Below are 57,671 nucleotides of genomic sequence, written 5' to 3' on the forward strand. Positions count from 1 at the left end.
AGGCAAATGAAGGGGCAATTAAATTAGCCAAAAAAGCTACAGGTAAAGATAAAATCATAACTTTTAATAAATCTTTTCACGGTCGAACAATTGCTACGATGGGTGCAACAGGTCAGGATAAAGTAAAACAAGGGTTTGGGAGTATGCTGCCAACATTTTCGTATGCTACTTTTAATGATATCGAGTCGGTGAAATCATTAATAGATAATGAAACAGCGGCCGTGATGGTGGAAGTGGTTCAAGGTGAGGGTGGTATTCATCTTGCAGATTCAGCCTTTTTAGAAGAATTGCAACAATTATGTCATGAATACCAAGCATTGCTAATTATTGATGAAATTCAAACAGGCAATGGTAGAACAGGTAAACCATTTGCCTTTCAACATTATGACCTACAACCAGACATAATTACTTGTGCAAAAGGGCTTGGAAGTGGGCTACCAATCGGTGCTATCATAGGCAAAGAAAATTTAAAGGAATACTTTGGTCCAGGTAGTCATGGTTCCACATTTGGAGGAAATCCATTAAGTATTGCCTCAGCAATCGCTACAATGGAGATAGTCTTCAATGAGGATTTTTTGTCAGAAGTGAATGAAAAAGCAGAATATTTACTTGAACAGTTGAAGAAATCGCTATACAATATAGAAGAGGTAACTGCTATTCGTTCATTAGGATTAATGATTGGTATAGAGATGAATACAAATACGGCATCTTTATTGCAATTCTTAAGAAATGATGGCTTGCTTACGTTATCGGCGGGTGAAAATGTCTTGAGATTATTACCACCGTTAACAGTAACAGTAGAAGAGATCAATCAAGCAGTCGCTATACTAAAAAAGAATATAGTTCCAGTTCAGACAGCCTGAAATATGGCTGCATTTTTAAAACTAAAAATGCATAAAAATTAATTTTGTTTAATGAATATACAGAAGTTCACGAGGTGTTAAAGATGGAAGGGTATCTACATTTAAAAAGCGGTCATTGTTATAAAGGGGAATGGCTAAATACGCCACCACAAAATGAGGTTGCAGGAGAAATTGTTTTCTTTACAGGAATGACTGGTTATCAAGAAGTGCTAACAGATCCATCCTATAAAGATCAGATTATCGTTTTCACTTATCCTTTAATTGGGAATTATGGCGTGAATGAATCAGACTTTGAGAGTAAGAAGCCACATGTAGCTGGAGTGATTGTTTATGAGGGGACTAATGAACCTTCACATTATCAATCTTCCTATACACTGAAGGAGTATTTGCATAAATGGAATATTCCTGTGCTAGGGCATATGGATACAAGGTCAATTGTGAAAAAAATTCGGGCAGTTGGTTCCATGCCAGCAACTATGTCAACTCATTCTGTAAAAGAAACAACATGGAGTAAACAAGAGGATCATAAGGTTGAATTGGTTTCTAATCCTCAGATGCACACATATGGTGAAGGTGATAAACATGTTGTTCTTTATGATTTTGGCTATAAGAAATCAATACTTAATAGCTTATTACAGCAAAATTGTAAAGTGACCACTGTGCCATTTTCTACAACATTCAATGAAGTTGCTAAGTTAAATCCTGATGGTATCCTACTGTCCAATGGTCCTGGAGATCCGAAAACGCTTCAAAATGTCTTACCTGAACTTAAAAAAGTAATTACGAGCTACCCTACTTTAGGGATTTGTTTAGGACATCAGTTAGCAGCACTTGCACTTGGGGGGAACACAACAAAGTTATCTTTTGGACACAGAGGGGCGAATCACCCTATTAGTGATCTGAAAACAGGACGTGTCATGATGTCTTCACAAAACCATAGCTATGTTGTTGATACAGTAAGTTTAGAAACAACTGGGTTTAAAACAAGGTTCATTAATTTGCATGATCAATCTGTTGAGGGTCTTACTCATGAAATTTATCCGATTGAGACGGTACAATTTCACCCTGAAGCTAATCCTGGACCAACAGATACGCATTATTTATTTTTAGAATTTATTCAAACGATTGAAGAGAAGAAAGGGAGCGTTATCGCATATGCCTAAAGACAACAGTATCCAATCTATCCTGGTCATCGGATCGGGACCAATCGTGATTGGGCAAGCAGCAGAATTTGACTACGCAGGCACGCAAGCATGCGCGGCGCTTAAAGAAGAAGGCTATAAGGTAATATTAGTAAATAATAACCCTGCAACAATTATGTCAGATCACGCATTTGCAGATAAGATTTACTTTGAACCATTAACAGTAAATAGTATTGAAAAAATCATTCAAAAAGAAAAACCAGATGGCTTATTAGGAACTTTAGGTGGTCAAACAGGTCTAAATTTAACCTTTCAACTAAGTGAAGCAGGCGTATTAGATAAATATGAGGTGAAACTTTTAGGTAGCAGTATCGAAGCAATAAAAAAAGGTGAAGACCGGGAAGCATTTCGCCAATTAATGAATGACCTAAATGAACCAGTTCCAGAAAGTGAAATCGTTCATCATGTGGAAGAAGCGGTTACGTTTGCTGAAAAGATTGGTTTCCCTATCATTATCCGACCTGCTTATACCCTAGGTGGAACAGGTGGCGGTATTGCAACAGATATGAATGAATTAAAGCATTTCGTTAAGAGTGGCCTAAAAGAAAGTACGATTACGCAAGTGCTAGTAGAGAGAAGTATTGCTGGGTTTAAAGAGGTAGAATATGAAGTGATGCGCGACAGCAACAATACTTGTATCACCATTTGTAATATGGAGAACATTGATCCAGTAGGTGTACATACAGGAGATAGTATTGTTGTTGCCCCGAGTCAGACATTAAGCGATGTAGAGTACCAAATGCTTCGTAGTGCTTCTGTCAAAATTATTTCTGAGTTAGGCATCATTGGTGGATGCAATATTCAATTTGCTCTAGACCCAGAAAGTAAAAATTACTACCTGATTGAGGTGAATCCTCGTGTTAGTCGATCTTCTGCTCTTGCTTCTAAAGCAACTGGATATCCGATTGCAAGAATGGCAGCAAAGTTGGCTGTAGGCTATCATCTTTCTGAAATTATTAACCCAGTTACTGGTGATACTTTTGCTAGTTTTGAACCGGCACTAGACTATTGCATTGTCAAATTTCCAAAATGGGCGTTTGATAAGTTCTCTGATGCTGATCGCAAATTAGGCACGCAAATGAAAGCAACAGGAGAAGTAATGGGGATTGATAGAAACTTGGAGAGAGCGCTGATCAAAGCGGTTCATTCCCTTGAAGGAAAAGGACTTGATCTTCACTATCCTCGGATCAAAAAAGATACAAAAGAGACATTACTGAAGGAGTTAGCTGGCCAAACAGATGAAAGATTCTTCATTATATTAGAGTTAATGAGACGTGGGGTAAGCGCAGAAAAGATAAAAAACATCACTAAAATTGATTATTTTTATCTGTCAGCTTTCCAACGTTTAATCTCATTAGAAAAAGAGATTGCACAAGCTTCACTCGAAAATATTGAGCCAGAAATGATGCAACTGATCAAAGAAAAGGGCTTTGGTGATGCCTACCTTGCTTCAGTGTGGCAGGTCGATGAAAAAGCTGTTCGTCATAAAAGAAAAGAAATGGGGATAATCCCATCTTATAAAATGGTTGATACATGTGCCGCCGAATTCGCTGCGTCTTCCAATTATTTTTACTCTAGCTATTTTGGAGAAAATGAACAAATACCGAGCGATAAAAGAAAAGTTTTAATCATTGGTAGTGGTCCGATACGAATTGGCCAGGGAATTGAATTTGATTATTGTTCTGTACAAAGTGTCTTTGCTTTAAAAGATGAAGGTATTGAAACGATTATGATTAATAATAATCCAGAAACAGTCAGTACAGATTTTACGACAGCAGATCGTCTTTATTTTGAACCATTAATCATTGAAGACGTGATGAATGTAATTGAAGCGGAACAAGTGAATGAAGTCATTGTTCAAGTAGGGGGACAAACAGCGCTTAACTTAGCTAATCAGCTAGAGGATTACGGGGTAAAATTACTCGGTACTGATTCGAAAACTATTGATACCCTTGAAGATAGAGAATTATTTTATCAATTATTAGATGAACTTGAAATCCCACATATTCAAGGATACGTGGCAGAAAATGAAGTTGAACTCGAACAATATGTAAACCAAATCGGCTATCCTGTATTGATTAGACCATCTTATGTAATCGGTGGGATGGGAATGGAAACCATTTATAATGATGAAGCGTTTCAAGTTTATAAAAAGAAGGATATTCCATTTCCTGTACTTGTAGATCAATTTTTACAGGCGAAAGAGGCGGAGCTTGACTTAGCCGCAGACGGAGAGCATGTTCTCATCCCGGCAGTTATGGAGCATATTGAAAGGACCGGGGTTCATTCTGGTGATAGTATGTCAGTCTTACCGCCACAAAGCTTATCGAAAGAAGTACAAAATCTTATGATTAAGTATGGACAATTGATGGTTAAAAAGCTTGGATATAAAGGTTTAATGAACATCCAATATATTATTGATGATAACAAAGTTTACTTACTTGAAGTAAACCCGAGGGCAAGTCGAACGGTGCCAATTGTAAGTAAAGTGACTGCTATTCCATTGGTTCAAGAGGCAACGAAAGTATTATTAGGAAAGCAATTTTTCGAAAAAGACCAACTTCCAGAAGATACGAAGCAAACATTTGTTACTGTCAAATATCCGGTTTTCTCTAACTATGCACTAAAAGGTCTTGATGCTAAAGTAGGACCAGAAATGAAGTCAACTGGGGAAGGAATTGCGTTAGCAGCGACTTTACCACAAGCTTTAAAGAAAGTGTTCCAATTACATGGAGATAAAGAACGGTCCGTTTTGTATAGTGGTGAATTAACAGATGGAATTAGGACATTGGCAAAAGAGTCAAATACCAAATTGTTAGATGCTCAAGGTGCCGAATTAGATGAAACAACTGTTGCACTTTACAATCCGTTCACTGGTGATGAAAACCAACGTATGCGGGAATGGGCGGTTAAAAACAGACTACACACTTTTAGTGAATTAGAGTCGCTTGAGGCCTATTTACTTGCTTTAACAGAAAAGGATTGGCAAGCAGTAGCAATTGAGGATTGGCAAAAAGACAGTGTAAAGGAAGTGACGATATCATGATTACAACATCGACTGTATGTGGTAAAAAGTTAGATATACAAGGACAGGATATGCTAACATTAGCTGATTATTCTTCTGAAGAAATCATTGGTCTTGTCGAAAAGGCATATGAAATGAAGCAAACGGATCATCAAGCCGAAGAGCCATTGAAGGGCAAAATATTGGGAATGATTTTTGAAAAGTCATCTACACGTACAAGGGTTTCCTTTGAAGCGGGTATGTTACAACTTGGCGGTCATGCCCTATATTTAAATAGTAATGATATGCAAATCGGTAGAGGAGAAACGATTGCAGATACAGCAAAAGTTTTATCTAATTATGTTGATGGTATTATGATTCGTACATTTTCTCATGATATTATAGAAGAACTTGCAACACATGCTACTATTCCAGTGATTAATGGGTTAACGGACCAATATCATCCTTGTCAAGCACTAGCAGACTTGTTAACGATTAAAGAAGTAAAAGGACAATTAGCAGGTATCAGTTGTGTTTATGTAGGAGATGGCAATAATGTAGCTCACTCATTAATGATTGCAGCAGCAAAAGTTGGCATGCATATGACGATTGCATGTCCGAAAGGCTACGAACCAGATGAAAAAGTGGTTGCTTTAGCACAAGGATTTGCTGAAGTGACAGGTAGTAAAATTCTCGTCGAAAACGATGTGAAAAAGGCGGTTGATGGCGCTGATGTCATCTATACGGACGTCTGGACGAGTATGGGTCAAGAAGAAGAAAATGAAATGCGTTTACAAGTCTTTCATGATTATCAAGTGAACGAGTCACTAGTAGCCTGTGCAAAAGAAGATTATTTATTCCTTCACTGTTTGCCCGCACACCGTGGGGAAGAAGTCTCGGCGTCTGTTATTGACGGTGATCACTCCGCTGTTTTCCAACAAGCAGGCAATCGCCTTCACGCACAAAAAGCCTTATTAACTGAATTACTATAAGTTTCCTGAAGCATGAATTATTCTGTTCCTAGAATGGTTCGTGCTTTTTATCATTAGAAGAGAATTTAGGCAGTTTGAGGTGAGCAAAAAGGTATAGCTCTTCCATTGAGAGGAAAAATGGGCAAAGATAGCTGCGGAGTAAGAGTGATTTAAAAAGTACACCCAACAATAAAAGCGCCAAAGCCAGGCTTGCAATCTGATTTGAGTAAAACACAATACCTACAATTTCCTTTATGATTCCTCCTTCTCGCGGAAATAATAAAAGTGTAAGTTTGAAGGAGGTGCTCATTTTGGGACAAAATCGACAATTTAGAGCAGGGCAGAAAGCGCCGAATAATGGTAAATATATTGAAATTGGAGAAACTGGCAGTAATGTGAATAACCCACAAGTGGTAAGTCTTCGTGCGGGTGATCGATTTCCTGAAAACTCAAACCATAATCGATTATGGACTTATCAAAGAAAACCATAATAATGAAACCGATCAGATGCCATCCCAAAATGTGGATGGCTTTACATATGGTAGGAAATAATTTTATAATAAAACAAAGGTCAAAAAAGGTCAGGAGTGTGACTTGCGATTGGATATTAATCAAATGACAACCTCTTTGCAAGAAGGTTTAATGACTGCCAAAAGGATGGCGACAAATAAAGGTCACCAAGAGGTGGATACGGTGCACTTATTCCTTTCCTTCTTGCAGGAGGATCATCTTTTTACAAATATTTTAAGACGAAGTGATTTTACAATTGAAAATGTGAAACAATCATTGCAACATTTATTAGAAAGAAAACCCAGGGTTAGTGGAAGTGGTGTGGATTTAAATTCTTTTTATCTTACTAATGATTTAAGAAAAACCTTGTCAAAAGCAGAAGAATTAAGATTGCAATGGCAGGACAATTATATATCCATTGAACATGTTTTATGGGCAGTGATTGTGGCAAAGACGAATGTTACAGACCTCTTTTTAATGAAAAAGGAGGATATCAAACAAGCAATTGAAGAGATCAGGGGGAATCAAAAGGTGACATCACAAAACCCAGAAGGTACTTATGAAGTACTTCATAAATATGGTAGAGATTTAGTGGAAGAAGTGAAAACAGGGAAATTAGATCCTGTCATTGGCAGAGATCAAGAAATACGTAATGTAATTCGCATACTTTCAAGGAAAACGAAAAATAATCCTGTCCTCATCGGGGAGCCAGGTGTTGGTAAAACAGCAATTGTTGAGGGATTAGCACAGAGAATTGTTAGAAAAGATGTACCAGAGGGACTGAAAGATAAGACGATTTTCTCATTAGATATGAGTGCGTTAATTGCTGGTGCTAAATTTAGAGGTGAATTTGAGGAACGCTTAAAAGCAGTGTTAGCAGAGATTAAAAAGAGTGATGGTCGTATTCTTCTGTTTATAGATGAGATACATACAATCGTTGGAGCTGGTAAAACAGAAGGTGCGATGGACGCTGGTAATATGTTGAAGCCGATGCTTGCCCGAGGTGAGCTACATTGTATTGGCGCAACAACATTGGATGAACATAGAAAGTATATTGAAAAAGATCCGGCATTAGAGAGAAGGTTTCAACAAGTATTAGTAAAAGAACCTGATGTAGAAGACTCTATCTCTATTTTAAGAGGTTTAAAAGAGAGATTTGAAATTCATCATGGGGTTAATATTCATGACAGGGCTATTGTTGCAGCAGCTACTTTATCTGATCGTTATATTACAGATCGTTTTTTACCAGATAAAGCGATTGATTTAATTGATGAGGCATGTGCAATGATCCGGACAGAGATTGACTCTATGCCTACGGAGCTTGACGAAGTAACAAGAAAGGTAATGCTGCTTGAAATTGAAGAGGCCGCTCTGCTAAAAGAGTCTGATGAAATCAGTCAAGGTAGGTTAGAGAAACTAAGAGAAGAACTTACTAACTTTAAGGAACAAGCGAAAGAAATGAGAGCGAAATGGTTAACAGAAAAGGCTGCGATACAATCGATACAATCAAAACGAGAGCAGTTAGAAATTTTGAAAAGAGAGCTAGAGGAAGCTGAGAATAAGTATGACCTTAATAAGGCAGCAGAGTTAAGACATGGGAAAATCCCTGCATGTGAAAAAGAGTTACAACAATTAGAAGAAGAGGCGAATAATAAAGAAAATGATAACCGTTTATTACGTGAAGAGGTAACCGAAGAAGAAATTTCTGATATTGTATCGAGATGGACTGGTATACCTGTCTCTAAATTAGTTGAAAGTGAACGGGAGAAGTTATTGCGATTAGAGTCGATTCTACAAAAAAGGGTCATCGGTCAAAATGATGCCGTCACACTTGTCTCAGATGCGGTCTTAAGAGCAAGAGCAGGCATAAAAGACCCGAAACGGCCGATTGGTTCTTTTATTTTCTTAGGTCCTACAGGAGTTGGAAAAACAGAGTTGGCAAAGGCTTTAGCGGAATCTTTATTTGATAGTGAGGAACATATCATTAGAATTGATATGTCAGAGTATATGGAAAAACATGCGGTATCAAGACTAGTTGGTGCACCACCAGGGTATGTTGGGTATGAAGAAGGTGGACAATTAACAGAAGCGGTTCGCAGGAATCCGTATGCCGTCCTATTACTAGACGAAATAGAGAAAGCACATCCTGAAGTGTTCAATATTCTTTTACAAATGTTAGATGACGGAAGGGTTACTGATTCTCAAGGTCGAACAGTTGATTTTAAGAATACCGTCATCATAATGACATCAAATATAGGATCTCATATTTTGCTTGAACGCGATGAAGCGAAAGAGAAGGGTAATATAATAGAAGAAACTCGGAATAAAGTATTAGAAATGTTACGATCGCATTTCCGGCCAGAGTTTTTAAATAGAGTAGATGAGGTTATTTTATTTCATCCTTTAGGTAAAGAAGAGATGAAAGGAATTGTTGAAAAACTAATCCATGAACTACAACAAAGGTTAACTCATCAACAAATTAACTTAACGATAGATGATAAGGCAAAGGCTTTTATTGCAGAAACGGCTTTTGATCCCATATACGGTGCAAGACCATTGAAGCGTTACATGCAAAGAGAAATTGAAACAGTATTAGCAAAAGAAATGATTGCGGGAAATATCCAAGCGAAATCACATGTAGCTATCACTAGTGACAGTACAAAACTCATCATAAAACAATCATGAACCAGTAGAAAATAGCATAAACTGGATATATTAACGAAAGTAAAAAAACAAAAGTCATCCATATTGGATGACTTTTGTTGCCATTCTTAATGTAGTCCTTCCTTCTCTTCTGGTGCTGCAGGAATGACAGCAGCAAGAATGTAAAGAAGAATACTTACTACAACCGAAAGGACGGTTGCTGTTTGTAAATCATAACTTACACCATTCATGTTGCTTACTACATAAGTAACCATATTCATAAGTAAGAATGTCCAAATGAACGTCCAAATGTATTGCATTTTTACTCACCTCATACGTATGTCAGTCTATTTAATAGTATCATACAATGGTTGGATTATAAACGTGATTCACTGATTTTTTTTCATAGGATTATGTCTAAAATGTGAATAACAGTTGGAATCAAGCGTTTGAACTAATTCATTAAAAGCTAGGCAAATATCCTATTCAAATTACCTGTACAATCATACATTAGTATGAACAACAGTAAAGGGGTTAATAAAATGGATAGCCGAAACTTTCAACTGCATACAGAATGGAATATGATTCATTACCCAGAAAAGCCAAGTGGTTTCGGTATTCTTATCATTGGGGATGAACGCCATTTTGTTGATGAGAAACAAAGCTTCTGGACACAAAATGAAGGGAAATCATCTCTCATATCAGCATTAAGAAGAGATGGTTATACTATCTTTTATTCGAATCTATATGGGCGAAATTGGGGAAGTCGTAAAGCCATTGAAATGGCAAAAAGATTGTATGCCCATACGATTAGACATGAAATTATTAATGAAAGAATCCATATTATTGCTGAAGGTATGGGCGCACTTGTCGCTGGTGCATTAATGAATGAAATGAATGAGAATATACGGTCGATTACGTTTATCAATCCCATCTTTTCATTAAAAACACATTTGGAACAAGAAAAAGAACATAAATTTTTCTATAAAAAATTAAAGAAAGAAGTTGAGGCTGCACTTGTGAGTAATATTAAAGAGATAGATGAATCCATCGCAATAAATGAAGAACAATTCCTTCAAGTAGACCTCCCAGTAAAAATCATTCATATCCTCTCAAGTAGTCGTGCATATAAACAATCTCATCATTTAAAAGACTTATCAGTGAAATGGTCAGAAAACAATCAACAAGTCTCAATCAATTATTTATTACCAGAGAAAAGGCATAGTTTAAGCTACCATATTATTCGATTTCTCAACGAAAATGAGACGATATTATAAGTCTGAGGAAAAAATCCCTCAGACAATTTTTTTGTTATGTAAAACTTGCTAGTTTGTTATAAGTCATATTTGAGTGAGAGATTTCGATGATATATAAAGATAATTCCGCATAGTATACAATAAAACAGACGACTGGAGGCTGGGGGTATGAAGCAAGCAGTTGTAATTGATGGTTATAGTTTTGTAGGTTTTGCTACGTGTAAAGGGCTGTTAGAAGAAGGGACAGAGGTTTTACTGCTCAATTCATTGAAGGCAGATGATGCTTTAGAAAAACAATTATCCGTTGGGAGAAATGCGAACTTAACTGAAGTGGATATAGATAGTTTAAACACTTTGCTCGAAGATGAGGCCACTGTTTTTATTGATGGTTACAGTTTATATATTAAAGATATAAATATGGAGAGGTTTTTAGTTCCTATCTTAGATAAAATTTCTTTTGAAAAGCGAAAATGTGTGATTACTTTGCCCATTCAATGGTTGTATACAGGTCATTCAAAAAAATGGGTGCAAAAGACCTTTTCTCATGCTCATATCTATTACTTACCAACAGTATATGGACCGTTTCAACCGGAAGAAATGCTTTTTCAACAAAAGCTAATGCATAATAACCACAATAAAAGTGTCAGTGAAAAGGAATGGCGAGCTGATGCTGTTTATATTGACGAAGCCATCACCTGTTTATTGCATGATTTTTTATCAAACAATAAGAGTGGAGAAAAAATAATTAGCAGTGGAATTGAAAACCATTGGCAGCAATGTGTAGATTATTTACAAATTAATCTTGGAAGTCATACTGTAAAAGAAGATAACAGTTTAAGAGACCAACCTCAAACAATTCATATTAATAACCATCTATCGGTGGAAAAAGCGCTTAGTCAACAGAAAAGACATGTGGATATTCTCCCATAAATATAAAAGTACTTTCATCGGAAAAACCTTTTCAATCACTAGGATAAAAGGTTAGAATGATGTTAGTTGGTCTTTTCGAAAGAAAAAATCAACTAACATAAAGGGGCGAAAGATATAGAAATGAAGAGAGCTTTAATTAAGTGGGGGAGTTTGGTTCTATGCCTTCTTCTATTATCGTCATGTGGACAGGTATTTTCTGGGGGTCAGCTGCAAAAGGCTGGCTTATTAGTGCCGGATACCATTAATGATCAAGTGTGGGGTACGAAAGGGTATAAAGGCCTACTCAAGATACAGTCTACTTATGATATTGATGTGTATTATAAAGAAGGAATGAACTCACAACTCGTTGTCGAAAGAGCGGTAAAGGAATTTTCAAAAAAAGGGGTCAATTTAATTTTTGGACATGGAAATGAATATGCAGAGTACTTTAATCAAATATCAGCACAATATCCAGACATTCAGTTTGTAAGCTTTAACGGGGACGCACAAAATGAAAATACGACAAGTTTAAATTTTGAAGGATATGCAATGGGCTTTTTCGGAGGTATGGTGGCTGGTGAGATGACATCTACTAATATTGTTGGTATTATTGCGGCATTTGAATGGCAGCCAGAAGTAAAAGGTTTTATTGATGGTGTGAACTTTCAAAATGATGAAGCAAATGTTAAAATACATTATGTTGAAAATTGGGATGATGCCCATAAGGCTGCGGGGTTAATGGACAAGTTGGTCATAGAAAAAGCAGATGTCGTTTATCCAGCAGGTGATGGATATAATGTCCCTGTCATTGAAAAAGTAAAAGAGCATGGTTTATATGCCATTGGTTATGTTTCTGACCAATCCCATTTAGGAAAATCAGCAGTATTAACAAGTACAATTCAACATGTTGACCATTTGTATGAAATAGTAGCAGAACAATTTCATAATGGAGAACTGCAGTCTGGGAACCTTTCTTTTGACTTTCAAGATGATGTCATTTCATTAGGTGCGTATAGTCCAGAATTATCTCCAACCTTTATTCAACAATTAAATGCAGCAGTAAAAAAATATAAAGAAACAGGTAATTTACCGAAAGAACCATCATAGGAGGATCACAGAATGTCAAATGATAAAACAATGGAATTTATGCAAATCGCGATGAAATATCTACCTGAAGCAAAAGCGGAACTAGAAAAGTCAGGTGTAAATTTATCAATGGAAATGATTCAACCGTTTATGACGATGTTTACACAAGTGATGAATGAAGCTTATGAATTAGGGAAAGCAGATGCACAAAAAGAGCATGAATAAGAAAAAAGCTAGCGGCGTGGGATCGCCGTTAGCTTTTTTTATTCATAAAGACTTCAACGATTGGAGCAGCATGTTTTAAAAGTGGTTTTAATTCCTCTGCAGAATCCATTAATTGAGACATATTGACCATTAATTCCCCTAAATCTAATTGTTCGATTGTATTCAAAATAGAAGGTGATTTTTCCTCCTCCTGCTGATGTTTTCTTCCGAGAATCCAATCTTCACTTTGACGAGCATCTCTATTACCAAACATAAATTGATTAAAAAACGGTTCTTCACTCATATAAGCAATCCTCCTTTTGATCTTCTATTGTATAGGTTATTCCTTATAATATATGGGTGAATAAAAGAAAAGGTTGGACGAAAATAATAATTATGAAGAAAAATATTGAAACTATACCTGCTTATTTGATAAAATTAGTACCAAGTACTAATAATTGATATTAAATTTTATTTCTCGTAAACAAAAAGGTTGAATTTCTTATAACGACAAAGTGGAAAAGAAAAAGGGAGTGGGAAAGATGAATGCTGGAATTGTTGGCTTAGGTAGATACTTGCCCGAAAAAATAGTAACGAATGCTGATTTAGAAAAAATAATGGATACTTCAGATGAATGGATCCGCACGAGAACAGGTATCGAACAAAGGCGGATTGCCGATGACGATACAGATACTTCTGATATGGCATTCGCTGCTGCAAAAAAAGCATTACAGGATGCAGACTTGTCTCCTGAAGATATCGATTTAATTATTGTCTCAACTGTCACACCAGATCAGCCATTTCCAAGTGTTGCTTGTTTATTGCAGGAAAAGTTAGGGGCAAAGAAAGCAGCAGCTATGGATGTAAGTGCAGCTTGTGCTGGTTTTATGTACGGTGTGATTACAGCGAAACAATTTATTGAAACGAAAACGTATCAGAATGTACTAGTGGTAGGCGTTGAAAAGCTGTCTAAAGTAACCGATTGGTCTGATCGTAATACAGCTGTCCTTTTTGGAGATGGTGCGGGTGCTGCTGTCATTGCCCCTGTATCTGAAGGAAGAGGCATTTTATCATTTGAACTAGGAGCAGATGGGAGTGGAGCGAAGCATCTCTATCAAGATAAGTACATTGTGATGAATGGTAGAGAAGTTTATAAGTTTGCTGTTAGACAAATGGGTGAAAGTTGTATTAATGTATTAGAAAAAGCAGGTTTAACAAAAGAGGATGTAGATTTTCTTATCCCTCATCAAGCAAATATTCGTATCATGGAAGCTTCTAGACAACGTTTAGAGTTACCAATTGAAAAAATGTCAAAAACAATTGATAAATATGGTAATACATCAGCATCTTCTATACCAATTGCTATGATTGAGGAGATAGAAGCTGGGAAAATTAAAGATGATGATATTATCGTAATGGTCGGATTTGGTGGCGGATTAACATGGGGAGCCATCGCTTTAAAATGGGGAAAATAAGTATAAATATAATAGGTTTTATTGATATAAAAGGAGTGACATAATAGTGGAAAAAAAACGTGTCGTTGTAACAGGACTTGGAGCAGTAACACCGGTTGGAAATAATGTAGAACAGTCGTGGAGTAATATTAAAGCTGGAAAATCTGGAGTAGGACCGCTAACAAGATTAAATGCTGATGAATATCCTGCTAAAGTAGCTGCGGAAGTGAAGGATTTTAATATTCATGAGTATTTAGAGAAGAAAGATGCAAGAAAGATGGATCGCTTTACTCATTATGCAGTGGCTTCTTCAATCATGGCAGTGAAAGATGCTAATTTGACGATAAATGATGAAAACGCGCATCGTGTTGGCGTTTGGGTAGGATCAGGAATCGGTGGAATGGAAACATTCGAGAATCAATTTGAAACCTTTTTAAACAGAGGCTACCGCCGAGTGAGTCCATTCTTTGTACCAATGATGATACCGGATATGGCTGCAGGGCAAGTATCAATCACATTAGGTGCAAAGGGAGTGAATTCTTGTACAGTAACCGCTTGTGCAACTGGAACGAATTCAATCGGTGATGCTTTTAAAGTCATTCAGCGTGGTGATGCTGATGTCATGGTAACAGGAGGAGCAGAAGCACCAATTACGAGAATGTCTGTTGCAGGATTCTGTGCTAACACAGCGCTATCTACCAATCCAGATCCAGCTACAGCAAGTCGTCCATTTGATAAAGATAGAGATGGATTTGTTATCGGAGAAGGTGCAGGTATTCTCATTCTTGAAGAATTAGAACATGCACTAGCTCGCGGTGCCAATATTTATGCTGAAATTGTTGGGTATGGTTCTACTGGAGATGCCTATCATATTACCGCACCTGCACCAGAGGGGGAAGGCGGTGCGCGTGCAATGAAAATGGCACTTGACGATGCGGGACTCACTCCTGAACAAATCGATTATATTAATGCTCATGGTACGAGCACAGATTATAACGATAAATATGAAACTGTTGCAGTGAAAAGTGTTTTTGGTGAACATGCTTATCATTTAGCCATTAGTTCAACCAAATCTATGACAGGTCACCTTCTAGGTGCTGCCGGAGGCGTTGAGGCGATTTTCTCTATCTTAGCGTTAAGAGATAGTACGTTGCCACCAACGATTAATTACAATACAAAAGATCCAGATTGTGACTTAGATTATGTACCTAATGTATCAAGAGAAAAAACTATTGGAGCTGTTATGAGTAACTCATTAGGCTTTGGTGGTCATAACGCAACAATCGTCTTCAAAAAATATCAATAATAAAATGAAACACGGATAAGTTCTGCTTTGTTACATGGCGGAATTTGTCCGTGTTTTTTATATTTTTATGGTTTTCTTTTGAACCGATTATTTGTCTCTTCCATAAAATAAACAACAACATTTGATGGGAGAGAAACATATGCCGGTAATTAGAACAGATGAATGGTTAAATCAGCATTTTACTGATCCAGAAAAGTTAATTGAACCATTGTTAGATTCATTCCATGAAAACGAGCCACAAAGGTTATACCAATTCTTATCCTCCTTTGGCATGTATTCACCAAATAGAAGGAATAAAGAACAATTCAAACAGTTAAAAGAAAATAGAACATGGGAAAAGGTTGAATTGTTATTAAATAAGTATAGAAAAAACTGGAAAGGGCCAGATGTCCCAATTTACTTATTTCCAATTGCACAAGGCGGATTATTCTTTAGAACATCTTATGTGAAGTCTGGCTTGTCATTCCCTGACAAGATGTTTTTATTTCTCGCTCCATTAGAAGATGAGAAAGAGTTAGAAGCATTATTTGTTCATGAATACCATCATATCTGCAGAATGAAAAGATTAAAAAAAGAAATGGCTGAGTATACACTATTGGATAGCATAGTATTAGAAGGATTAGCAGAATGGGCAGTGGAGAAGAGTTGTGGAAAATCGTATCGTTCAAAGTGGTGCACAGAACATGATAGAGAAAGAATACGATACTATTGGCATAAATATGTAAAAAACAATATAGACATAAAGAGAGACAATGAATTACATGACCAAATTCTATTCGGTGAGGGGAAATATCCAAAAATGCTTGGCTATTCCATTGGCTATGAAATTGTCTCAATGTATGACAATGAAAAGAAAATCAAGCTTAAAGAAAGCATGGTTATTCCTTCGAAGTTATTTTTGCCTCAGTGGGAAAAAGAATAGAGTAGGTGAGAAAACATGTAAAGGAAATAAGGAAATTGTCAAAGTAAGTAAAATAGTATTTTTTCCTTATATTAACATACAAGTAACAGGATGTAAGAACTATTTCATGACCACTCCATACTATTTATAATATTATCAAAAGATAGATTTTTGAAAAAATTCCTTGTATTCGTAATCTATTTGTAATAATATACAGATAATTAATCCTAGTACTAAATATTTTACAATACTGTAAGATATTACGATTGAGGTGTTGAAATGGTAGGAAAAGAAGATAGTCCTAGCTTGGACACAATTTTACAAGTAAAAGAATTAAAAGCAGGTTTTGATATAGACGGAAAGGTCTATCACGCAGTAGATAATGTATCTTTTGACGTAAAGAAAAAACAAATTCTTGGTGTCGTGGGAGAATCAGGCTGTGGAAAGAGTGTCATGTCTATGTCCATTATGCAGTTATTACCGAAGGAAACAGGAAAAGTCACTGGTGGTGAAATTGTTTTTGAAGGTAAGAATATTGAGAATTACTCCATTAATCAAATGAATACCATCCGAGGTAATGATATCTCAATGATTTTCCAAGAACCAATGACGGCACTTAACCCTGTATTCACAATTGGTTTTCAATTACAGGAGATTCTCTTTAATCATCAGAAGATTTCGAAAAAGGATGCGCGAGAAAAAAGCATCCATCTTTTAAGACAAGTAGGCATATCAAGGCCAGAGAATATCGTTGATGAATATCCCCATCAACTTTCAGGGGGAATGAGGCAACGGGTAATGATTGCTATTGCGATTGCCTGCCAACCAAAGTTACTTATAGCTGATGAGCCAACGACTGCATTAGATGTGACAGTACAAGCCCAAATACTAGATTTATTAAGGGAAATTCAATCAATCAATAATATGGCAATAATTCTCATTACCCATGATCTTGGGGTCGTTGCTGAAATGTGTGACGATGTAATTGTTATGTATGCTGGGAAAATTGTTGAAAGAACAAATGTAGATGCACTTTTTCATAACCCTAAACACCCTTATACACAGTTATTATTACAATCGATCCCTAAATTGGATGAAGAAGAGAAAGAATTAGGGTCGATTGACGGCTTAGTACCATCCCTTAAAGATATGCCAGAAGTTGGTTGTAGATTTGCTGATCGTTGTCCAAAAAGAATGCCTGAATGTACTGAAATCACACCTTTATTAGGTTTTGTTGAAAATGGACATGAGGCTGCTTGTCTTTTATATGAGAACAGCTATCAGACTAATGGGAGGAATACATATGTCAAATAACACAGCTGAGAAGCGAGAAGTGTTATTAGAAGTAGAAGATTTAAAAACATATTTCCCGATTAAAGCAGTTTTTTTTCAAAGAACGGTAGGACATGTCAAAGCTGTAGACGGAGTTAGTTTTCAAATACATAATGGCGAAACATTTGGACTTGTTGGAGAATCGGGTTGCGGCAAATCAACGACAGGTCGAACGCTTTTAAAACTTATGAATCCAACAGATGGAAAAATTATTTTTGATGGACAAGATATTTCAAGTTTGAAAGGAAAAACTTTAAGAGCAATTCGCAAAGATTTTCAAATGGTTTTCCAAGATCCATACGCCTCACTTAATCCAATGCAAATGGTTGGGGACATCGTCTCAGAACCGCTCGTTAATTTTAGAGGGAAATCAGTGAAAGAATTAAAAGAAGAAGTCATGGATCTCCTTAATAAGGTCGGACTTCCGTCAGATGCTTATTATAAATATGCTCATGAATTCTCTGGTGGTCAAAGGCAAAGGATTGGTATTGCGCGAGCATTAGCACTACGTCCAAAGCTAATTATTGCGGATGAACCTGTATCAGCACTTGATGTATCTGTACAGTCCCAAGTATTGAATCTCTTAAAGGAACTGCAAAATGAATTTCAATTAACATTTTTATTTATTGCACATGATTTGAGTGTTGTTAAGCATATGAGTGATCGAATTGCTGTGATGTATTTAGGTGGAATTGTTGAAGTAACTGATAAGAATAGTATTTTTGCAGAACCACTTCACCCATACACACAAGCTTTGATTTCGGCCATACCTGAGCCGGATCCGAGAAAGAAGAAACAGAGAATTATCTTAGAAGGTGATGTACCAAGTCCGGCCAATCCTCCAACGGGTTGCCCGTTTCATCCACGCTGTTCACATGCCATGAAAGAGTGCATGGAAGTGAAACCGACTTTAAAGGAGGTGAAGGCTGGTCATAACGTAGCTTGTCATTTATATAACTAAAAAATCATTTAGGGGGAGAACAATGAAAAAGAAATCTTTTTGGTTAATTTCGTTATTACTCGTATTCTCTATGTTTCTAGCAGCTTGTAATAGCGGGAACGAAACGAGTGGGAATGAAAAAGATGGAGATAAAGAAGAAGCTAACACTGGTGAACCGGTTGAGGGTGGAAATGTGACAGTAGCAGTGACATCTGCTCCAGAGGGTGTATTAGAGCCAGCATATTATGGCAGTGCGATTGATGCCGAAATCTTGAATTTCATGACTGATGGTATTTATTCAGTAAATGACGAATTAGAATATGAACCAGACCTTGCCACTTGGGAAATTAGTGATGATAAGCTCACTTATACGTTCAAATTTAAAGAGGGCGTAAAATGGCATAATGGTGAGGAGCTAACAGCAGAAGACTACCAATTTGCATTGGAAACAATGGCTGATCCTGAATATACTGGCCCACGTTTTAATTATGTAGAAGGTATTAAAGGGGCTAAAGAAAAAAAGGATGGAAAAGCGGAGACAATTGAAGGAATTGAGTTAGTTGACAAATATACGATTGCAATTACATTTGAATCTGTAAAAATCAATAATCTTGAAAATCTTTGGTCTTATCCAATGCCTAAAAAGCATTATGAGGGAGTGGCTATAGCAGAGCTTGGTGAATCAGAACAGGTTAGACAAACACCAGTAGGTCTAGGAGCATTTAAAGTTAAGTCTGTTAAAGCTGGTGAATATGTAGAGTTAGAGAAGTTTGCAGATTACTATAAAGGTGAACCAAAACTTGATGGAGTAGTAGTTAAAGTGATTGATCCGGCAGTAGCAAATGGTGCCCTGCAGAATGGTGAAGTTGACATTATGGGCGTTGCTCCTGCACAAGTAGAAGAACTTGAAACGATGGAACATATCACAGTTGAAGAAACAAATGGTGTAGGGTATTCTTATATCGGTTTAAGGTTTGGTCACCGTGATCAAGAAACACGTACAAATGTTGATGATTTTGACAAATTTAAAAGCAAAGAATTACGCCATGCCTTAATTCATGCTCTTGATCGTCAAGCGATGATTGATGCGTTCTTATCAGGTAAAGGTACAGTATCTAACACAGTTATTCCTTCAACTTTCTGGATTGCAGCTGAGGAGTCAGAATTAAATCAATATGAGTATGATCCAGAAAAAGCGAAAGAGCTACTAGCTGAGGCCGGCTATAAAGACGTTGATGGAGATGGTTTTGTAGAAGATCCTGAAGGAGAGCCATTCTCAATTTCATTTGGTCATTATGCTGGGAATGCAACATTTGAAGGTCGTTCTCAAGCAATCATCCAATCATGGAATGATATTGGCGTAAAAACGGAATTAGCGACTGGATCATTAGTCGAATTTAACTTATACAATGATATGAAAGATAAAGATGATGAAGCGTTAGAAGCATTTTTTGGTTCATGGAGCACTGGTTCTGATCCGGATCCATCTGGCCTATGGGCAAATAATGCGGAGTGGAACTATGGACGTTGGGTAAATGAAGATAATCAAAGATTATTAGACGAAGGTCTAAGCGAGAAAGCATTCGATAAAGAGTATCGTAAAGAAGTCTATGTTGAATGGCAAAAACTTTTCAATGATGAGCTTCCAGGTATTCCGTTATGGGAGAACCTAGACCTTTATGGTATTAATAAGCGTCTACAAGGGGTTCATATTAATGCTGTAGGTTACCAAACCAATACACATGAATGGTATGTAACTGAATAATTAGACAAGCGAACTTTTAAATGATAAGGGGAAATGGAACATGCTGCAATATTCACTTCGAAGAATATTAGGTATGATACCGTTACTATTCCTTACCTCTGTTGTGGTTTTCTCCCTGGCGAAGTTTATGCCAGGGGACCCTTTTGGGGGGGAAATTGATCCATCAAATACGAATCCCGAATATATTGAAGATATGAGAGAAAAGTTGGGCTATAATGACCCTATACATATTCAATACTGGAGATGGATTACTAATTTCGTTCAAGGAGATTTTGGTAACTCAACAGCGCATAAAATGCCTGTATACGATTTAATCATTGACCGAATGCCAAATACGATTTTTCTCGCAATTATTGCACTGATAATTACATATATCTTTGCCTTTGCTATGGGGATGTATGCTGGTAGAAAGCCATACACCTTAGGAGACAATCTTATAGCAGGATACAACTATGTAGGTTTAGCGATTCCATCTTTCGTTGCTGGAATTATAGCGATTTATTTTTTCTCTTTTCAATTAGGTTGGTTTCCTTTTGCCGGTTCAGTAGAGGTAGGGTTACAGCCAGGCACATGGGAATACTATGTGAGTCGAATGCATCATGTGCTATTACCTGCATTGATTCTAGGTTTAATGGGAACAGCATCTTATACGCAATTCTTAAGAAATGATGTTATTGAGAACAGTAGAAAAGATTATGTCCGAACAGCAAGAGCAAAGGGAACCAGTGAATCATCCATTTATAATAAACATATTTTAAGAAACTCAATGATTCCATTAATTACATTTTTAGGGTTTGATATAGCTACATTAATAGGTGGAGCGGTTATTACTGAAACAATTTTTACTTATCCAGGAATCGGTCTATTGTTCCTTGAGTCTGTTAATAGAAGAGATTATGCGGTGTTGATGACAATTACCATGCTGCTTTCATTTTTAACATTAATAGGTAACTTAATTGCGGATTTACTCTACGGTATAGTTGATCCTAGGATTAGGTTAGGATAGGGGGCAATTATGGTGAAAGCTTCTTTAAATACAAATCAAGTAATAGTAAAATCAAACCAAAAACAACTATCTCCATGGAAAATTGCCCGCAATAAATTTCTCAAAAACAAGATAGCAATGACGAGTTTAATTATATTTACTGCGTTTGTCTTGCTCGCTATTTTTGGACCAATATTCACCACACAAGATATCTCTAGAATTAATTTTATGTCAATGAACCTGGAACCTTCAGCAGAGCACTGGTTTGGCACAGATACAAATGGTAGGGATGTATTCACCAGAATGGTTTATGGAGCTAGGACATCGTTGTTAATTGGCTTGTCTTGTATGGTACTAATTATATCTATTGGTACAATTGTCGGAGCTATTGCTGGATATAATGGTGGAAAGATTGATCAAATATTCATGCGTATTACAGATTTTGTTTTGAATTTTCCATTTTTAATATTTGTTATTGTATTAAATACGATATTAGTAGGGAAAGTATCAGGAGTATGGACATTGATCTTGGTCATCAGTTTCCTTAGCTGGGGAGGAGTTGCCAGAATTGTCCGAAGCCGTTTTCTTTCGGAAAAAGAGAATGAGTATGTTTTAGCAGCAAAATCAATTGGTACGAGGCCGATAAAGATTATTATTAAACATATATTACCGAATATAGCCTCAACAATTATTGTCCAGGCTACATTAATGTTAGCAGTAACAATTGTTGCTGAAGCAGGTTTAAGCTTTTTAGGTTCTGGTGTTCCAGCAAATATACCTAGTTGGGGTAATATGTTATTTGAAGCCCGTGATTCTGACGTATTAAGAAATAAAACGTGGATGTGGGTACCGCCCGCTGCAGCTATTACAATCACCATACTAGCAATAAATTTCATCGGAGAAGGCTTAAAAGACGCTCTTAACCCTAAATCTAGAAGGTAAAGGCCTAGCTGGTAAGTCTGAAAAAGAATGCAATTGACCTTTTAAGGTAATTGCATTCTTTTTTTTGGGGAGAAAACGGTTATATGCTTTGTAATGAGTGGGGATTTAATTATTTACTATTTATTCTAAATTATATTAATATTTATTTTAGTGAATAATAAATGAATATTATAACATTTAATTCCATATTAAATACGCTATATATAGCAAGTATATTTCAATATAAAGTACAAATTGCTTTCTAATCAAAGGTAAAAAAAGAATAATAATGGATTAGATTGTAAAAGAAAGGAATAAAAACAGAGTTGTTTGCCCATACTTATTGACAAATAATCATGCGAGTGGGGGTTAGGAAATGTTATATCTTCATGATGTTTGGGTGAACTGGTTTGAAGGGGAAGAGAATGGTTACAATGTTTGTCAATTTCATGAATGGCGAAAAGATGATGCAGTTGAATTATTGGATCAAGTACCATTACTAAGGATCACACCAGCACTATTTCATTATATTGAAAATGATTTATCTGAATTACCACAACAGCTATTGAATGACGTGTATCAAAAAGCGTATTTAAGAAAAAATCATGAAAGAGTGCAATTGGATTATTGTTTTGTCATTACTGATGGGACAAGCATTATGGCCGTTGATACAATAGGGTATCATATTCCAATTCGAAAGAGTAGATTGATACCAAGACAAGAACAACTTACATATGAAATGATTTCTAATCACGATGAAATGGAATATACTTTTGAACAAAAGCCGAGTCTAAAAAGTTTTCACATTCTTTCTCCAGATCCAGAATTAATGAAAGGCCTGACAAGGAAGGAAAGGCAGCTCAAACAATTAATGTTTATGGCACTAGATCAACTTCATAGTTCAGAAAATGAAGCGGAAATTCGCTATTGGTTTACAGAATGGATGCCTGAAGAGTATAAAAGTATTCAATCAATGGGTTTCCATGATGCATGGATGAATTTATATGAAGACAGTAAGATAGGTTGGTCTAAGAAACATGAAAGATTTTGTGAGAATATCATTAAAGGACAACCTTTTTTTGAAAAGTTATGGGAAATGGAAAATGGTTCAAAGGTAAATTAAATCAAAAAGGGACGCTCAATTTAATTTGAACGTCCCTTTTTTTTGTTTCCTTTTTCTTCCTAATCCCATAGCGTTTTCCATCTTTTTAACCATTTTACCTGCAACTTTATTGGCATTTTCTGCTCCTGCATCTAATATCTCATCTAATTCTGCTGATTCCATGAGATGATGATATTTATCTTGAATAGGTTTTAAGTGGCTAATAATTACTGTAGCTAAATCCCCTTTAAAATCACCGTACCCTTTTCCTTCATATTTATTCACAATATTTTCAATTGATTCACCTGAGAATATCGAGTAAATCGTTAATAAATTTGAAACGCCAGGTTTATTCTCTTTGTCAAAAGCAACGATGCCATCAGAATCTGTTACAGCGCTTTTAATTTTCTTCTCAATTTGTTTCGGTTCATCCAAAATAGAGATAAATCCTTTTTTATTAGGGTCAGATTTACTCATTTTTTTCGTTGGATCTTGAAGTGACATGATTCGTGCGCCCACTTTTGGAATGCTTACTTCTGGAATCGTAAAGATGTCATTGTATTTTTTGTTGAATCTTTCTGCTAAGTCTCTTGTTAATTCTAAATGCTGTTTCTGATCTTCTCCAACCGGGACAATATCTGTACCATATAATAGGATATCTCCAGCCATTAGTGGTGGGTAGGTTAATAAGCCTGCTGAGACAGCTTCTTTACCAGCAGATTTATCTTTAAACTGCGTCATTCTTTCTAACTCACCGATATAAGAAATACATTGTAACATCCATGCGGCTTGTGCATGTGCAGGTACTTCGGATTGAACGAATAGAGTTGCCTTATTAGGATCTAAGCCTACCGCAACATAAAGTGCTGCTAGGCTACGGATATTGTTTCTTAGTTGTAAGCGATCCTGTGGAACAGTGATAGCATGTTGATCGACGATACAAAAGTAGCAATCATACTCATTTTGCAGCTCAACAAACTGTCTTAATGCCCCGATATAGTTACCAATTGTTATTGTTCCACTGGGTTGAATACCAGAAAAGAGTGTTTTTTTCATCATAATCCTCCTATTTGCTATGAGAAATGAACATATAAAAAGACCACTCATCCCTAAAAAATCTAGGGACGAATGGTCCGCGGTGCCACCCTAATTATTCACATATGTGAATCTCTTAAAGACAGATAACGTTAGTCTAACGTGAATCGATATATTCATGCTCAAAAAGTCCATTCGATTTAATAGGTTGCTTATTCTCACCTACCATAAGCTCTCTTAAAACCATCTTAAATGTACTACTCTTTTCTCACAGCAATTTGTATTATTTATTTGTAATCATAATATAATATATGTAGAAGTAAATCAAGTGAGCGTTATAACAGCAAAAAAAATTTTTATTTGTTATATACCAATAAAAACTTATGAAAACCCTTACATGACAATAATAATACATGTTTCGACATTTTTTTGAAAAAATATAGATAATTTAGATTATTTAAAACGGGCTTGAAATAAACTTTTAAAGAAACTATAATAAAACCTACCAAACGACATCTTTACAAACATATTACATTTTGTTCGGTTACAGGTAGATGGAATGATGAAAAGGTGAGTTTATCGTAGTCTAATAGATACAAATTTTAATATTCAAGCTGAATTATCTGAATAGAGGGAATTTGTTCTATCAAAATAAACTTACTTTCCTTAGTATGCATAAAGGAATCAACTCTTTTTTTATAATAAAAATTGTTTGATTTTTTCATCAATCTACTCTATGTGAACAACTGTTATTTCTGTGAAGAATCGTTTGAATTAAAAATAGGGGGTTTCACCGTGAAAAAAAGATGGTCAATCTTTTTAAGTATGCTACTTTTAGCTAGCATGGTTCTAGCAGCTTGCGCTGGCGGAGGCGATGACAATGCAGATGGTGGCGATGGAGGTAGTGATGTACCTCAAGAATTAAAAGTAAATATTAATACTGAACCACCTTCATTAAATCCAGGTTTGGCTGAAGATTCTACTTCTGGTACTGTTCTTCGTAACGTATTAGAAGGATTAACTCGAATTGGTCAAGACGATAAACCAGCAGCCGCTATGGCAGAAGATTGGGAAATCTCAGAAGACCAAAAAACATACACATTTAATATCCGTGAAGATGCACAATGGTCAAATGGAGATCCTGTAACTGCAGAAGATTTCGAATATGCATGGAAATGGGCATTAGACCCAGCTAATCAATCAACATATGCGTATCAACTATATTATGTTGAAGGTGCAGAAGCTGCTAACACAGGAGAAGGTAGCTTAGATGATGTTGGCGTTAAAGCTGTAGATGAAAAAACTTTAGAAGTTACACTAGCAAACCCAACACCTTACTTTCTTGAACTAACAGCTTTCTATACTTATTTACCAGTAAATAGTAAAATCGCAAAAGAAAATCCAGACTGGGCAACAGATGCTGGTGAAAATTATACGACAAACGGACCTTTCCACTTAGCTGAATGGTCTCATAGTGACCAAATCACTCTTGAAAAGAGCGACACTTATTGGGATAAAGACACTGTAAAATTAGATAAAATTGAAATGTACATGATTAATGATCCAAATACTGAATTATCTATGTTTGATAATGGTGAATTGGATTGGGCAGGTTCTCCGACAGGAGCTCTTCCAACAGATGCAATGCAAGCACTTAAAGATGATGGTAGATTAGAAACACAAGCAATTGCCGGTGTTTATAACTACAAATTCAATACTACTATTGAACCATTAGATAATGAAAATATTAGAAAAGCTTTAACTCACGCAATTAATCGTGATTCAATTATTAATAACATTACACAAGGGGAACAACTTCCAGCTATGGCAATCGTTCCACCTACGATGTTCCCAGAAAATGAAGAAGGGTACTTCCCTGATAATGATGTTGAAACTGCTAAAGAATTCTTAAATAAAGGTCTTGAAGAATTAGGATTAAGCGATGCATCAGAATTACCAGAAATCAAGCTTTCTTATAACACATCTGAAGCACATCAAAAGATTGCTCAAGCCATTCAAGATATGTGGAGTGAAAATCTTGGAATTAATGTAACTCTAGATAATGCTGAGTGGAATGTTTTCCTTGATAGTGTAAATAGTGGAGACTTCCAAATTGCTCGTATGGGTTGGTTAGGTGACTTCAATGACGCTATGAACTTCTTGGAAATGTACAAAGATGCTGACGGTGGAAATAACAACACTGGTTGGGAAGATCCTGAATTCCAAAAATTACTTGAACAATCACAAACTGAAACAGATGCTGAAAAGCGTCAACAATTATTAAAGGATGCAGAGGCAATCTTTATGGAAGCAATGCCGGTTGCACCAATTTATTTCTATACAAATAACTGGGTTAAAGATGATAACCTAAATGATGTTTTTGTATCTGGATTAGGCGATGTTCAATTTAAGTGGGCTCACTTTGAATAATTTGATCTTTTAAATGTAAGGTATATGGGATGAAACTTCCTATATACCTTCGTTCTTGTAATAGGTATTATCCTTCTAATGGTAAAAATGTATTATATTATCTATTATGAGCTTTGCAGTTGTAGACATACTGACCTCAGTAAAATCAATTGGAGGTGTTGGACAATGACGAAATATATAGGAAAACGTCTGTTATATATGATAATTTCATTATGGCTAATTGTAACGGCAACATTTTTCCTTATGCGCATTGCACCTGGAAACCCGTTTGCTTCAGAAAAGAAACTACCACCAGAAATTGAAGCGAATTTACAAGCACATTATGGCTTAGATCAGCCATGGTATCAACAATATTTTGATTATCTAATCAATGTAGTAACATGGGATTTTGGCCCATCTTTTAAATACAAAAGTCAAACAGTTAATGATTTAATCACAGAAGGATTCCCTGTATCTTTTGTATTAGGCTTTCAAGCAATACTAATTGCCGTTGCCTTAGGTGTTTTATTTGGTGTAATCGCTGCTTTAAGGCAAAATAAATGGCAAGATTATTCAACAATGGCTGTTGCTGTTTTAGGCATATCCGTGCCATCATTCATTATGGCAACATTTTTACAATATTTCTTAGCAATAAAATTGCAAATATTCCCGGTAGCTCGTTGGGAATCATTTATGCATACCATTTTGCCAGCTCTTGCACTTGCAGCAGGACCGATGGCTTATATCGCAAGACTCACACGATCTAGTATGATTGAGGTATTAGCAAATGATTATATTAAAACTGCTAAAGCAAAAGGCTTGAGCGGTGGAGTAATTACAGTTAAGCACGCAATGAGAAATGCTCTTCTTCCGGTAGTTACTTATTTAGGACCATTAACTGCTGGTGTTTTAACAGGTAGCTTTGTTATCGAGAAGATTTTCGGTATTCCAGGGTTAGGTTTCCACTTCGTAACAAGTATTAAAAATCGTGATTATACAGTAATAATGGGTGTGACAGTGTTTTATAGTATTCTTTTACTATTAGCTATTCTCCTAGTGGATATTGCGTATGGAATCATCGACCCAAGGATTAAACTAGCTGGGAAGAAAGGAGAATAATAAATCATGCAAAGTGCGAATGATAAATTCAAAGTTGTCGGCACACAATTAGATGATGCCGAAAAGATTTCGAAGCCAAGTCTTTCATTTTGGAAAGATGTCTTCATTAGATTCCGAAAAAATAAGCTTGCTATGTTTGGTATAGTCCTACTTATTATTCTCATCTTCATGGCAATCTTTGGACCATATATGACAGAATATGACTATAAGTCAAATGATTTAACAAATAAAAATCAGCCACCTTCTGCTGAGCATTGGTTCGGTACCGATGATCTTGGACGAGATATGTTTGCTCGTACGTGGGAAGGTGCTAGAATTTCGATCTTTATCGGTGTTGCAGCTGCGTTAATCGATTTATTTATTGGTGTTGCCTGGGGCGGAATCGCCGGATACAAAGGTGGTAGAACCGATGAAATAATGATGCGTGGTGCCGATGTTTTATCAGGCATTCCTTACTTGTTATTAGTTATCTTGTTAATGGTTGTGCTTGGCCAAAGTTTAAGTACGATGATTATTGCTATGACAATAACCGGATGGATTAATATGTCCCGGATTGTTCGAGGGCAAGTACTTAGCTTGAAGAATCAAGAATTTGTTCTTGCTTCTAAAACTTTAGGTGCAAATACAACAAGAATTATGGGTAAACATTTAATTCCAAACTCAATGGGTCCAATTTTAGTTACAATGACATTAACAATTCCTTCTGCGATCTTTACAGAAGCTTATCTTGGATTCCTAGGATTAGGTTTAACACCGCCTCTAGCGAGTTGGGGTACAATGGCCAATGATGGTTTACCAGCGTTAAGATATTACCCATGGCGATTATTCTTCCCTGCGATCTTTATTTGTTTAACCATTTTTGCATTCAATGTAGTCGGTGATGGTCTACGTGACGCACTCGACCCAAGAAGCCGTAAATAAGGAGTGAGAACATGGAAAAAATTCTCGAAGTAAAAGATCTAAAAGTCTCATTCCAAACTTATGGAGGGACGGTACAAGCTGTTCGTGGTGTTAGCTTTGACCTTCATAAAGGTGAGACATTAGCTATTGTTGGTGAATCAGGTTCAGGTAAAAGTGTTACTTCACAAACACTAATGAAACTAATTCCAATGCCTCCAGGACAAATTACTGGTGGAGAAATTCTTTTCTATGGTGATGATATTGTACCTAAATCAGAAAAAGAAATGGAAAACATACGCGGTAAAGATATAAGTATGATTTTCCAGGATCCAATGACTTCATTAAACCCAACAATGAAAGTTGGTAATCAAATCATGGAAGGTTTGATTAAGCACCAAGGATTATCTAAAGCAGATGCTAAAAAACGTGCAATAAAGTTATTAGAACTAGTTGGTATTCCGATGCCTGATAAACGAGTAAATCAATATCCGCATGAATTCTCAGGTGGTATGAGACAGCGTGCAATGATAGCTATAGCCTTGGCTACAAACCCTAAATTACTGATTGCTGATGAACCTACAACTGCTCTTGATGTAACTATTCAAGCTCAAATTTTAGAGTTAATGAAAGAGTTACAAGCGAAAATGGACACATCTATTATCTTTATCACTCATGATCTAGGCGTTGTTGCCAATGTGGCAGATCGTGTAGCTGTTATGTATGCTGGTCAAATCGTTGAAATAGGCACAGTAGATGAAATCTTTTATGATCCGAAGCACCCTTATACTTGGGGACTACTTGCTTCTATGCCAAGTGTTGATAATGATACAAAAGATGAATTAGCTGCCATTCCTGGTACGCCACCAGACTTAACAAATCCGCCAATTGGTGATGCATTTGCTGCAAGGAACAAATATGCATTAGCCATTGATTACGAGGAAGAACCACCAATGTTTCAAATTTCTGAAACACATTTTGCGAAAACTTGGTTGTTACACCCTGATGCACCTCATGTTGAACCACCTGCAGCGGTGAAGTTGCGTCAACGTCAAATGTCCTCCAATTTTGATAAACCAGTAATTGTGAAGGAGGGTATTTAAGTTATGGCAGAGAAATTAGTTGAAATAAAAAATCTAAAACAACATTTTAATGTTGGTAAATCGAATATGGTTAAAGCGGTTGATGGTATTACTTTTGATATTTACAAAGGTGAAACCCTTGGTCTAGTTGGTGAGTCAGGTTGTGGGAAATCAACGACCGGTAGAACAATTATACGCTTGTATAATGCCACTGATGGACAAGTTTTATTTAATGGTGAAAATGTTCATGGTAAAAAGTCAACCAATCAACTAAAAGCATTTAACCGTAAAATGCAGATGATTTTCCAAGACCCTTATGCATCCTTAAATCCTCGTATGACGGTTGCGGATATCATTGCTGAAGGTATTGATATTCATGGGCTTGCAAAGTCGAAAAAAGAGCGTATGGAACGCGTCTATGAGTTACTTGAAACAGTAGGCTTAAATAAAGAGCATGCTAACCGTTATCCACATGAGTTCTCTGGTGGACAAAGACAGCGTATCGGTATTGCTAGAGCGCTAGCTGTTGAACCTGAATTCATTATTGCTGATGAACCGATTTCTGCTCTTGACGTATCTATTCAGGCACAAGTTGTTAACTTAATGAAAAAACTTCAGCGTGAAAAAGGGTTAACTTACTTATTCATTGCTCATGATTTGTCAATGGTTAAGTATATTAGTGATAGAATTGGTGTGATGTACTTTGGTAAGCTAGTTGAACTTGCCACAGCGGAAGAGTTGTATAGCAATCCTATGCACCCTTATACACAATCATTATTATCTGCTATTCCATTACCTGATCCAGAGTCAGAAAGAACACGTCAGCGAAAAGCATATGACCCAGCTGTTCATCAATATAGTGCTGATGAGAAGGTTGAAATGCGTGAAGTTCGTCCTGGTCACTTTGTTTTCTGTTCTGAAAAAGAATTTGCACAATACCAAAAAGATCATAAAAGTTAACTTAAAAGCGATCTCTTATTGAGGTCGTTTTTTCGTTGATTAAATCTGCTTAAGACCTGCCTCCAACCTAAAGAATTATTTTCGGAACAAATATTCAGTTAGGAAAAATATGAATATTAGGAATATGTTTAGTGCTTTCAATCACTAAAATGTATGAATATAGTATACAATAGTTTGTATGAAATTACTATCGCAAAAATTAAAATATTTCTCATTATTACTATTTTCTTTTGCATTGGGTTTAACTTCTAGTAGAATAGGAGATAAGAAAAAGAAAATATATGGATGAGGAGGGAAAAATAGTGAGGGCGATTAAAGTTGCTTTTTTCTTACTTTTATTAAGTGTAGTGCCACAATTAGACCATGCGAATGCTGAACAACAAAGTTATCAGCTTCATGCACAGAAAGAATATGCTGGTTTTTTTATGGAATTACCTGAACAAATGAAACGGTTTACATACGATTCAGGCTACGACTTTACCTACCCAGATGCTATTAGAGGTATTTATGTTACTGGTCCATCGGCAGGAGGAGCAAATTTTGAACGGTTATCAAATTTTGTTGATAAGACAGAATTAAATGCGATGGTTATTGATATTAAAGATGATTGGGGAAATCTTACATACCAGCCGGAAGATGATAGTAAATATAAGGATATTGTCGAACCTTATATAAAAGATACGAAAGAGATGTTAACGACATTAGAAGAAAAAGAGATTTACCCTATTGCGAGGGTCGTTGTTTTTAAGGATTCAACACTAGCCAAGTTAAAGCCTGAATGGTCGTATAAAGAAGGAAATAAAGTATGGACAAACGGAAGAGGAGAAGCCTTTGTTAATCCGTTTATGGAAGAAGTGTGGCAATATAATGTAGATATTGCTATAGAAGCAGCTAAAATGGGATTCCAGGAAATTCAATTTGATTATGTTCGTTTCCCTGAAGGATTTGAGCATATGGCTGATTCATTGAAGTATGGTAAAGGAAAGTATACGAACGGTAAAGATGATGTGCAGCTGAGAGTAGATGCTGTTACAGACTTCGTTAAGTTTGCGAAAGAACAGTTAGAGCCTTATGGTGTCAAAGTATCTGTTGATATTTTTGGTTATACGGCTACTTTACCAGAGGCACCTGGGATTGGACAGAACTTCTCAAAAATCTCAGAACATGTGGATGTCATATCTTCAATGATCTATCCGAGCCACTGGGGGCCATACTTTGGGATTCAAAAACCAGATTTAGAACCTTACAAGCTTATTAAAGAGTACGCAAAGGTAGAGAATGCCAAACGGGAGGAACTAGCTTCTCCGCCTATTTCTAGACCTTGGCTACAGGATTTTACTGCATCTTATTTAGGTACCGGTAATTACAAGCCTTATGGTAAGCAAGAAATAGAGGATCAAATTAGGGCTTTGAATGAGGAAGGAATTGACGAATTCTTATTGTGGAATGCCGGCAATCATTATACAGAAAATGTTGATTATACCCCATTAAATTAAAAAATAAGCAGCTGATAGTATGTTTATCAGCTGCTTATTATTTGACACTTATTGTGTATGCGTTATCATAGTATATAGGATGAGGATTATTTCTTCTTTCCGCCCACGTTTTTCCATCCGGTTTGCATAAATGCAGATTGGTCTACGAATTCGGATTTTTTCTTGCCGCCAAATAATTTTATTCCCAAGCTGTTTATTAGTACACCTAAGAGGGAAGTTAAACTGAGTATGAGCAATGAAACGATAATCAAGTCTGAAAAGTAACCAATCATTGATAAACCTCCAATTTTCTTTTCGGAAAATTCAAGTTATTCTGATGATGTTCTATTTCTAATAATAAAGCATTTATTAAAGAATGAAAAGAATGAAAATCACAAATACTTTGATAGAGCGTTACAACTTAGTTTATTTATACGTGAATGATGACTTATTTATACGATTTTCTTATACAAGAAGAGAAAGCTGGAAGTTTATCACGACTGGAAATATTTAAATAATAAAGGGGTTTGGTCCATGCATTGGTATGAAAAATTGAATCAGTATTTTCCTGTAGAAGAGATGAAGTCAAAAGAGCATATGGAAACACTTTTGAAAGAGCGACCTGATATTTATCATAAAGATGAGGGTCCAATGCATGTGTTAATGTATGTTGAACTTGAAACTTTTGTCTTTATCGACTACCTGTTTGTGTCCAAAGATTCAAGAGGACAAGGTTTAGGACATAAATTAATTGATCAATTAAAGGAAAAAGGCAAACCGATTATTTTAGAAGTTGAACCTGTTGATTATGAAGATACTGATACGGAGAAACGCTTGAAATTTTATAAAAGAGAAGGCTTTGAGCACGCTCAATCTATAGGTTACCGTCGTCGATCTCTTGCAACAAATGAAGTGAATGCAATGGAAATTTTATTCTGGGCACCTAATAATGAAACGGAAGAAATGATTTTCGATGCAATGATTAAAACATATGAATTGATTCATACTTACAAGGATACTCAATTCTATGGAGCATCATATCAACCAGTAGATGAAGTCCTTACTTTTTCTGAGAATGACAATAATAATGATCTTTTGAAAGATATTTAATCCAAAGAAATCCCGAACAACCTCAATGTTCGGGATTTCTTTTTAGGTAAAGAATGGCTCAACATCATTTTCTTATAAAGTTTTTTTCATTTAAAGTCGATTATTGAGAAAGTAAATGTTTATTCTTAAAAAAAAGGGGTAAATGTCTATCATAGTTATATAGGTTAAATAGTAACAGATTTCATTATTCTATAATTGAACAGTTTGTGAACAAATAAAAAAATCAATATTTCATGAAACCTTTTTTAAATGAAAACGTCTTATATTATAGATTCACTAAGGCAGAAGTTAATTGTTTAATTGGCATTTAAGTGTATGAAGAATAGAAAAATATATATCATCTGTTCCACAGATGGTGTATAATGAAGTGGAACAGCTTATTTAAATTAATTATAAATTACAACAATAGTTACAGCCTAGTGGATTATTCTCAATGAGAAAGTAAGCCTGTTCATTGAAAACGGAAACAAGTGTAACAATCAGTAAGAATAGCATAATTAAACAATTACGGCGAATAAAATATACTTTAAATTTCTAAGGAGTGTGAAATTGTAAAATGGTCACATTATACACTTCACCAAGTTGTACATCATGTAGAAAAGCAAAAGCATGGTTAGAGGCAAACGATATTGCATACAAAGAAAGAAATATTTTCTCAGAACCTTTAGCAATTGATGAAATTAAAGAAATCCTTCGTATGACAGAAGATGGAACAGATGAGATTATTTCAACACGTTCTAAAACATTCCAAAAATTGGATGTTAATCTTGAAACGATGCCTTTACAGGATTTATTTGAATTGATAAGAGATAACCCTGGATTATTAAGAAGACCGATTATCTTAGATGAGAAAAGATTACAAGTAGGTTATAATGAAGATGAAATTCGACGCTTCCTTCCTAGGAAGGTTCGTACGTATCATCTACGTGAGGCTCAAAAGTTGGTTAACTAAAACCAATCGTACTCACTTAACTTCACATTTAATCCTAAGTATGCTAAATGAAAACGAACAAATCCTTTTTTACGATTTGTTCGTTTTTTAGTTTCTTTCAAATAATTTTTGAATAAGTTTTGAAAAAAGCATTGCGCATCCATCTCCAGAGATACAGTAAAGATAGCCGAACCAAATTCTTTAGTCTATACACTAGAAGATATTTCTGATACATAATAGAAGAACCACATTTCTGCCCCATGATATTCGTACTAATCATTTTACTGTTATTCATACTCGATTATTTCCAAAGGCCATTACAGTGTTTTATCACAAATCAATAGCGAAAAAAAGCTTTTCATCAGCCTAAGCTTGTTTCTTGTAGGGGACAGGTTTTTTTGATAAAATACAAACACAATAAATATATATTGTATTAACGAATATAGGCATTCATTCGTTTTTTGCCAATTGTATTTTTGGGCATTCCCTTTACAGCATATTTATCATAAAATATAACAAAAGGTAAAACATAATAGGTATATCTGTTGTTACACATTATTTTCTCATTATTCTTGCTAGAATGATCACTAAAAGAATAATTTTCTTGAAATAGGGTAAATGGTAGTAAAGTAGTACAAATTAGGGGTTATAATCCCTTCACAAAAAGCAAGAAGGGAGAGTTGCTAAGTGGAAATCGAGAGAATTAATGAAAACACGGTGAAGTTTTATATCTCATATATTGATATTGAGGAAAGAGGCTTTGATCGTGATGAAATATGGTACAACCGAGAGAGAAGTGAAGAACTTTTTTGGGATATGATGGATGAGGTTCACACAGAAGAAGATTTTGTGATGGAAGGTCCATTGTGGATTCAAGTTCAAGCACTCGATAAAGGATTAGAAATCTTAGTAACGAAGGCGCAGTTATCTAAAGACGGACAAAAGTTAGAGCTCCCTGTTTCTGATGAAAAAATGAAGGATTTTGCTGTAGATGAAAGAGTAGAAGCAATGCTTGATCAATTACAGGAAAATGAAGAAGAGGAAGCGGAAGAAAAATTAGATTTCGTTATTGCCTTTAGAGACTTTGAGGATATCATTTCATTATCCAAGAGAGTGGAACTAGGAAATGTTCATACGCAACTGCGTTCATACAAGAATAACTATTATTTAATCGTCGAATTTCCCGAGGAACAATTCGAAGAGGATGAAATTGATAATATTCTAAGTATACTACTTGAATATGGGCATGAAACAGATACAACCATCCACGTGATTTCTGAATATGGAAAGGTAATTATCGCTGAAAATGCTTTAATTGAACTAAAAAAATACTTTTAATAAAAAAGCCGATTTCTTTAAGAAGTCGGTCTTTTCTTTTTATGCAGGAATAAAGAATGATAGGGGAGAAGATAGAATGTATAGAAAGGATGTGAACATACATTGTTAAAGGCAATAACGAATGATGGCAAACTTATTAATGCCCAAGATGTTCAATACGGTAAATATAAGGAAAAGTCTTTTTACTGTCCAGAGTGTAAGGATGTTGTCATTTTAAAAAATGGCATCTTTAAAAAGTCTCACTTTGCTCATAAACCGCATAGTCAATGCTTTGAATCATATGAAAAAGAGTCAGAAGTCCACTTAAAAGGTAAATTATTGTTATACGATTTATTAAGAAAATACTATAAAAATGTTGAGGTTGAAAAATATTTCGCTAACATCCATCAAAGGGCGGATCTCAGCTTTGAACATAACGGACTTGTTTATGCCATTGAGTTTCAATGTTCAATAATTCCTACAAAAATAGTTCATAAGCGTACAAATGGCTATATAAAGTCAGGAATAAAACCACTGTGGATATTATCCCACCAACAGCTCCATACTATAGGAAATCATTTATTTTCTTTAACCGCTTTTCATTATTCTTTTCTTCAGCAAACTTCCGCTAAAAAATTTATTATCCCTATTTTAAACGTTGATACAGAAAATTTGTATATACTTTCTCATCTCCTACCAATTTCTACGAAAAAGTCTTTTGCCCATATAGATCTAAAGCCACTTCGCTCGAATAATTTGTACGAATTATTGAATCTAAGAATTAATAGAATGAGAATGGACTTTTCTTCTTGGTTGCAAGAAAGGGAGAATATAAAAAGGTATGGAAGCTTTAAATATAGCTCATTTTCTAAACGATTTAAAGATGAAATCTACCGTTGCGGGCTTCATATGGGAAATCTACCAGATTTTTGTGGTCTTCCTGTAAGGGGGAGTGCTAAGCTGAGTACTTCACCAATTCAGTGGCAAACATATATTTTTATAGATATATTACGCCATGAAGAGTTATTTTCTATAGAAGATGCATATGATTCCATGCAATGCCGCTTGGAGAGAAAAGATATTCGTATACGTGTAGAGGTACCCATAGATCTTAAAGAAATAATCGATGCTTATTTACATCTTTTATACACTATAAAAATAATTGAGAAAATCGACGGTACCAAATTTCAAATCAGGTCTTCTGATATGAAAAATAAGAAAATAAGTAAGGCAGAAGGGGAAATAATTATGAAAATGGCATTAAGTTGATATTGAAGTATTTTAAATCAATTGGTGAAACATAATACTGAACAATTACTTTCATTTGATGTAAGATAGTAACAGATAGTAATTTTTAACATAATGAATGTAGGAGGAAAACAATATGGCTAACGATTCTACAGTTAAGAAACTACCAACAAGAAACGAGGTTCCAGTTGAAGAAACTTGGCGTCTTGAAGATATTTTTTCAAGTGACGATGAATGGAATAAAGAATTTAATGAAGTAAAAGAGTTATCTAAAGAAGCAGGCAAGTTTAAAGGGATGTTGCATGAAGGTGCAGAGGTTCTTTATGATGTTTTACAATATCAAGATCACTTACTTTCTCGTATTGTGAAGCTCTTTACATATGCAAGAATGAGATATGATCAAGATACAACAAATGCAACGTATCAAAGTTTAGATGATAAAATCAAAGGGCTGTATTCAGTGGTTGCTAGTGAACTTGCTTTCATAGTGCCAGAAATTCTTGCCATTGATGAAGATCAATTAGCACAGTATATAGCCGAGAAAGAAGAATTAAAAATGTATGAACATGCACTTGAAGAAATCAATCTTCAACGTCCTCATGTACTTACAGCGGAAAAAGAAGCCTTACTTGCACAAGCATCAGAAGTAATGGATGCATCAAGTAATACTTTTGGAATGTTAAATAATGCTGATTTAACATTCCCATCGATTAAAAACGAAGAGGGAGAAGAGGTTGAAGTGACACACGGTCGATTTATCAACTTCCTAGAGAGTGATGATCAGCGTGTACGTCGAGATGCTTTTCGTGCGATGTATACAACCTATGGACAGTTTCGTAATACATTCGCTAGTACGTTAAGTGGAAATGTGAAAAGAAATAATTTCAATGCAAAGGTACGAAACTATCAATCAGCTCGACATGCCGCTTTATCAGCGAATAATATACCAGAATCTGTTTATGATCAATTAGTAAGCACGATTAATGATCATCTTCATTTGCTTCATCGATATGTGAAACTAAGGAAAAAAGTTTTGCAATTAGATGAATTGCACATGTATGATCTCTACACACCTTTAGTAAAGGATGTAAAAATGGCGATTACTTATGATGAAGCCAAAAAGCTAATGATTGAAGGCTTAGCTCCTTTAGGTGAGGAATATCGCAGTATTTTGGAAGAGGGTCTACAGAATCGCTGGGTGGATGTTTGGGAGAATAAAGGGAAGAGAAGTGGTGCCTATTCTTCTGGTGCTTATGGTACGAATCCTTATATCCTCCTTAATTGGCAAGATAATATCAATAACCTCTTCACATTAACACATGAATTTGGTCATTCTGTTCATAGTTATTACACACGTAAGTCGCAACCATATGCTTATGGTGATTATTCCATTTTTGTGGCTGAAGTAGCATCAACTTGTAATGAGGCGTTATTAAATGATCATTTATTAAAAACGATTGATGATGATAAAAAACGTTTATTCTTACTCAATCATTTCTTAGAAGGGTTTAGAGGAACAGTATTCCGTCAAACGATGTTTGCAGAATTTGAGCATGAGATTCACCAAATGGCTCAAAATAATGAAGCTTTAACAGCAGATGCACTTACTGAAAAGTATTATGAACTGAACAAGAAATACTTTGGTGGTGAGGATATCATTATTGATGAGGAAATTGGATTAGAATGGTCAAGAATCCCTCACTTCTATTACGATTATTATGTATACCAATATGCTACCGGTTATAGTGCTGCAACGGCTTTAAGTGAGCAAATTTTAACAGAAGGAAAACCGGCAGTTGATCGCTTTATTGGTTTCCTTAAAGCAGGTAGTTCTGATTACCCGATAGAAGTGCTTAAAAAAGCGGGTGTGGATATGACAAGTTCAGAACCGATTAAGGCAGCATGTAAAGTGTTTGAAGAAAAGTTAAATGAGATGGAACAATTGTTAGAAACGATTTAATATTTTTATCTAGCAGCCTTTATCAAATGATTTAGGCTGCTAACTTTAAAGTAAACAAAAAGTAATGAAAAAAGACAAGATGTTTTCTAATAATAATGGCAGTTCACTATGAGTAGTAGAGAATTTGACAATAATGTGAAATGGTACACAAACTATTGCGAGCTTAAAAAAGCCATGGTATATTTGTATTGTGAAGTTAATCACAAACAAACAATTTACCCCTTTGTTTGATCGTGAAAAATTTCTCCCATCCCCTTTGTTAAATATATTTACATGAAAAACCCTACGCCTCATGAGAGAGTGTAGGGTTTTTTACTATGTGGATTGAAGGTTGATTGACTTATGTTTTTAAGAAAAATAAATATGACATACCATCCATAAACTGATTCCCCACTTGATTGGGTCTTACAAACCATTTTGACTAAGAAACAGGCATTGCAATTAACGATAAACAGCATTAGATAGAAGTTTCGTTTCACTTACAAGAGAAGCCAATGGTGTGAACAATAGAAGAGAGAACTAATTTTGTCATGTTAGGCGATTAACAGGGAGTGTGAGCATGAATAGGGGAGACGCTTCATACTGTAATGGTGAGGTTTTTCCTTTTAGTCCGCCCTTTACCACGGCATAAAAAAGACTGATGATAAGTATCATCAGTCTAGTGATTTCCAAAAAGATCCGTGCTTTGCAGGTACTTGCTCGACCACTTGCTTCAGTTGAAGTTTTTTCATTTCTTTATTTACTTCTTGCTCCGTCATATTATAGACGACTGCTATTTCTGAAGTTGCGACAAGTTTATAATGTTTAATAAACAGCTCTATGTCAGGTAATGGAGAAGGTTCGAGTCTATATGGAACCATTTCCTTTAGTATTTGCTCATACACATCAAAGCTGTACTGCCCTGTAACTTTTATGCCTTCATCTTCAATGTTTTCATTGAAGAACACCATCGTTGGAATTTCTTCTACATCCATCTCAGCTGTAATCTTTACATCACATTGAAATGCTTTTGCAGCACTTTCTGAATGTATATCGGTTACAAATTCAACTACGTCTAAGCCAATTTGGCTGGCGCATTCTTTTAATACATCAAAGTCTGATACGTTTTTCTTTTCGAGAAACAACTTCTCTTGAAGTTTTCTCAAAAAACGAATGCCGGCTTTTCTGCCCTGTAGTTCGGCTGCCTTAATGGCAATGGAGGCTAACTGAGGGGATAATACCGGATTTTCGTACCAAACAGAGCCGTCACATGACATCCCTGATCGACTAGCGGTTTTCTCCCATTGTTCAACTAATTGGTCGTAGTTTTGTCTTTTGCCTCTATTTAAAGCATTGAGCTTCCCACTTATTACATGCTTGAGAGAAAAATACCGACCATATTCTACAGACAGTTTTTTAATTATCGGCTCTAAACTCCAACATTCTGGGCATAGCGGATCAATAAACATATAGATTTCTAACGGCTTATTTTCACTACCATGACAATGTGGTGAGACAGATTTACTTTCAAATTCTTCATGATTCATTTGTCATCACCCTCTAATTCATCTTTTTCAGGTGTATTTACCATATGTTGTGCTGTGAGAGTCAGTCTCTCGAGAAATCCTTCTTTCAAGCGTGTATCCAATTCGACTTCATTCATTGCATCCTCCATACAAGAGAGCCATGCCTTCGCACGTGTCATTGTGATGGCAAAAGGTAGGTGCCGTGCTCTCAGCATCGGGTGACCGTGTTCTGAGGTATATAATGGCGGGCCGCCTAAAAATTGTGTCAGAAACTGCTTTTGTTTTCTAATTGTTTCAGTTAGATCGTCAGGAAAGATTGGGACGAGCTCAGGATGTTGTCCAACCCGTTTATAAAATGCTTCAACAAGTAGGTGAAGTTTTTCCTCACCTAACGCGTCGAACGGAGTATTGATATTCTCGACCATTGTGATAGAACCCCTTTAAACAAAAGTATGTTAATAAAAGCGATGATTATTTCATCAGCTAGACATAATTCCTTCATGTTTTGATATTATTTTATCAATGTAACGGCTATATCTCAAACAAATAGCTTTGTGCCACGAATTAATATTCAGTATGCAGGTATTTTCAGTTCTATTATATGGGGCAGATCTCTTGGAAAACAAGTACGGAGGATGATTCTCGAGGTTGGATTTCTAAAACAAAAAAGTAGTGACTCAAAAATGAAGTCACTACGATACTTAGACAAATTGTTTTTGGTTTAGTAAATTCTCTGTCACCTTTTGAACATAGTTTTGTGTTTCTTTAAAAGGTGGGATGCCATTATACTTATCAACATTACCAGGACCAGCATTATATGCTGCTAAAGCAAGCTCGGTATTATTCCCATAACGATCAAGCATTTGTCTTAAATATTTTGTTCCTGCCATAACATTTTGGGTGGCATCAAATCTATCATTCACACCAAGCCACTTAGCTGTTTCGGGCATTAATTGCATCAAACCACTCGCGCCTGCTGAACTAACTGCATTCGGATTAAAGTTGGACTCTTGTTGAATAACAGCAGTAATTAATTCAGTTGGTACGTTATAGGCGGATGCAGCTTGATGAATGATATCTTGAATTGATTGATCACTATTCTCTCCTTTAAACTTCGTAAGCTGTACAGGAGGAAGAGAAACAGGAGAAGAGGTGAGCATTGTTTCGGCTATCGTTTGAACTGCTCCTATCTCCTGTGAGAAATCAGCAGAAGAATCATTCATTCTTGCTGTAATTGAATTTGATAATAATTGTGAAAAATCAGTTGTATTGCTGTTTTGCGTTGTATTTGGAAGAAAGGTTTGTAAGCTTTGCATTTGCATTAATAGTTTAAGCTGATTAATATTCATTATGACTCTCCTCATATGTCCTTGTTAATCATCTATTCTTCTTTTCTGAACTTCCCGAAATAATCTTTTCACTTTGTTCTCTGTTTTTCTTATCGGTATATTCATCTCTTTTAATAGTTTTTTAAAGGAATTTAAGCCATTTTCCCTATTCAAAACCTCATATTCTAATTCAAAGTCCACCTTATTTAAATATTCACTATTATCTAGGACGATTAAACCGTCCGCATTATTTTTTTCTGCACGGCTTGTTAATAAAGAACCAAATAACTTAAACGTCTCCTCAGGGAAATGGAGGTCACTTTTAAGTGAAGCTAAATATTGCTTATCGATGTACCCTTGTTTGATGATATGCTTTGCTTCTTCCGGTTGAAGATCATGGTTAGTTTCTAATAAGCCATCTGGGTGAGGTTGCTTTAATGTGAGTTCGAATTGATTATTTTTTTCTCTAATTCGAAGCGCACATCCTTCGTTTTTTAAAAAGAAAGTTGGCGTATCAAAATAATAGTTGATTTGAGTGAAGAAATCTTTGTCTTCTATATGAAGATGCTTTCTTAATTGAGCAAATTCCTGTTCTGTAAGCATATTTTTAAATTCAATTTCTATATTTTGTGACATGATTAATCCTTCCTATTCTCTCGACTACATGTATAATCAAATGAGAGATACATGATTTCTTAATACTTATCATTATTATGGCGCTGTATCGCATAATCTGCAATGTTCTTTGAGATTTTTTCCCCTTCTATGGTAAAATGTAAGAGTTTGGAGGTAGATGAAATGAATAAAAAAGTAGAAGTACAAAGTGCGTTATGGAATGATGAAGGAAAGGAATTATTATTAGAAATTGACTCTACTTTATCTGTGAATGATTTCGAGCCAAGAGAACAGATGCTAGTAGATTCCGACCATTTATCATTTATATACATAACAGAAAAAAATAATGATTATACATATATCATGTTACATGAATCATTATGGCAACAATTAAAGCAAGCATTGGTTTTTAATGGTGAAGTGTATTTGCATGATGGAAAAGAAAAGCTTAAATTACCTTTATTTCAAGAGGAATTACAATATCTTATTGAAAATATACGGGGTAACAGTAATTATGGAGATGAAATGGTTGAGAAAGTCGAGGCTATGTTTGAGTAACTTCTCTACTAATGAAGAGTAAATCATGTACCTAAGTTTCTTTCGTCGCTTTATTGCAAAAATTTCTAACTAAATCAAGTTAGAGAAATGAACTTACATAAGGGTGGTGCATGTATGAAGCATTGGGATCAATTTTTAGGGCCATATAAACAAGCTGTAGAAGAGTTAAAAGTGAAACTAAAAGGGATGAGAAGTCAGTTTGATTTCGTCCCAGAGCACTCTCCTATAGAATTTGTGACCGGCAGGGTAAAACCTATAGCTAGTATATTAGATAAAGCCAACCAAAAAGGAATTCCACTTAATAGGTTGGATGTAGAAATGCAAGACATAGCAGGTATGAGAATGATGTGTCAATTTGTTGATGATATAATGAAGGTAGTAGAATTGTTACGTATGAGAAATGACTTTGAAGTGGTGGAAGAAAGAGATTATATTTCTCATGAAAAAGCAAGTGGGTACCGCTCTTATCATGTAGTTATCGCTTACCCTGTACAAACTATCCATGGGGAGAAAAAGATATTAGCGGAAATACAAATTAGAACGTTAGCGATGAATTTTTGGGCCACGGTTGAGCATTCATTAAATTATAAATATAAAGGCCAATTTCCATCTGATATTCAAATGAGATTACAAAGAGCAGCTGAAGCAGCATTTAGATTAGATGAAGAAATGTCATCGATTCGAGGAGAAATTCAAGATGCACAAGCATTTTTTTCACAAAATAAAGAAAAGCAGCAAAAGAATAAGTCATAGAATGAAAAATAAGAGGAGCTACTAAACAATGAGATTTGCGATTACGTCTAAAGGTGATACGAAATCGAATACATTGATGCATAAGATGAGATCGTACTTACTTGATTTTGATCTAGTATATGATGAAGAACAACCAGATATAGTCATTTCTGTTGGTGGCGATGGAACTTTGTTGTACGCATTTCACAGATATAGCAGCCGCCTTGATAAAACAGCATTCGTTGGTGTTCATACGGGCCACTTAGGATTTTATGCTGATTGGGTACCTGATGAAATTGAAAAGCTTGTAATCGCAATAGCAAAAACTCCTTTCCAAGTGGTGGAATACCCTCTTCTTGAAGTCATTGTCCGCTATTTGAATGGGGGCAAAGAAACAAGGTATTTGGCTTTGAACGAGTCTACAGTTAAAGCTGTGAATGGTACATTTGTGATGGATGTAGAGATTCGAGGTCAGCATTTTGAAAGATTTAGAGGAGACGGTTTATGTTTATCCACGCCTTCAGGGAGTACGGCTTATAATAAGGCGTTAGGTGGTGCGATATTACATCCGTCATTACCTGCTATTCAATTAGCTGAAATGGCATCGATTAATAATAAAGTGTTTAGAACAGTCGGTTCACCTTTAGTTTTACCAGCACACCATGCTTGCCTTTTAAAGCCTGTGAATGAACCGGATTTTAAGATTACAATCGATCATTTATCGCTTTTGCATAAAGATGTAAAATCAATTCAATACCGTGTAGCCGATGAAAAAATTCGCTTTGCTAGATTCAGACCATTTCCATTTTGGAAAAGAGTACATGATTCATTTGTTGCTGATTAACTGAGTGACTTTGGGTAAAATGGATGCTAGTTGAATGGAAATCCGAACAAGTTATTCTAATTCTGTCAAAGGGTTTGAATATGTTCGGATTTTTCTTTCCTGTAAATGCAAAATGTATAAGTTCAGTAATCCACAAGCAAAAATAGAAAAAGTCACTATGACCAAGCATCCAAGCGTTTGACAAAAGAGAATGGCAATATAATAAAATTGTTCGCACACTTAACTCTGATATTTTCTAAAGGAGCATGATATAGAAGCTTTGAGTTGCTGTCCACAGCAATATTCCTAAGGTAGGCTGGAAAAATAAGCTTCATTTCACTCGTATCCCAATGCTTCTTAAAGAACTGTCTTTGTTTGCATTTACTTCGTTTATAAGGAGATAAAAGAATGTTTACTTTACAATGGCAAATTGATTCACTTGATACACCAGTTAATATCAAATCATTCCTATCACAGCAAAATATTTCTAAAACCGCTTTGACAGATATAAAGTTTGCTGGAGGTTTTATAAAAGTGAATGGAGTAGTACAAAATGTGCGGTATATGATTAATAACGGCGATGTATTAGAGGTTGGCTTTCCACTTGAGAAAAGAAGTGAAGGTTTGCAACCTGAAAATATTCCTCTCTCCATTCTTTACGAAGACGATGCAGTATTAATCGTTGTGAAGCCAGCAGGTATGAGCACTATTCCATCGCGAGAACATCCAGGTGGGAGTTTAGCGAATGCCTTATTAGGTTATTATATCAACCAAGGAATAGAGTCCACTATTCATATTGTTACAAGACTGGACAGAGAGACGTCAGGTTTAGTATTAATTGCCAAGCACCGTCATGTTCATCATCTTTTAAGTCGTCAGCAGCAAAATAATGGTGTTCAAAGAAAATATAAAGCTTTTGTTTGTGGGTTAATGGCAACAAAGGAAGGGTGGATTGAGGAGCCAATTGGCAGAAAACCTGATAGCATTATCGAAAGAATGGTTAGCCCGAATGGTAAACATGCAGCGACGTATTTTAAACAACTATCTCAGCAAAAAGAAAGACAATTCACTGAATTAGAATTGTCTTTAAAAACGGGCAGAACCCATCAAATACGAGTGCACCTATCTCATATCGGCTTTCCTTTAATAGGAGATAATTTATATGGGGGTTCGACCAAATTGCTGCAACGTCAAGCCTTGCATTGTTTTTCCCTATCTTTTACCCATCCTATATCGATGGAAGTCCTTAACTTTTCAATTCCTTATCCTGAAGATATGCAAGCATTACTAAGTTAATCAAAGCGAGCAAATTTACCCTCCTGGAAGGGAAGCGAAGAGGAAACAGATACAGTCTGTAATTCAGGGTATTTAAGAGCCGTTAATTTATTGCCAAAAACTGCGCCAGTATCAATATTATATGTTTGATTGATTTTGCGCACTTCTCTCACAGGTGTATGGCCGTAAACAATTAATGTTTGTCCAGCATAATTTTGTGCCCAATCTCTTCTAATAGGAGATCCATCAGGATGGTTCTCTCCTGTAATATCACCATAAAGAGCAAATGTTTTTGCTTTTTTATCTTTTTTACCAATCCACTCTTCCTTCATTCCTGCATGTACTAATAATAGTCTTCCTTCGTCTAGTAAATAATAAAGAGGAGATTGTTCGTATAACTCGATAAACTTACGAAGTATATCTTTTCTTTCTTGTTTATTTAAGCTTTGTAATTCTTCTACTGTCGTTTCTAAACCGTGAGTAGTCTTTACAGGATTTCCTAGTGCATAGCGGTATAATTTATTGCAGTGATTGCCAGGAACATAATAAGCTCGATTCTTTTTTATTAATTGATATACGGTTTGAATGACTTTTAATGATTGTGGACCACGATCAGTTAAATCACCGATAAATGCGAGCTGCCTATCGTGTTTTAAAGGAATGCCTGAATGCCAGTCATAGCCTAGCTGAACGGTTAGATCCTTAAACTCTTTATAACAACCATGAATATCCCCAATTATATCTAGTTTCATTTACAGTCCCTCACTTTTAAAGTAGTTTGAATCGTTTAGATATGAAAGTTATAGAATTCTTATCGTTTGCATTTTTATTTTTCATATGTTTAGATTTTATTTCGACTAATTTTATTAAAAAGGAGTGATATAGAATGGAACATGGAAATTCAGTCGCCTCACTTGTAATTGTTATCGTGATAGCTTTCTTAGTACCGATTATACTACATCGTCTAAAAATCAACTTTATCCCAGTTGTAGTAGCAGAAATTCTAGCAGGATTAATTATTGGGAAAAGTGGATTTAATATAGTACAAGAGGATATGTGGCTTGAAACATTATCGACATTAGGTTTTATCTTCTTAATGTTTCTAAGTGGGCTTGAAATAGATTTTTCCGCATTTTCATCGAAAAAGAAAAAGCACCGATTGGAAAATGGCAAACCTGAACCAAATGCATTTCTCACTGCGAGCATCATTTTCGCCGGTATTTTTATCGTGTCATTAGTTTTATCATATGTATTTGTTTTAGTAGGCTTTATCGATAATGTGTTTCTAATGACGTTAATTATATCAACGATCTCACTTGGCGTTGTTGTTCCTACCTTAAAAGAAGGAAACATCATGAATACTAATATCGGGCAAATCATCTTGCTTGTAGCGGTCATTGCCGATTTAGCAACGATGATTCTACTCGCCGTATTTGTTTCAGTAAATGATGGCGGAGAAGGGAATACATGGTTATTATTACTACTATTTGTTGTTGGCGTGATCTTATACTTTGTAGGAAGAAGATATAAAAATAATAACTTCATACAGTCGCTATCAACTGGAACAATTCAAATTGGCACGAGGGCTGTTTTTGCACTCATTATTTTCTTAGTAGCTGTTTCAGAATCTGTTGGAGCAGAGAATATCTTAGGAGCATTTTTAGCAGGTGTACTTGTCTCATTATTGGCACCAAACCAAGAACTTGTTCATAAATTAGATTCATTTGGATACGGCTTTTTAATACCAATTTTCTTTGTAATGGTAGGTGTTGATTTAGATATTTGGTCACTTTTCGCTGAGCCAATGTTATTAGTGTTTATTCCATTATTATTATTGGCATTGCTCATATCTAAATTAATCCCGGTTTTTTATATGAAGAAATGGTATGATATGAAAACTGTTGTCGCGTCAGGATTTATTTTAACTTCGACGCTTTCTTTAGTCATTGCAGCTGCGACCATTGGTCAAAGAATGGGTATGATCTCTGAAGAAATGGGGGGGATGCTAATATTGGTAGCTGTTATCAGTAGCATCTTTACACCTATTGTCTTTAAGAAATTATTTCCAAAAGAAACGGTCAAAGAGAAGAAGATTAAAGTATCCTTCATTGGTGCGAACCAGATTACAATGCCGTTATCCAATGAATTAGCTTCAGATATGTATGAAACGAGTGTTTATCATACAGCTCAGCAAAAAGAGGAACCATTTATTACACCAGCCTTCGAGTTGAATGAACTTCCTGCTTTTTCAATGGAAGCAATAAAAGAAACAGAAATATTGCAAGCTGATGTTGTTGTGATTACAACTGGAGATGAGGATATTAACCTTGAACTGGCAGAAGCACTGAATGAATCAGGAATTAATCGTGTCATTTGTCGTTTAGAAAACCCCATTCTTGAAGAAAAGGCAATAGCTGCTGGTATTGAATCATTTTCAAGTATGTTGTCAACGAAAACTTTATTACGAGCGTTGATCGCTTCTCCGAGTGTAGTGGAGATATTTGAAAATCAAGAAACGACCTTATATGACGTGAAATTACGAAATTCTAAATTTGATGGAATGACAATCAGACGATTTCCTTTTGCCGGTGATGTTATATTTGTTCGTATCTTAAGGGGGCAAGAAACAATTATTCCCCACGGTGATACAGAGCTTTTATTAAACGATCGCTTAATCGTCACCGGTTCTCGGGAATATGTGGAAGAATTGAAGTGGGAATTAGAGCTTCACTAATTATTTCTAGGTACGAATAGATTCTATGACAGAGTCTATTTGTATTTTTTTTGTATAACCTCATGCGTCACATTCCTATTGAAAGTTGAATGTTTTTCATGTAATATTAGTACTAGGTACTAATAACATGTATAAATTATAGGGGGATTATAAAATGACGATCTCATTAAAAGGGAAAACTTACGTTGTAATGGGCGTAGCGAATAAACGTAGTATTGCCTGGGGAATAGCAAGGTCACTACATACAGCAGGTGCAAACCTCATTTTTACATATGCTGGTGAAAGATTAGAGAAAAGTGTCCGAGATTTAGTAAGTACCCTTGATGGTGCGGAGAACTCACTTGTATTACCTTGTGATGTGACGAATGATGAAGATGTAGAGAGTTGTTTTAGACAAATAAAAGAAGCAGTTGGAGAAATTAATGGTATTGCACACTGTATCGCATTTGCCAATAAAGAAGAGCTTCAAGGAGAGTATATGAATACATCTAGGGATGGCTTCTTGTTAGCGCATAATATTAGTTCGTATTCTTTAACAGCTGTTGCTAAAGCAGCAAGACCATTAATGGCTGAAGGCGGTAGCATTGTTACCATGACTTACCTTGGTGGTGAAAGAGCAATTAAAAACTATAATGTCATGGGTGTAGCAAAAGCTTCACTTGATGCAAGTGTTAAATATTTAGCAGTTGACTTAGGAAAAGAGAATATTCGCGTAAATTCTATCTCTGCTGGTCCTATTCGTACTTTGTCAGCTAAAGGTATTGGTGAATTCAATTCAATCTTAAAAGAAATCGAAGAGAATGCGCCATTACAAAGAACAACAACGCCTGAAGAAGTAGGAGATACAGCTGTGTTCTTGTTTAGCGACATGTCAAGAGGTATTACGGGAGAAAATATTCACGTCGATTCTGGTTATCACATTCGCTAATTCAGTACAATTGTTAATAAATGAATGGCTAGCATTCATTTAAAATTGCACAATTTATTTCATGCGCACACAACTCGTTAACTATAAGACAAGTTGTGTGCGCATTTTCTATATCCATAGCACGGTGTGTTGGAGTGGAAACGAGACGCGAAATGTCCAGCTAATAATATACATGAAAAAAAGAATCATGGTAATGTGTGTGTATCTTCGGTTTGCACATATTTTGCAAACGCTCTTAGCTCAGCTTACATCTTTGATTTTGTATTTCAGTGCCATGCCAATCCTATTTGCGGGGCACTCAAGTGAGATTGCGCATTTGAGTGCCGTGCAAATCGCATTAGCGGGCACTCAAGAGAGGTTTTGCATGTGAGTGCTGTGCAAATCCCATTAGCGAGGCACTCGAGTGAGGTTTCGCATGTGAGTGCCGTGGAAATCCCATTAGCGAGGCACTCAAGAGAGGTTTCATATTTGAGCGCCGTGCAAATCCCATTAGTGAGGCACTCAAGAGAGAATGCGCATGTGAGTGCCGTGGAAATCTTATTAGCGAGGCACTCGAGTGAGATTTCGCATGTGAGTGCCGTGCAAATCTTATTAGCGAGGCACTCGAGTGAAATTTCGTATTTGAGTGCTGCGCAAATCCCATTAGCGAGGCACTCGAGTGAGATTTCGCATGTGAGTGCCGTGGAAATCCCAATAGCGATGCACTCAAGAGAGTTTTCGCATGTGAGTGCCGTGGAAATCCCATTAGCGGGGCACTCAAGAGAGGTTTCGTATTTGAGTGCTGTGCAAATTGCATTAGCGAGGCACTCAAGAGAGATTTCGCATGTGAGTGCCGTGCCAACCCCATTAGCGAGTCACTCGAGTGAGGTTTCGCATGTGAGTGCTGTACCAATCCCATTAGTTGGGCACTCAAGTGAGATTTCGCATGTGAGTGCTGTGCCAATCCCAATAGCGAGGCACTCAAGAGAGGTTTCGCATGTGAGTGCTGTGCCAATCCCAATAGCGAGGCACTCAAGAGAGGTTTCGCATCTGAGTGCGGTGCAAATCCTATTAGCGAGGCACTCGAGTGAGATTTCGTATTTGAAAGCTATGCCAATCTCATCAGCGAGGCACTCAAGTGAGATTTTGCATTTGAGTGTCGTGCAAAACTCAGCTCTCATCATGCCATTTACATTGTGAAAGGCTTCACGCTTAGTTTCTTATTTCTATTATTCTTAATCTAACTTATGACACACTTCTTCACCATTGTCTACTGATCTTTTGGAAAACCTGAAAAAACGTTAGTAACATGTACTGATAATTAAAGAGGAGTCTGCTGTCTCATAAGATCTTTTTTCATTATTTTTTTGATCGATAAAGAAACTTTAAATAAGGTGATATAAGACAATCAGGGATATGAATATAAATTTATTGTAATAGGACTCTATATGAAAACATTTCGTAGATTGAAGTCTTCTGGCGAATTTTTTCCTTTCAGTTAGTTAAAATGAACGCCCATTTTTATTTCACATATAATATGTTGGCGCTTCGAATTTATTGAAGAGGGATAGGTGAAAGACATGGATACGCAAAATAAAAAAAAGAAGCCTTTATTATATGTACAACAATCTAATCTTCCTTCTCCTTCGACATCAATGCAGTCAACTTATTCCAGTAAAAATGAAGTTGAGGAAGAAGAAAAAGAGGTTATCACAAATTCTTCAATAGATGAACAAGGTGAGGTGGAGAAAAAAGAAGAACATGTACAGCAAGTTTTAGAAGAATACGAGGAAAGTCAGTCAGAAAGTGAGCAAGGGTTTAACCGTGTGAAAAGTTTTAAGGATATGAATGTCCAGGAAAGGATTGATTATCTCCTTCATTTTCCTAAGCAATTACCTCCTGTACCTTGCTTATTTATAAGTGATGATAAGCATATTAGGGGATTTATTGAGTTAAAACAAGGCAATGAGTTAATGATTAAAACATTAAGCGGCAGTATGCAAACCATTCATATTCATAGTATAAAATCGATAAAAATGGTCGGTTTTAGGTGAGTAGACTGTATATAAAAAGCCAGTCGAGTAAACGACTGGCTTATATACAATTAGTCTTCGAAATATTCAACACAATTATCTACTGGTAAATAAATATCTTGAATACATTGAACTGCACAGAAGCAATCCAAATCTACAGTGATACAGTTTTCACTAGAACGGAAACCATCTACTTTACAAATTTTAGATAAATCAATGCAGCAACCTTCTGTAATATCAGCTGTTTCATAGCAACCAGGACTTGTTTCAGTAACTGGTTCTAAAACTCTTAGCGTAGCACATGAATTATCGAATATCTCTTCTACTCTAAAGAAAATTGACGTACAAGAGCAATCATCAACATTTGTTAAAAATGCGTGGAATGGTGAACCATCAGCTGTACTTAACGTAAATACGCGCGTGTTAGGGCGTCTCACTCTCTTCTTTTTACCTCTCTTTGGAGAGATCGCACCGATTGGTTCTAAAAAACAATTAGAGCCACAATTACAATCTTCATCTTCACGAATTTGATCTTGGATATCTCTTATCGCACGTACGACTTCAGCTACACAGCTGCCGTATTTATTATCCTTTTTGTTACAACCCATATTCTTTTCCTCCTTATTCATTCTTTGATCTACATTAATAACATATTGAAGAAACAGGCTATGGGTTACGGACAAACGCCTTATTTTTTGAAAAAATAGGCATATTTTTTAAAGGAAGGGTGGAGATATGAATGGATCTTACCTTTTTTGAATTTCTTTTACTCTCATTTGCTTCTTTCCGTCTAACAAGACTAATTGTTTATGATCAAATCACTGAATTTATAAGAAGACCATTTATGTTAGAAGTTGATGAAGAGGATGAACATGGGAAAATAGAAACATATATCATTCCAAAAAATAAAGGTATAACTGGATTTTTTGGTAAGCTTCTTAGTTGTTATTGGTGCACTGGGATATGGAGTGCGGTGATTATATACTTAATGTATGCATATTTCCCTACAATAGGTGTGTTGTTAGTGGTGATTTTGTCAATTAGTGCATTGGCGGCAATTATTGAAGGGATCATTCAAAAAATGATTATTCAATAAAAATTGGGCTATTGGATTATACGAGCTCTTCCTCACTTGAATATGTTAAAGGTAAAAGGCATATATGATGAAGGAGGGCATTTGAAGTTGAACAAAAAAATATATACAAATAAAGAAGCTTTTAAAAAGAGAATTGCAGAATCAGGGGGAAGTAAAAAATCCTCCGGTTGTGGTTGTGGAAAGAAAAAGAAGAAAAGCAATTAATATAAAAAGACGAGCCATTAATAAATGGTTCGTCTTTTGTTTTTTTTGGATAAGAAATTAACTTTTAGAGAAAATAAAAAAATAATGAAAAAGGTAAGGAAGGGACAAGAATGCCAAAATACTTGCTACTATTTATAAGTTTATTTTTAATTGCTGGATGTAGTAAACATGATTCTAATGAAGCACCGTTATCACTTGTTAAAGCAACAAACCCTACTCCGTCATTAATACATAGTGAATCACGGTCAACTGATGAAGATATGCTGCAAAGTATAGAAAAAGATATCGAAAAACAGAAAGAATTATATGATGCAGCAATTGTAAAGAATGATGATACCGTTTTAGTTGTTTACAAAGTAAGACATTTACAAAGATTTCACATGAAAAAAATTGAGAAAAATGTTACAGGGAAACTAGAGGACAAATATCCTGATGTTAAATTTATTGTTTCAAGTGATTTTAAGATTTTTCTTGAAGTAGTCGAATTACATGAACAAATGAAGAATCCCAATTTTAGTGCAAAAGAAGCCGAAAAAAAGTTCGAGAAAATAGTTAAGTTGAAAAAAGAATTAACATAGGAAGGTGAATAAGGATGTGTGCTAAACCAAAAAAAACGCCTGACCAAGAGCAATATGATCAATTAGAAAAAAAATATGAAACGAAGCGCCCAGTCTTGAAAAATTGTCTTCGGGCATTTTGGGTTGGAGGATTATTCTGCATAGTAGGACAAGCGATTTCATATTTTTATATCTATTTCTTTAATTTCACAGAGCAAACAGCAAGTAATCCTACTGTAGCTACTATGATATTTATTGCGATGCTTTTAACTGGATTTGGTGTTTATGACAGACTTGGACAATTCGCAGGAGCAGGTAGTGCAGTGCCAGTAACTGGTTTTGGAAATGCGGTTATTTCAGCGGCAATTGAACATCGCACGGAAGGATTTGTCCTCGGTGTCGGTTCTAATATGTTTAAGCTAGCAGGTTCGGTTCTATTATTTGGAGTATTCTCAGCTTTTGTGGTTGCATTAATCAAAACTATTCTAATATATATGGGGGTAATTTAATGCTAAAGGGGAAGCAATCATGGGTTTTTAGTCAACGCCCAGCTATTATTGCTACCGGTGTGACTGGAGGGCCGTTTGAGGCAAATGGTCATTTAGCTGATGACTTTGATCTTCTCCATGAAGATTTATGGATGGGAGAAGATTCATATGAAAAAGCACATCGTGTGCTAATGGAAGGTGCTAGTCGAACGGCATTAAGAAAAGCAGAAATGGAAAAAAAAGATGTGCAATTCTTCCTAGGTGGTGACTTAATTAATCAGATCACCCCGACAAGTCTCAGCGCAAGATCATTAGAAATACCTTACTTCGGTTTGTTTGGTGCATGTTCCACATCAATGGAAGGATTAGCGCTTGGTTCATTTATGATTAATTATGGTGGGGCAAATGCAGTTATAACAGGAGCAGCAAGTCATAATGCTGCTGTTGAAAAACAATTTCGCTACCCTACAGAGTATGGAGGGCAAAAGCCACCAACTGCACAATGGACAGTAACAGGTGCTGGTGCAGCACTTCTCGTTCAAAATAATGGAGGAAATGATCCGGTTACGACAGCTGCAACAATCGGTAAGGTTGTTGACATGGGGGTGACTGATCCATTTAATATGGGTGGGGCAATGGCTCCTGCAGCAGCAGATACCATTTATAATCATTTTCAAGACATGCAAATAGAACCCTCTTATTATGACTTAATTGTTACTGGAGACTTAGGAAAAATTGGTCGTGTAACTGCATTGGAATTATTAAAGAATAAGGGGCTTATTATTCCAGATGAACAGTTCCAAGATTGTGGCATACTCATTTATAAAGAAGATCAGCCCGTGCAATCAGGTGGAAGCGGTGCAGGTTGTTCTGCATCCGTTTTATATGGTCACCTCTTAAATAGAATGAAAAGAGGAGAGCTAAAAAAGATCTTAATGGTCGCTACAGGAGCCTTATTATCGCCACTTACAGTACAACAAAATGAATCAATTCCATGTATTGCACATGCAGTGGCGATTGAAATGCCATAAAGTTAGGAGGATGAATATATGCTACCAATGTTTTTTTGGGCTTTTGTTGTTGGAGGCTTATTTTGTGTGATTGGTCAAATTTGTTTTGATGTATTTAAACTGACACCAGGTCATACTTTAAGTGCGCTTGTCGTGTTAGGAGCGATATTGGATGGGGTAGGACTTTACGAGCCATTATTGGATTTTGCTGGTGCTGGTGCATCTGTACCCATAACGAGTTTCGGTAACTCACTTGTGCACGGAGCTTTACAAGAAGCAGAGCAACATGGATTAATTGGCGTACTAACAGGGATGTTTGAAGTTACGAGCTCAGGTATTTCATCCGCCATCCTGTTTGCTTTTATTGGCGCCCTTATTTTCAAACCAAAAGGATAAGCCTGATTTCAATGAATTAAGGGCCAAGCGGGTACATGCCCAAACATTCTCACATAACCATACATAATGTATAAGGACAAATACATTAGTGAGGTGAATTTATATGGGCTTTGGAGGCTATGGCGGCAATTGTGGTTGTGGCGGTTATGGCGGCGGCTACGGTTACGGCGGTGGCGGTGGCTATGCTGGAGGTACTTTCGTTTTAATCGTTGTCCTCTTCATTTTATTAGTCATTGTCGGTGCTAGTTTCTGCTAATTGTCTTTTATTCTTTGGAGAGATGTGTAATAATAGCATCTCTTCTTTTTTATAGTTATAAATTTTCTGAAAGAAATTTTTATCACGTTTTTAATTGGGCGACATAAGATAAATGGAGTTCAAGAAGGAGCGTGAGGTAGCGGATGGATAATCATTTTTTTAAGAATATCGAGAAAAAAACAGGCGTGAATATGAAGGATGTATTTGAATTAGCGGGCTCGTTACAAAATGCGAATTTTAAAGATGAAGACACGGTTCGTGGCGTCATTCGCAGGGTGTCGCAAATCGCCAACAAACCAGTATCTCAAGAAATGGAAGACAAAATTGTCGATTCTATTGTAAAAGAAGGTAAGTCTTTAGACTTTAATACAATAAACAAAATGATTAATAAAAAATAATGAGAGTCTAACAAGAATTTTTTATCGAACGATTGATTGCCTGCGTGAGATGATACACACGCAGGTTTTTTATTTACTATATATTTTATTTTTGATATGGGGAAGAAAGCGTGATGGATAGGCTTTTTTTCCTTTTCTATGTTGCAAAAGTGATAAATGTAACTGTTCCTTGGCTCTAGTCATTGCTACATATAATAGTCTTCGTTCTTCTTCTAAACTCTGCTCTGTTCCTGTACGATATTCTTCAAGGGCATAATCGTGGGGAAGGCTGCCATCGACTACACTTAAAATATAGACAAAGGGATACTCTAACCCTTTGGCTTTATGAATAGTACTAAAGGTTACAGCGTTCTCAATCGTTTTACTTATTTGCTTCATTTCTTTGATTTTTGCACGCATATGATCCGCATACTCAATGAACTCAAGTAAAGTAGTAAACTTCTTAGCAATTAATTTTAGTTCTCTTAAATCCTCTGAACCTTTATCCATTTTGTTTCCTTCATTACCACGCTTCTTAATGAAATCTTGTATTTGTAGCTCTTTTTCGATTTTTTCAAGTGCTAATAAAGGTGATAGTTGTTTAATTGCTTTAATCGTAGTTACCGTTTTCTTTGCTTTGCTTTGTTGAAACGCATATTTGCTCTGTACCATAGATAAACATTCAAGTAAGCTGCAATCATGTAAGATACTATTCGCTTTCATATCTTGCAAGTGTGATTGTGTTAAAAAAAGAGCCGGTAAGATATCCTTAAGAGCCTGCGCATCTTCCTCATTAATCGCAAGTCTTAAAAAACTAAGCAGTGTCCGGATAATAAAGCGATCATAAAATGATTCGGCATCTTGTTCTATTTTAAATGGAATATTAGACCTGGTAAATCGTTCAAATAGTGCACGACTTGTTGAATGCGTTCGATAAAGGATGGCAAAATCATTAGGTTGGTGCCCTTGTCTTATTCTCTCTTGAATATCTGTCAAAATCATTAAAGCTTCTTCTTCTTCATCGTAAGGGTAGAAGAGTGTAGGGTATGCTTCGTTTTTAAATTGTGCGACCATGTTTTTTGCTTTTCTTCTTTTGTTTTTTTTGATAACTTGACTCGCAAATGCAGTGATTTCGTGACTAGAGCGATAATTTTGTTGTAATGTAATTTGAAAACTGTCATCAAACATCTGTTCAAACTCGGTTAAATACGATGGATCACTACCTCTAAAAGCATATATAGATTGATCATCATCACCTACTGCACAAATATGCTCACTTTCAGGTACTAGCATTCTAAGTAATTCAAATTGAACTTTATTTACATCTTGGAATTCATCAATTAAGATATATTTAAATCGCTTTTGATACTGTGCTAAAATTTGCGGATTTTTTTTAAATAGCTCATAACAGCTACTGAGCATATCATCAAAATCAAAGGTATTCAATCGCTGTTTCTCTTCTTCATAGGCTTGATACATTTGTAGTACCTTTTCCTCCCATGAATCATTCGCCCTTACATCCGTAGGGGATTGCAGCGAGTTTTTCCAAAAGCTAATTAACTGTAAGGCCATATCAAAAGGGAAATCCTTTTCATCAATATGTAGGGCCCTTGCTGATTGTTTGATCATTTGTTCCTTCTGCCAGTTCTTTAAAAGGTAACGGTGGTCCCATTTTTGATTATTATGATCATGAAAAGAAAGAATACGATAGAAAATGCTATGGAAAGTTCCGCAAACCATTTGATTAATATGCTTTGCTGTAACGTATGGATAAGTTTTTATCCGTTGTTTCATTTCGTTAGCTGCCTTAGCTGTAAATGTAACGAGTAGAACAGAACGGGGATCAACTTGATATTCATTGAATAAATAAGCCGTTTTCC

Annotated in this window: 56 protein-coding genes and 1 other annotated feature (2 of these 57 only partly in view); of the genes, 45 read left to right on the forward strand and 11 right to left on the reverse strand. The window is 35.8% G+C overall.

Annotated features, from left to right (window positions below):
* The 6 genes from MKX83_RS08920 to clpB all read left to right on the forward strand — a co-directional run.
* Window positions 1–863, forward strand: the 3' portion of a protein-coding gene (locus MKX83_RS08920) for an acetylornithine transaminase (protein WP_341055115.1). Its footprint begins 289 nt before the window's first position; 863 of the gene's 1,152 nt are visible here — the last part of the coding sequence; the start codon falls outside the window, past its left edge; the stop codon is at window positions 861–863.
* A gap of 83 nt (window positions 864–946) precedes the next feature.
* Complete coding sequence (locus MKX83_RS08925) at window positions 947–2,026, forward strand: carbamoyl phosphate synthase small subunit (protein ID WP_328198735.1); 1,080 nt, start codon at window positions 947–949, stop codon at window positions 2,024–2,026.
* The gene (locus tag MKX83_RS08930; RefSeq protein WP_341055118.1) at window positions 2,019–5,111 is read left to right on the forward strand and encodes a carbamoyl phosphate synthase large subunit; all 3,093 of its coding nucleotides are present in this window, start codon (window positions 2,019–2,021) and stop codon (window positions 5,109–5,111) included. Before MKX83_RS08925 ends, MKX83_RS08930 begins: the two co-directional genes overlap by 8 nt.
* The gene (gene argF, locus MKX83_RS08935) at window positions 5,108–6,061 is read left to right on the forward strand and encodes an ornithine carbamoyltransferase (protein WP_095369822.1); all 954 of its coding nucleotides are present in this window, start codon (window positions 5,108–5,110) and stop codon (window positions 6,059–6,061) included. The genes MKX83_RS08930 and argF overlap by 4 nt, the downstream gene beginning before the upstream one ends.
* A 290-nt stretch (window positions 6,062–6,351) precedes the next feature.
* Window positions 6,352–6,531: a YjzC family protein gene (locus MKX83_RS08940; protein ID WP_095369821.1), complete on the forward strand. Its 180-nt coding sequence runs from the start codon at window positions 6,352–6,354 to the stop codon at window positions 6,529–6,531.
* Between the two features lie 109 nt (window positions 6,532–6,640).
* A complete protein-coding gene (gene clpB, locus MKX83_RS08945; protein WP_322909168.1) occupies window positions 6,641–9,235 on the forward strand; it encodes an ATP-dependent chaperone ClpB in 2,595 nt (864 codons plus the stop codon).
* An 86-nt stretch (window positions 9,236–9,321) separates the two neighbouring features.
* Here the strand turns inward: clpB and MKX83_RS08950 are convergent, their stop codons facing one another.
* The gene (locus MKX83_RS08950; RefSeq protein WP_191814879.1) at window positions 9,322–9,513 is read right to left on the reverse strand and encodes a YjzD family protein; all 192 of its coding nucleotides are present in this window, start codon (window positions 9,511–9,513) and stop codon (window positions 9,322–9,324) included.
* 222 nt (window positions 9,514–9,735) lie between these two features.
* On the opposite strand from MKX83_RS08950, the gene MKX83_RS08955 reads away from it, so the two are divergent.
* The 4 genes from MKX83_RS08955 to MKX83_RS08970 all read left to right on the forward strand — a co-directional run bounded on the left by MKX83_RS08955 (window position 9,736) and on the right by MKX83_RS08970 (window position 12,669).
* Complete coding sequence (locus MKX83_RS08955) at window positions 9,736–10,470, forward strand: hydrolase (RefSeq protein ID WP_307317891.1); 735 nt, start codon at window positions 9,736–9,738, stop codon at window positions 10,468–10,470.
* Between the two features lie 147 nt (window positions 10,471–10,617).
* Window positions 10,618–11,379, forward strand: coding sequence for a hypothetical protein (locus tag MKX83_RS08960; protein ID WP_341055124.1), 762 nt, complete (start codon window positions 10,618–10,620; stop codon window positions 11,377–11,379).
* A 120-nt stretch (window positions 11,380–11,499) separates the two neighbouring features.
* Window positions 11,500–12,465 (forward strand): BMP family ABC transporter substrate-binding protein, encoded by a 966-nt coding sequence (locus MKX83_RS08965; protein WP_341055126.1) that lies wholly within the window; start codon window positions 11,500–11,502, stop codon window positions 12,463–12,465.
* A gap of 12 nt (window positions 12,466–12,477) precedes the next feature.
* Entirely contained in the window at window positions 12,478–12,669 is a 192-nt protein-coding gene (locus tag MKX83_RS08970) for a ComZ family protein (protein WP_191814887.1), read from the forward strand.
* A gap of 28 nt (window positions 12,670–12,697) precedes the next feature.
* Here the strand turns inward: MKX83_RS08970 and MKX83_RS08975 are convergent, their stop codons facing one another.
* Window positions 12,698–12,952 carry a hypothetical protein gene (locus MKX83_RS08975; RefSeq protein ID WP_095369814.1) on the reverse strand — a complete coding sequence of 85 codons (255 nt, stop codon included), beginning with the start codon at window positions 12,950–12,952 and terminating at the stop codon, window positions 12,698–12,700.
* A 238-nt stretch (window positions 12,953–13,190) separates the two neighbouring features.
* Between MKX83_RS08975 and MKX83_RS08980 the strand changes: the two genes are divergently transcribed.
* From MKX83_RS08980 to MKX83_RS09020, 9 genes are all read left to right on the forward strand, one after another.
* Window positions 13,191–14,123 (forward strand): beta-ketoacyl-ACP synthase III, encoded by a 933-nt coding sequence (locus MKX83_RS08980; protein WP_095369813.1) that lies wholly within the window; start codon window positions 13,191–13,193, stop codon window positions 14,121–14,123.
* A 46-nt stretch (window positions 14,124–14,169) separates the two neighbouring features.
* The gene (gene fabF, locus MKX83_RS08985; protein WP_341055128.1) at window positions 14,170–15,408 is read left to right on the forward strand and encodes a beta-ketoacyl-ACP synthase II; all 1,239 of its coding nucleotides are present in this window, start codon (window positions 14,170–14,172) and stop codon (window positions 15,406–15,408) included.
* A gap of 139 nt (window positions 15,409–15,547) precedes the next feature.
* Window positions 15,548–16,330 carry a DUF2268 domain-containing protein gene (locus tag MKX83_RS08990; RefSeq protein ID WP_191814889.1) on the forward strand — a complete coding sequence of 261 codons (783 nt, stop codon included), beginning with the start codon at window positions 15,548–15,550 and terminating at the stop codon, window positions 16,328–16,330.
* 258 nt (window positions 16,331–16,588) lie between these two features.
* The gene (locus MKX83_RS08995; RefSeq protein ID WP_191814890.1) at window positions 16,589–17,623 is read left to right on the forward strand and encodes an ABC transporter ATP-binding protein; all 1,035 of its coding nucleotides are present in this window, start codon (window positions 16,589–16,591) and stop codon (window positions 17,621–17,623) included.
* A complete protein-coding gene (locus tag MKX83_RS09000) occupies window positions 17,613–18,602 on the forward strand; it encodes an ABC transporter ATP-binding protein (protein WP_341055130.1) in 990 nt (329 codons plus the stop codon). The genes MKX83_RS08995 and MKX83_RS09000 overlap by 11 nt, the downstream gene beginning before the upstream one ends.
* A gap of 22 nt (window positions 18,603–18,624) precedes the next feature.
* Entirely contained in the window at window positions 18,625–20,346 is a 1,722-nt protein-coding gene (opp4A, locus tag MKX83_RS09005; RefSeq protein ID WP_341055132.1) for an oligopeptide ABC transporter substrate-binding protein, read from the forward strand.
* Between the two features lie 40 nt (window positions 20,347–20,386).
* Complete coding sequence (opp4B, locus tag MKX83_RS09010) at window positions 20,387–21,352, forward strand: oligopeptide ABC transporter permease (RefSeq protein ID WP_095369807.1); 966 nt, start codon at window positions 20,387–20,389, stop codon at window positions 21,350–21,352.
* A gap of 9 nt (window positions 21,353–21,361) precedes the next feature.
* Complete coding sequence (gene opp4C, locus MKX83_RS09015) at window positions 21,362–22,273, forward strand: oligopeptide ABC transporter permease (RefSeq protein ID WP_095369806.1); 912 nt, start codon at window positions 21,362–21,364, stop codon at window positions 22,271–22,273.
* Between the two features lie 355 nt (window positions 22,274–22,628).
* Window positions 22,629–23,375, forward strand: a complete 747-nt coding sequence (locus MKX83_RS09020) for a YjbA family protein (RefSeq protein WP_095369805.1) — start codon at window positions 22,629–22,631, stop codon at window positions 23,373–23,375.
* 15 nt (window positions 23,376–23,390) lie between these two features.
* Here MKX83_RS09020 and trpS read toward each other — a convergent pair whose 3' ends face one another.
* Complete coding sequence (gene trpS, locus MKX83_RS09025; RefSeq protein ID WP_341055134.1) at window positions 23,391–24,410, reverse strand: tryptophan--tRNA ligase; 1,020 nt, start codon at window positions 24,408–24,410, stop codon at window positions 23,391–23,393.
* A 61-nt stretch (window positions 24,411–24,471) separates the two neighbouring features.
* Window positions 24,472–24,670, reverse strand: a binding site (T-box leader).
* Window positions 24,671–25,184: 514 nt separating this feature from the next.
* Here trpS and MKX83_RS09030 point away from each other — a divergent pair.
* From MKX83_RS09030 to MKX83_RS09055, 6 genes are all read left to right on the forward strand, one after another.
* Window positions 25,185–26,819 (forward strand): peptide ABC transporter substrate-binding protein, encoded by a 1,635-nt coding sequence (locus MKX83_RS09030; RefSeq protein ID WP_095369803.1) that lies wholly within the window; start codon window positions 25,185–25,187, stop codon window positions 26,817–26,819.
* A gap of 165 nt (window positions 26,820–26,984) precedes the next feature.
* Window positions 26,985–27,917: an ABC transporter permease gene (locus MKX83_RS09035; RefSeq protein ID WP_341055137.1), complete on the forward strand. Its 933-nt coding sequence runs from the start codon at window positions 26,985–26,987 to the stop codon at window positions 27,915–27,917.
* 6 nt (window positions 27,918–27,923) lie between these two features.
* Window positions 27,924–28,838, forward strand: coding sequence for an ABC transporter permease (locus tag MKX83_RS09040; protein ID WP_095369801.1), 915 nt, complete (start codon window positions 27,924–27,926; stop codon window positions 28,836–28,838).
* A gap of 11 nt (window positions 28,839–28,849) precedes the next feature.
* Entirely contained in the window at window positions 28,850–29,917 is a 1,068-nt protein-coding gene (locus MKX83_RS09045) for an ABC transporter ATP-binding protein (protein ID WP_095369800.1), read from the forward strand.
* Between the two features lie 3 nt (window positions 29,918–29,920).
* Window positions 29,921–30,856, forward strand: a complete 936-nt coding sequence (locus tag MKX83_RS09050) for an ABC transporter ATP-binding protein (RefSeq protein ID WP_095369799.1) — start codon at window positions 29,921–29,923, stop codon at window positions 30,854–30,856.
* 281 nt (window positions 30,857–31,137) lie between these two features.
* Window positions 31,138–32,352: a putative glycoside hydrolase gene (locus MKX83_RS09055; protein WP_095369798.1), complete on the forward strand. Its 1,215-nt coding sequence runs from the start codon at window positions 31,138–31,140 to the stop codon at window positions 32,350–32,352.
* A gap of 86 nt (window positions 32,353–32,438) precedes the next feature.
* On the opposite strand, the gene MKX83_RS09060 is transcribed toward MKX83_RS09055, so the two are convergent.
* Entirely contained in the window at window positions 32,439–32,624 is a 186-nt protein-coding gene (locus MKX83_RS09060; protein ID WP_095369797.1) for a hypothetical protein, read from the reverse strand.
* Window positions 32,625–32,865: 241 nt separating this feature from the next.
* On the opposite strand from MKX83_RS09060, the gene MKX83_RS09065 reads away from it, so the two are divergent.
* The 5 genes from MKX83_RS09065 to pepF all read left to right on the forward strand — a co-directional run bounded on the left by MKX83_RS09065 (window position 32,866) and on the right by pepF (window position 38,897).
* On the forward strand, window positions 32,866–33,441 hold the full coding sequence (locus MKX83_RS09065; protein ID WP_095369796.1) for a GNAT family N-acetyltransferase: 576 nt from the start codon (window positions 32,866–32,868) through the stop codon (window positions 33,439–33,441).
* Between the two features lie 556 nt (window positions 33,442–33,997).
* The gene (gene spxA, locus MKX83_RS09070) at window positions 33,998–34,393 is read left to right on the forward strand and encodes a transcriptional regulator SpxA (RefSeq protein WP_095369795.1); all 396 of its coding nucleotides are present in this window, start codon (window positions 33,998–34,000) and stop codon (window positions 34,391–34,393) included.
* Window positions 34,394–35,059: 666 nt separating this feature from the next.
* Complete coding sequence (gene mecA / locus MKX83_RS09075; RefSeq protein WP_095369794.1) at window positions 35,060–35,710, forward strand: adaptor protein MecA; 651 nt, start codon at window positions 35,060–35,062, stop codon at window positions 35,708–35,710.
* Window positions 35,711–35,812: 102 nt separating this feature from the next.
* Window positions 35,813–36,958: a competence protein CoiA gene (locus tag MKX83_RS09080; protein ID WP_341055139.1), complete on the forward strand. Its 1,146-nt coding sequence runs from the start codon at window positions 35,813–35,815 to the stop codon at window positions 36,956–36,958.
* 115 nt (window positions 36,959–37,073) lie between these two features.
* Window positions 37,074–38,897 (forward strand): oligoendopeptidase F, encoded by a 1,824-nt coding sequence (gene pepF, locus MKX83_RS09085; protein ID WP_095369792.1) that lies wholly within the window; start codon window positions 37,074–37,076, stop codon window positions 38,895–38,897.
* Between the two features lie 653 nt (window positions 38,898–39,550).
* Here pepF and MKX83_RS09090 read toward each other — a convergent pair.
* From MKX83_RS09090 to MKX83_RS09105, 4 genes are all read right to left on the reverse strand, one after another.
* Complete coding sequence (locus MKX83_RS09090; protein ID WP_095369791.1) at window positions 39,551–40,423, reverse strand: ClpXP adapter SpxH family protein; 873 nt, start codon at window positions 40,421–40,423, stop codon at window positions 39,551–39,553.
* Window positions 40,420–40,827, reverse strand: coding sequence for a globin domain-containing protein (locus tag MKX83_RS09095; protein ID WP_095369790.1), 408 nt, complete (start codon window positions 40,825–40,827; stop codon window positions 40,420–40,422). The genes MKX83_RS09090 and MKX83_RS09095 overlap by 4 nt, the downstream gene beginning before the upstream one ends.
* A 276-nt stretch (window positions 40,828–41,103) precedes the next feature.
* On the reverse strand, window positions 41,104–41,751 hold the full coding sequence (locus MKX83_RS09100) for a lytic transglycosylase domain-containing protein (RefSeq protein WP_341055143.1): 648 nt from the start codon (window positions 41,749–41,751) through the stop codon (window positions 41,104–41,106).
* A gap of 24 nt (window positions 41,752–41,775) precedes the next feature.
* Window positions 41,776–42,366, reverse strand: coding sequence for a CYTH domain-containing protein (locus tag MKX83_RS09105; protein ID WP_322909173.1), 591 nt, complete (start codon window positions 42,364–42,366; stop codon window positions 41,776–41,778).
* A gap of 162 nt (window positions 42,367–42,528) precedes the next feature.
* Here MKX83_RS09105 and MKX83_RS09110 point away from each other — a divergent pair, with 162 nt between their 5' ends.
* The 4 genes from MKX83_RS09110 to MKX83_RS09125 all read left to right on the forward strand — a co-directional run bounded on the left by MKX83_RS09110 (window position 42,529) and on the right by MKX83_RS09125 (window position 45,754).
* The gene (locus MKX83_RS09110; protein ID WP_328197159.1) at window positions 42,529–42,903 is read left to right on the forward strand and encodes a UPF0738 family protein; all 375 of its coding nucleotides are present in this window, start codon (window positions 42,529–42,531) and stop codon (window positions 42,901–42,903) included.
* A gap of 114 nt (window positions 42,904–43,017) precedes the next feature.
* Window positions 43,018–43,656: a GTP pyrophosphokinase gene (locus tag MKX83_RS09115; protein ID WP_095369786.1), complete on the forward strand. Its 639-nt coding sequence runs from the start codon at window positions 43,018–43,020 to the stop codon at window positions 43,654–43,656.
* Window positions 43,657–43,684: 28 nt separating this feature from the next.
* Window positions 43,685–44,479: an NAD kinase gene (locus tag MKX83_RS09120; protein ID WP_095369785.1), complete on the forward strand. Its 795-nt coding sequence runs from the start codon at window positions 43,685–43,687 to the stop codon at window positions 44,477–44,479.
* Window positions 44,480–44,866: 387 nt separating this feature from the next.
* On the forward strand, window positions 44,867–45,754 hold the full coding sequence (locus tag MKX83_RS09125; RefSeq protein ID WP_322909174.1) for an RluA family pseudouridine synthase: 888 nt from the start codon (window positions 44,867–44,869) through the stop codon (window positions 45,752–45,754).
* Here MKX83_RS09125 and prpE read toward each other — a convergent pair.
* On the reverse strand, window positions 45,751–46,485 hold the full coding sequence (gene prpE, locus MKX83_RS09130; RefSeq protein WP_095369783.1) for a bis(5'-nucleosyl)-tetraphosphatase PrpE: 735 nt from the start codon (window positions 46,483–46,485) through the stop codon (window positions 45,751–45,753). The genes MKX83_RS09125 and prpE overlap by 4 nt on opposite strands.
* Window positions 46,486–46,619: 134 nt before the next feature.
* Here prpE and MKX83_RS09135 point away from each other — a divergent pair, with 134 nt between their 5' ends.
* From MKX83_RS09135 to MKX83_RS09150, 4 genes are all read left to right on the forward strand, one after another.
* The gene (locus tag MKX83_RS09135; RefSeq protein ID WP_322909175.1) at window positions 46,620–48,467 is read left to right on the forward strand and encodes a monovalent cation:proton antiporter family protein; all 1,848 of its coding nucleotides are present in this window, start codon (window positions 46,620–46,622) and stop codon (window positions 48,465–48,467) included.
* 154 nt (window positions 48,468–48,621) lie between these two features.
* Window positions 48,622–49,395: an enoyl-ACP reductase FabI gene (fabI, locus tag MKX83_RS09140; RefSeq protein ID WP_095369781.1), complete on the forward strand. Its 774-nt coding sequence runs from the start codon at window positions 48,622–48,624 to the stop codon at window positions 49,393–49,395.
* A 366-nt stretch (window positions 49,396–49,761) separates the two neighbouring features.
* Window positions 49,762–50,574, forward strand: a complete 813-nt coding sequence (locus tag MKX83_RS09145) for a hypothetical protein (RefSeq protein ID WP_341055150.1) — start codon at window positions 49,762–49,764, stop codon at window positions 50,572–50,574.
* A 380-nt stretch (window positions 50,575–50,954) separates the two neighbouring features.
* Window positions 50,955–51,428, forward strand: a complete 474-nt coding sequence (locus MKX83_RS09150) for a CotO family spore coat protein (protein ID WP_095369779.1) — start codon at window positions 50,955–50,957, stop codon at window positions 51,426–51,428.
* A 50-nt stretch (window positions 51,429–51,478) separates the two neighbouring features.
* On the opposite strand, the gene MKX83_RS09155 is transcribed toward MKX83_RS09150, so the two are convergent.
* Window positions 51,479–52,015 (reverse strand): CotY/CotZ family spore coat protein, encoded by a 537-nt coding sequence (locus MKX83_RS09155; RefSeq protein WP_095369778.1) that lies wholly within the window; start codon window positions 52,013–52,015, stop codon window positions 51,479–51,481.
* 131 nt (window positions 52,016–52,146) lie between these two features.
* On the opposite strand from MKX83_RS09155, the gene MKX83_RS09160 reads away from it, so the two are divergent.
* From MKX83_RS09160 to MKX83_RS09190, 7 genes are all read left to right on the forward strand, one after another.
* Window positions 52,147–52,503 carry a DUF1360 domain-containing protein gene (locus MKX83_RS09160; RefSeq protein WP_095369777.1) on the forward strand — a complete coding sequence of 119 codons (357 nt, stop codon included), beginning with the start codon at window positions 52,147–52,149 and terminating at the stop codon, window positions 52,501–52,503.
* Window positions 52,504–52,817: 314 nt separating this feature from the next.
* The gene (locus tag MKX83_RS09165) at window positions 52,818–53,285 is read left to right on the forward strand and encodes a YhcN/YlaJ family sporulation lipoprotein (RefSeq protein WP_322909178.1); all 468 of its coding nucleotides are present in this window, start codon (window positions 52,818–52,820) and stop codon (window positions 53,283–53,285) included.
* Between the two features lie 14 nt (window positions 53,286–53,299).
* Complete coding sequence (spoVAC, locus tag MKX83_RS09170) at window positions 53,300–53,773, forward strand: stage V sporulation protein AC (protein WP_095369776.1); 474 nt, start codon at window positions 53,300–53,302, stop codon at window positions 53,771–53,773.
* Window positions 53,773–54,783, forward strand: coding sequence for a stage V sporulation protein AD (spoVAD, locus tag MKX83_RS09175; RefSeq protein ID WP_095369775.1), 1,011 nt, complete (start codon window positions 53,773–53,775; stop codon window positions 54,781–54,783). Before spoVAC ends, spoVAD begins: the two co-directional genes overlap by 1 nt.
* 18 nt (window positions 54,784–54,801) lie before the next feature.
* Entirely contained in the window at window positions 54,802–55,158 is a 357-nt protein-coding gene (spoVAE, locus tag MKX83_RS09180) for a stage V sporulation protein AE (protein ID WP_095369774.1), read from the forward strand.
* A gap of 103 nt (window positions 55,159–55,261) precedes the next feature.
* On the forward strand, window positions 55,262–55,414 hold the full coding sequence (locus MKX83_RS09185) for a YjcZ family sporulation protein (protein WP_095369773.1): 153 nt from the start codon (window positions 55,262–55,264) through the stop codon (window positions 55,412–55,414).
* 143 nt (window positions 55,415–55,557) lie between these two features.
* Window positions 55,558–55,812, forward strand: a complete 255-nt coding sequence (locus tag MKX83_RS09190) for a stage VI sporulation protein F (RefSeq protein WP_095369772.1) — start codon at window positions 55,558–55,560, stop codon at window positions 55,810–55,812.
* 69 nt (window positions 55,813–55,881) lie between these two features.
* On the opposite strand, the gene MKX83_RS09195 is transcribed toward MKX83_RS09190, so the two are convergent.
* A protein-coding gene (locus tag MKX83_RS09195; RefSeq protein ID WP_341055154.1) for an ATP-dependent helicase crosses the window boundary here: on the reverse strand, window positions 55,882–57,671 show its 3' portion. 502 nt of this gene lie beyond the right edge of the window; 1,790 of the gene's 2,292 nt are visible here — the last part of the coding sequence; its start codon lies beyond the right edge, outside the window; it ends in the stop codon at window positions 55,882–55,884.

The sequence above is a fragment of the Cytobacillus sp. FSL M8-0252 genome (assembly GCF_038007345.1).
Taxonomy (GTDB): domain Bacteria; phylum Bacillota; class Bacilli; order Bacillales; family Cytobacillaceae; genus Cytobacillus; species Cytobacillus kochii.

What these genes read in the sequence shown, in the direction of transcription:
- MKX83_RS09150 (WP_095369779.1), top strand. Translation starts at nt 50,955, where the DNA reads ATGGATACGCAAAATAAAAAAAAGAAGCCTTTATTATATGTACAACAA.
- MKX83_RS09060 (WP_095369797.1), bottom strand. Translation starts at nt 32,624, where the DNA reads ATGATTGGTTACTTTTCAGACTTGATTATCGTTTCATTGCTCATACTC.
- trpS (WP_341055134.1), bottom strand. Translation starts at nt 24,410, where the DNA reads ATGAAAAAAACACTCTTTTCTGGTATTCAACCCAGTGGAACAATAACA.
- prpE (WP_095369783.1), bottom strand. Translation starts at nt 46,485, where the DNA reads ATGAAACTAGATATAATTGGGGATATTCATGGTTGTTATAAAGAGTTT.
- MKX83_RS08930 (WP_341055118.1), top strand. Translation starts at nt 2,019, where the DNA reads ATGCCTAAAGACAACAGTATCCAATCTATCCTGGTCATCGGATCGGGA.
- MKX83_RS09105 (WP_322909173.1), bottom strand. Translation starts at nt 42,366, where the DNA reads ATGTCACAAAATATAGAAATTGAATTTAAAAATATGCTTACAGAACAG.
- spoVAE (WP_095369774.1), top strand. Translation starts at nt 54,802, where the DNA reads ATGCTACCAATGTTTTTTTGGGCTTTTGTTGTTGGAGGCTTATTTTGT.
- pepF (WP_095369792.1), top strand. Translation starts at nt 37,074, where the DNA reads ATGGCTAACGATTCTACAGTTAAGAAACTACCAACAAGAAACGAGGTT.
- MKX83_RS08990 (WP_191814889.1), top strand. Translation starts at nt 15,548, where the DNA reads ATGCCGGTAATTAGAACAGATGAATGGTTAAATCAGCATTTTACTGAT.
- opp4B (WP_095369807.1), top strand. Translation starts at nt 20,387, where the DNA reads ATGCTGCAATATTCACTTCGAAGAATATTAGGTATGATACCGTTACTA.
- fabI (WP_095369781.1), top strand. Translation starts at nt 48,622, where the DNA reads ATGACGATCTCATTAAAAGGGAAAACTTACGTTGTAATGGGCGTAGCG.
- MKX83_RS09090 (WP_095369791.1), bottom strand. Translation starts at nt 40,423, where the DNA reads ATGAATCATGAAGAATTTGAAAGTAAATCTGTCTCACCACATTGTCAT.
- MKX83_RS08980 (WP_095369813.1), top strand. Translation starts at nt 13,191, where the DNA reads ATGAATGCTGGAATTGTTGGCTTAGGTAGATACTTGCCCGAAAAAATA.
- MKX83_RS09000 (WP_341055130.1), top strand. Translation starts at nt 17,613, where the DNA reads ATGTCAAATAACACAGCTGAGAAGCGAGAAGTGTTATTAGAAGTAGAA.
- MKX83_RS09165 (WP_322909178.1), top strand. Translation starts at nt 52,818, where the DNA reads ATGCCAAAATACTTGCTACTATTTATAAGTTTATTTTTAATTGCTGGA.
- MKX83_RS09120 (WP_095369785.1), top strand. Translation starts at nt 43,685, where the DNA reads ATGAGATTTGCGATTACGTCTAAAGGTGATACGAAATCGAATACATTG.
- MKX83_RS09055 (WP_095369798.1), top strand. Translation starts at nt 31,138, where the DNA reads ATGGATGAGGAGGGAAAAATAGTGAGGGCGATTAAAGTTGCTTTTTTC.
- MKX83_RS09125 (WP_322909174.1), top strand. Translation starts at nt 44,867, where the DNA reads ATGTTTACTTTACAATGGCAAATTGATTCACTTGATACACCAGTTAAT.
- MKX83_RS08925 (WP_328198735.1), top strand. Translation starts at nt 947, where the DNA reads ATGGAAGGGTATCTACATTTAAAAAGCGGTCATTGTTATAAAGGGGAA.
- MKX83_RS09185 (WP_095369773.1), top strand. Translation starts at nt 55,262, where the DNA reads ATGGGCTTTGGAGGCTATGGCGGCAATTGTGGTTGTGGCGGTTATGGC.
- MKX83_RS09095 (WP_095369790.1), bottom strand. Translation starts at nt 40,827, where the DNA reads ATGGTCGAGAATATCAATACTCCGTTCGACGCGTTAGGTGAGGAAAAA.
- spoVAD (WP_095369775.1), top strand. Translation starts at nt 53,773, where the DNA reads ATGCTAAAGGGGAAGCAATCATGGGTTTTTAGTCAACGCCCAGCTATT.
- MKX83_RS08975 (WP_095369814.1), bottom strand. Translation starts at nt 12,952, where the DNA reads ATGAGTGAAGAACCGTTTTTTAATCAATTTATGTTTGGTAATAGAGAT.
- MKX83_RS08960 (WP_341055124.1), top strand. Translation starts at nt 10,618, where the DNA reads ATGAAGCAAGCAGTTGTAATTGATGGTTATAGTTTTGTAGGTTTTGCT.
- MKX83_RS08995 (WP_191814890.1), top strand. Translation starts at nt 16,589, where the DNA reads ATGGTAGGAAAAGAAGATAGTCCTAGCTTGGACACAATTTTACAAGTA.
- argF (WP_095369822.1), top strand. Translation starts at nt 5,108, where the DNA reads ATGATTACAACATCGACTGTATGTGGTAAAAAGTTAGATATACAAGGA.
- MKX83_RS09160 (WP_095369777.1), top strand. Translation starts at nt 52,147, where the DNA reads ATGGATCTTACCTTTTTTGAATTTCTTTTACTCTCATTTGCTTCTTTC.
- MKX83_RS08950 (WP_191814879.1), bottom strand. Translation starts at nt 9,513, where the DNA reads ATGCAATACATTTGGACGTTCATTTGGACATTCTTACTTATGAATATG.
- MKX83_RS09115 (WP_095369786.1), top strand. Translation starts at nt 43,018, where the DNA reads ATGAAGCATTGGGATCAATTTTTAGGGCCATATAAACAAGCTGTAGAA.
- spxA (WP_095369795.1), top strand. Translation starts at nt 33,998, where the DNA reads ATGGTCACATTATACACTTCACCAAGTTGTACATCATGTAGAAAAGCA.
- MKX83_RS09190 (WP_095369772.1), top strand. Translation starts at nt 55,558, where the DNA reads ATGGATAATCATTTTTTTAAGAATATCGAGAAAAAAACAGGCGTGAAT.
- MKX83_RS09050 (WP_095369799.1), top strand. Translation starts at nt 29,921, where the DNA reads ATGGCAGAGAAATTAGTTGAAATAAAAAATCTAAAACAACATTTTAAT.
- MKX83_RS09040 (WP_095369801.1), top strand. Translation starts at nt 27,924, where the DNA reads ATGCAAAGTGCGAATGATAAATTCAAAGTTGTCGGCACACAATTAGAT.
- MKX83_RS09020 (WP_095369805.1), top strand. Translation starts at nt 22,629, where the DNA reads ATGTTATATCTTCATGATGTTTGGGTGAACTGGTTTGAAGGGGAAGAG.
- MKX83_RS09035 (WP_341055137.1), top strand. Translation starts at nt 26,985, where the DNA reads ATGACGAAATATATAGGAAAACGTCTGTTATATATGATAATTTCATTA.
- MKX83_RS09065 (WP_095369796.1), top strand. Translation starts at nt 32,866, where the DNA reads ATGCATTGGTATGAAAAATTGAATCAGTATTTTCCTGTAGAAGAGATG.
- MKX83_RS09135 (WP_322909175.1), top strand. Translation starts at nt 46,620, where the DNA reads ATGGAACATGGAAATTCAGTCGCCTCACTTGTAATTGTTATCGTGATA.
- MKX83_RS09100 (WP_341055143.1), bottom strand. Translation starts at nt 41,751, where the DNA reads ATGAATATTAATCAGCTTAAACTATTAATGCAAATGCAAAGCTTACAA.
- MKX83_RS08970 (WP_191814887.1), top strand. Translation starts at nt 12,478, where the DNA reads ATGTCAAATGATAAAACAATGGAATTTATGCAAATCGCGATGAAATAT.
- opp4A (WP_341055132.1), top strand. Translation starts at nt 18,625, where the DNA reads ATGAAAAAGAAATCTTTTTGGTTAATTTCGTTATTACTCGTATTCTCT.
- MKX83_RS08965 (WP_341055126.1), top strand. Translation starts at nt 11,500, where the DNA reads ATGAAGAGAGCTTTAATTAAGTGGGGGAGTTTGGTTCTATGCCTTCTT.
- MKX83_RS09045 (WP_095369800.1), top strand. Translation starts at nt 28,850, where the DNA reads ATGGAAAAAATTCTCGAAGTAAAAGATCTAAAAGTCTCATTCCAAACT.
- spoVAC (WP_095369776.1), top strand. Translation starts at nt 53,300, where the DNA reads ATGTGTGCTAAACCAAAAAAAACGCCTGACCAAGAGCAATATGATCAA.
- MKX83_RS09110 (WP_328197159.1), top strand. Translation starts at nt 42,529, where the DNA reads ATGAATAAAAAAGTAGAAGTACAAAGTGCGTTATGGAATGATGAAGGA.
- opp4C (WP_095369806.1), top strand. Translation starts at nt 21,362, where the DNA reads ATGGTGAAAGCTTCTTTAAATACAAATCAAGTAATAGTAAAATCAAAC.
- MKX83_RS09155 (WP_095369778.1), bottom strand. Translation starts at nt 52,015, where the DNA reads ATGGGTTGTAACAAAAAGGATAATAAATACGGCAGCTGTGTAGCTGAA.
- MKX83_RS08955 (WP_307317891.1), top strand. Translation starts at nt 9,736, where the DNA reads ATGGATAGCCGAAACTTTCAACTGCATACAGAATGGAATATGATTCAT.